The sequence below is a fragment of the Lentilitoribacter sp. EG35 genome, from assembly GCF_040784015.1.
In the GTDB taxonomy this organism is placed as follows: domain Bacteria; phylum Pseudomonadota; class Alphaproteobacteria; order Rhizobiales; family Rhizobiaceae; genus Lentilitoribacter.
In genome coordinates, this window is the sequence record NZ_JBFNGQ010000007.1 from 57,672 (window position 1) to 115,342 (window position 57,671).

General features: G+C 44.9%; 56 protein-coding genes (2 of these 56 cut by a window edge). 19 read left to right on the plus strand and 37 right to left on the minus strand.

Annotated elements, in window-relative coordinates:
* Positions 1–455: the 3' end of a helix-turn-helix domain-containing protein gene (locus AB2J24_RS13045; RefSeq protein ID WP_367385773.1), read on the plus strand. 571 nt of this gene lie to the left of the window's left edge; 455 of the gene's 1,026 nt are visible here — the last part of the coding sequence; its start codon lies beyond the left edge, outside the window; its stop codon occupies positions 453–455.
* On the opposite strand, the gene AB2J24_RS13050 is transcribed toward AB2J24_RS13045, so the two are convergent.
* The 7 genes from AB2J24_RS13050 to AB2J24_RS13080 all read right to left on the minus strand — a co-directional run bounded on the left by AB2J24_RS13050 (position 403) and on the right by AB2J24_RS13080 (position 7,624).
* Positions 403–1,035, minus strand: coding sequence for a hypothetical protein (locus AB2J24_RS13050; protein WP_162652073.1), 633 nt, complete (start codon positions 1,033–1,035; stop codon positions 403–405). The two genes, AB2J24_RS13045 and AB2J24_RS13050, sit on opposite strands and share 53 nt — an antisense overlap.
* 233 nt (positions 1,036–1,268) lie before the next feature.
* A complete protein-coding gene (locus AB2J24_RS13055; protein WP_367385774.1) occupies positions 1,269–2,033 on the minus strand; it encodes an ABC transporter ATP-binding protein in 765 nt (254 codons plus the stop codon).
* A complete protein-coding gene (locus tag AB2J24_RS13060) occupies positions 2,033–2,899 on the minus strand; it encodes an ABC transporter ATP-binding protein (RefSeq protein ID WP_367385775.1) in 867 nt (288 codons plus the stop codon). Before AB2J24_RS13060 ends, AB2J24_RS13055 begins: the two co-directional genes overlap by 1 nt.
* Positions 2,892–3,830: an ABC transporter permease gene (locus AB2J24_RS13065; protein ID WP_162652070.1), complete on the minus strand. Its 939-nt coding sequence runs from the start codon at positions 3,828–3,830 to the stop codon at positions 2,892–2,894. The genes AB2J24_RS13060 and AB2J24_RS13065 overlap by 8 nt, the downstream gene beginning before the upstream one ends.
* Positions 3,827–4,885 (minus strand): ABC transporter permease, encoded by a 1,059-nt coding sequence (locus AB2J24_RS13070; RefSeq protein WP_162652069.1) that lies wholly within the window; start codon positions 4,883–4,885, stop codon positions 3,827–3,829. The genes AB2J24_RS13065 and AB2J24_RS13070 overlap by 4 nt, the downstream gene beginning before the upstream one ends.
* A gap of 12 nt (positions 4,886–4,897) precedes the next feature.
* Positions 4,898–6,496 (minus strand): ABC transporter substrate-binding protein, encoded by a 1,599-nt coding sequence (locus tag AB2J24_RS13075; protein WP_367385776.1) that lies wholly within the window; start codon positions 6,494–6,496, stop codon positions 4,898–4,900.
* Between the two features lie 42 nt (positions 6,497–6,538).
* Positions 6,539–7,624: a dipeptidase gene (locus AB2J24_RS13080; RefSeq protein WP_367385777.1), complete on the minus strand. Its 1,086-nt coding sequence runs from the start codon at positions 7,622–7,624 to the stop codon at positions 6,539–6,541.
* A 126-nt stretch (positions 7,625–7,750) separates the two neighbouring features.
* Between AB2J24_RS13080 and AB2J24_RS13085 the strand changes: the two genes are divergently transcribed.
* On the plus strand, positions 7,751–8,656 hold the full coding sequence (locus tag AB2J24_RS13085; RefSeq protein ID WP_367385778.1) for a LysR substrate-binding domain-containing protein: 906 nt from the start codon (positions 7,751–7,753) through the stop codon (positions 8,654–8,656).
* 28 nt (positions 8,657–8,684) lie between these two features.
* Here AB2J24_RS13085 and AB2J24_RS13090 read toward each other — a convergent pair whose 3' ends face one another.
* From AB2J24_RS13090 to AB2J24_RS13110, 5 genes are all read right to left on the minus strand, one after another.
* The gene (locus tag AB2J24_RS13090; RefSeq protein WP_367385779.1) at positions 8,685–9,695 is read right to left on the minus strand and encodes an endonuclease/exonuclease/phosphatase family protein; all 1,011 of its coding nucleotides are present in this window, start codon (positions 9,693–9,695) and stop codon (positions 8,685–8,687) included.
* On the minus strand, positions 9,692–10,768 hold the full coding sequence (locus AB2J24_RS13095; RefSeq protein ID WP_367385780.1) for a sn-glycerol-3-phosphate import ATP-binding protein UgpC: 1,077 nt from the start codon (positions 10,766–10,768) through the stop codon (positions 9,692–9,694). Before AB2J24_RS13095 ends, AB2J24_RS13090 begins: the two co-directional genes overlap by 4 nt.
* Before the next feature lie 9 nt (positions 10,769–10,777).
* On the minus strand, positions 10,778–11,569 hold the full coding sequence (locus tag AB2J24_RS13100) for an ABC transporter permease subunit (RefSeq protein WP_244627903.1): 792 nt from the start codon (positions 11,567–11,569) through the stop codon (positions 10,778–10,780).
* Positions 11,570–11,693: 124 nt separating this feature from the next.
* Positions 11,694–12,575 (minus strand): ABC transporter permease subunit, encoded by an 882-nt coding sequence (locus tag AB2J24_RS13105; protein WP_367385781.1) that lies wholly within the window; start codon positions 12,573–12,575, stop codon positions 11,694–11,696.
* Positions 12,576–12,645: 70 nt separating this feature from the next.
* Entirely contained in the window at positions 12,646–13,953 is a 1,308-nt protein-coding gene (locus tag AB2J24_RS13110) for an extracellular solute-binding protein (RefSeq protein ID WP_367385782.1), read from the minus strand.
* A gap of 270 nt (positions 13,954–14,223) precedes the next feature.
* Here AB2J24_RS13110 and AB2J24_RS13115 point away from each other — a divergent pair, with 270 nt between their 5' ends.
* The 6 genes from AB2J24_RS13115 to AB2J24_RS13140 are packed head-to-tail and all read left to right on the plus strand — an operon-like array spanning position 14,224 to position 21,467.
* Positions 14,224–15,219 carry a BMP family protein gene (locus AB2J24_RS13115; protein WP_367385783.1) on the plus strand — a complete coding sequence of 332 codons (996 nt, stop codon included), beginning with the start codon at positions 14,224–14,226 and terminating at the stop codon, positions 15,217–15,219.
* Between the two features lie 6 nt (positions 15,220–15,225).
* Entirely contained in the window at positions 15,226–16,638 is a 1,413-nt protein-coding gene (locus AB2J24_RS13120; protein WP_367385784.1) for an amidase, read from the plus strand.
* Positions 16,635–18,158: an ABC transporter ATP-binding protein gene (locus tag AB2J24_RS13125; RefSeq protein ID WP_367385785.1), complete on the plus strand. Its 1,524-nt coding sequence runs from the start codon at positions 16,635–16,637 to the stop codon at positions 18,156–18,158. The genes AB2J24_RS13120 and AB2J24_RS13125 overlap by 4 nt, the downstream gene beginning before the upstream one ends.
* Positions 18,148–19,197, plus strand: coding sequence for an ABC transporter permease (locus AB2J24_RS13130; RefSeq protein ID WP_367385786.1), 1,050 nt, complete (start codon positions 18,148–18,150; stop codon positions 19,195–19,197). Before AB2J24_RS13125 ends, AB2J24_RS13130 begins: the two co-directional genes overlap by 11 nt.
* On the plus strand, positions 19,194–20,138 hold the full coding sequence (locus tag AB2J24_RS13135; protein WP_162652056.1) for an ABC transporter permease: 945 nt from the start codon (positions 19,194–19,196) through the stop codon (positions 20,136–20,138). The genes AB2J24_RS13130 and AB2J24_RS13135 overlap by 4 nt, the downstream gene beginning before the upstream one ends.
* Before the next feature lie 36 nt (positions 20,139–20,174).
* Positions 20,175–21,467 carry an amidohydrolase family protein gene (locus AB2J24_RS13140; protein ID WP_367385787.1) on the plus strand — a complete coding sequence of 431 codons (1,293 nt, stop codon included), beginning with the start codon at positions 20,175–20,177 and terminating at the stop codon, positions 21,465–21,467.
* 27 nt (positions 21,468–21,494) lie between these two features.
* Here the strand turns inward: AB2J24_RS13140 and AB2J24_RS13145 are convergent, their stop codons facing one another.
* The 6 genes from AB2J24_RS13145 to AB2J24_RS13170 form a co-directional block, all read right to left on the minus strand.
* On the minus strand, positions 21,495–22,322 hold the full coding sequence (locus AB2J24_RS13145; RefSeq protein ID WP_420883657.1) for a carbohydrate kinase family protein: 828 nt from the start codon (positions 22,320–22,322) through the stop codon (positions 21,495–21,497).
* 86 nt (positions 22,323–22,408) lie between these two features.
* Positions 22,409–23,464: an ABC transporter ATP-binding protein gene (locus tag AB2J24_RS13150; RefSeq protein WP_162652053.1), complete on the minus strand. Its 1,056-nt coding sequence runs from the start codon at positions 23,462–23,464 to the stop codon at positions 22,409–22,411.
* 1 nt (position 23,465) lies between these two features.
* Complete coding sequence (argH, locus tag AB2J24_RS13155) at positions 23,466–24,950, minus strand: argininosuccinate lyase (RefSeq protein WP_367385789.1); 1,485 nt, start codon at positions 24,948–24,950, stop codon at positions 23,466–23,468.
* Positions 24,947–25,750 (minus strand): carbohydrate ABC transporter permease, encoded by an 804-nt coding sequence (locus AB2J24_RS13160; protein WP_244627902.1) that lies wholly within the window; start codon positions 25,748–25,750, stop codon positions 24,947–24,949. The genes argH and AB2J24_RS13160 overlap by 4 nt, the downstream gene beginning before the upstream one ends.
* A 75-nt stretch (positions 25,751–25,825) precedes the next feature.
* The gene (locus tag AB2J24_RS13165; RefSeq protein ID WP_162652050.1) at positions 25,826–26,719 is read right to left on the minus strand and encodes a carbohydrate ABC transporter permease; all 894 of its coding nucleotides are present in this window, start codon (positions 26,717–26,719) and stop codon (positions 25,826–25,828) included.
* Between the two features lie 112 nt (positions 26,720–26,831).
* The gene (locus AB2J24_RS13170; RefSeq protein WP_420883653.1) at positions 26,832–28,091 is read right to left on the minus strand and encodes an extracellular solute-binding protein; all 1,260 of its coding nucleotides are present in this window, start codon (positions 28,089–28,091) and stop codon (positions 26,832–26,834) included.
* A 127-nt stretch (positions 28,092–28,218) separates the two neighbouring features.
* Here AB2J24_RS13170 and AB2J24_RS13175 point away from each other — a divergent pair, with 127 nt between their 5' ends.
* Genes AB2J24_RS13175 through AB2J24_RS13190 form a run of 4 tightly spaced genes read left to right on the plus strand, consistent with a single transcriptional unit; the run spans position 28,219 to position 33,262 of the window.
* A complete protein-coding gene (locus tag AB2J24_RS13175; protein ID WP_367385790.1) occupies positions 28,219–29,391 on the plus strand; it encodes an ROK family transcriptional regulator in 1,173 nt (390 codons plus the stop codon).
* A gap of 46 nt (positions 29,392–29,437) precedes the next feature.
* A complete protein-coding gene (locus tag AB2J24_RS13180; protein ID WP_367385791.1) occupies positions 29,438–31,795 on the plus strand; it encodes a PIG-L family deacetylase in 2,358 nt (785 codons plus the stop codon).
* A 43-nt stretch (positions 31,796–31,838) separates the two neighbouring features.
* Positions 31,839–32,669, plus strand: coding sequence for a DMT family transporter (locus tag AB2J24_RS13185; protein ID WP_367385792.1), 831 nt, complete (start codon positions 31,839–31,841; stop codon positions 32,667–32,669).
* Positions 32,666–33,262: a glutathione S-transferase N-terminal domain-containing protein gene (locus AB2J24_RS13190; protein ID WP_367385793.1), complete on the plus strand. Its 597-nt coding sequence runs from the start codon at positions 32,666–32,668 to the stop codon at positions 33,260–33,262. The genes AB2J24_RS13185 and AB2J24_RS13190 overlap by 4 nt, the downstream gene beginning before the upstream one ends.
* 24 nt (positions 33,263–33,286) lie before the next feature.
* Here AB2J24_RS13190 and AB2J24_RS13195 read toward each other — a convergent pair whose 3' ends face one another.
* Positions 33,287–33,829, minus strand: a complete 543-nt coding sequence (locus tag AB2J24_RS13195) for a hypothetical protein (RefSeq protein WP_367385794.1) — start codon at positions 33,827–33,829, stop codon at positions 33,287–33,289.
* Between the two features lie 131 nt (positions 33,830–33,960).
* On the opposite strand from AB2J24_RS13195, the gene AB2J24_RS13200 reads away from it, so the two are divergent.
* Together AB2J24_RS13200 and nagB are read left to right on the plus strand one after the other, a co-directional pair.
* Positions 33,961–34,710, plus strand: a complete 750-nt coding sequence (locus tag AB2J24_RS13200; protein WP_367385795.1) for a class I SAM-dependent methyltransferase — start codon at positions 33,961–33,963, stop codon at positions 34,708–34,710.
* A 44-nt stretch (positions 34,711–34,754) separates the two neighbouring features.
* Positions 34,755–35,537, plus strand: coding sequence for a glucosamine-6-phosphate deaminase (nagB, locus tag AB2J24_RS13205; RefSeq protein ID WP_367385796.1), 783 nt, complete (start codon positions 34,755–34,757; stop codon positions 35,535–35,537).
* Between the two features lie 95 nt (positions 35,538–35,632).
* Here nagB and AB2J24_RS13210 read toward each other — a convergent pair whose 3' ends face one another.
* Positions 35,633–36,745, minus strand: coding sequence for an S-(hydroxymethyl)glutathione dehydrogenase/class III alcohol dehydrogenase (locus AB2J24_RS13210; protein WP_367385797.1), 1,113 nt, complete (start codon positions 36,743–36,745; stop codon positions 35,633–35,635).
* A 109-nt stretch (positions 36,746–36,854) separates the two neighbouring features.
* Positions 36,855–37,460, minus strand: coding sequence for a bifunctional nicotinamidase/pyrazinamidase (gene pncA, locus AB2J24_RS13215; protein WP_367385798.1), 606 nt, complete (start codon positions 37,458–37,460; stop codon positions 36,855–36,857).
* Between the two features lie 292 nt (positions 37,461–37,752).
* Between pncA and AB2J24_RS13220 the strand changes: the two genes are divergently transcribed.
* Positions 37,753–37,938, plus strand: coding sequence for a hypothetical protein (locus AB2J24_RS13220; RefSeq protein ID WP_162652040.1), 186 nt, complete (start codon positions 37,753–37,755; stop codon positions 37,936–37,938).
* Here AB2J24_RS13220 and AB2J24_RS13225 read toward each other — a convergent pair whose 3' ends face one another.
* The 7 genes from AB2J24_RS13225 to AB2J24_RS13255 form a co-directional block, all read right to left on the minus strand.
* On the minus strand, positions 37,939–38,136 hold the full coding sequence (locus tag AB2J24_RS13225) for a hypothetical protein (RefSeq protein ID WP_162652039.1): 198 nt from the start codon (positions 38,134–38,136) through the stop codon (positions 37,939–37,941).
* A 20-nt stretch (positions 38,137–38,156) separates the two neighbouring features.
* On the minus strand, positions 38,157–38,798 hold the full coding sequence (locus tag AB2J24_RS13230; protein WP_367385799.1) for an acyl-homoserine-lactone synthase: 642 nt from the start codon (positions 38,796–38,798) through the stop codon (positions 38,157–38,159).
* Positions 38,799–38,881: 83 nt separating this feature from the next.
* Positions 38,882–39,616, minus strand: a complete 735-nt coding sequence (locus AB2J24_RS13235) for a LuxR family transcriptional regulator (RefSeq protein WP_367385800.1) — start codon at positions 39,614–39,616, stop codon at positions 38,882–38,884.
* A gap of 179 nt (positions 39,617–39,795) precedes the next feature.
* Positions 39,796–40,485 (minus strand): ABC transporter ATP-binding protein, encoded by a 690-nt coding sequence (locus tag AB2J24_RS13240; RefSeq protein ID WP_367385801.1) that lies wholly within the window; start codon positions 40,483–40,485, stop codon positions 39,796–39,798.
* A complete protein-coding gene (locus AB2J24_RS13245) occupies positions 40,482–41,234 on the minus strand; it encodes an ABC transporter ATP-binding protein (RefSeq protein ID WP_367385802.1) in 753 nt (250 codons plus the stop codon). The genes AB2J24_RS13240 and AB2J24_RS13245 overlap by 4 nt, the downstream gene beginning before the upstream one ends.
* The gene (locus AB2J24_RS13250; RefSeq protein ID WP_367385803.1) at positions 41,227–42,204 is read right to left on the minus strand and encodes a branched-chain amino acid ABC transporter permease; all 978 of its coding nucleotides are present in this window, start codon (positions 42,202–42,204) and stop codon (positions 41,227–41,229) included. The genes AB2J24_RS13245 and AB2J24_RS13250 overlap by 8 nt, the downstream gene beginning before the upstream one ends.
* The gene (locus AB2J24_RS13255; RefSeq protein WP_367385804.1) at positions 42,204–43,124 is read right to left on the minus strand and encodes a branched-chain amino acid ABC transporter permease; all 921 of its coding nucleotides are present in this window, start codon (positions 43,122–43,124) and stop codon (positions 42,204–42,206) included. Before AB2J24_RS13255 ends, AB2J24_RS13250 begins: the two co-directional genes overlap by 1 nt.
* A 141-nt stretch (positions 43,125–43,265) precedes the next feature.
* Here AB2J24_RS13255 and AB2J24_RS13260 point away from each other — a divergent pair, with 141 nt between their 5' ends.
* On the plus strand, positions 43,266–44,213 hold the full coding sequence (locus AB2J24_RS13260) for a Gfo/Idh/MocA family protein (RefSeq protein ID WP_367385805.1): 948 nt from the start codon (positions 43,266–43,268) through the stop codon (positions 44,211–44,213).
* On the opposite strand, the gene AB2J24_RS13265 is transcribed toward AB2J24_RS13260, so the two are convergent.
* Entirely contained in the window at positions 44,210–44,380 is a 171-nt protein-coding gene (locus tag AB2J24_RS13265) for a hypothetical protein (RefSeq protein WP_174244213.1), read from the minus strand. The genes AB2J24_RS13260 and AB2J24_RS13265 overlap by 4 nt on opposite strands.
* Complete coding sequence (locus tag AB2J24_RS13270) at positions 44,377–44,841, minus strand: group III truncated hemoglobin (protein WP_420883654.1); 465 nt, start codon at positions 44,839–44,841, stop codon at positions 44,377–44,379. The genes AB2J24_RS13265 and AB2J24_RS13270 overlap by 4 nt, the downstream gene beginning before the upstream one ends.
* Positions 44,842–44,928: 87 nt before the next feature.
* Between AB2J24_RS13270 and AB2J24_RS13275 the strand changes: the two genes are divergently transcribed.
* Positions 44,929–45,324 carry an RrF2 family transcriptional regulator gene (locus tag AB2J24_RS13275; RefSeq protein WP_162652031.1) on the plus strand — a complete coding sequence of 132 codons (396 nt, stop codon included), beginning with the start codon at positions 44,929–44,931 and terminating at the stop codon, positions 45,322–45,324.
* An 18-nt stretch (positions 45,325–45,342) separates the two neighbouring features.
* Here AB2J24_RS13275 and AB2J24_RS13280 read toward each other — a convergent pair whose 3' ends face one another.
* A complete protein-coding gene (locus tag AB2J24_RS13280) occupies positions 45,343–47,715 on the minus strand; it encodes an aldehyde dehydrogenase family protein (protein WP_367385806.1) in 2,373 nt (790 codons plus the stop codon).
* A 28-nt stretch (positions 47,716–47,743) separates the two neighbouring features.
* On the minus strand, positions 47,744–48,739 hold the full coding sequence (gene deoC / locus AB2J24_RS13285) for a deoxyribose-phosphate aldolase (RefSeq protein ID WP_162652029.1): 996 nt from the start codon (positions 48,737–48,739) through the stop codon (positions 47,744–47,746).
* Positions 48,740–48,858: 119 nt separating this feature from the next.
* Here deoC and AB2J24_RS13290 point away from each other — a divergent pair, with 119 nt between their 5' ends.
* Positions 48,859–49,446 (plus strand): uracil-DNA glycosylase family protein, encoded by a 588-nt coding sequence (locus AB2J24_RS13290; RefSeq protein ID WP_244627837.1) that lies wholly within the window; start codon positions 48,859–48,861, stop codon positions 49,444–49,446.
* Here the strand turns inward: AB2J24_RS13290 and AB2J24_RS13295 are convergent.
* From AB2J24_RS13295 to AB2J24_RS13315, 5 genes are all read right to left on the minus strand, one after another.
* The gene (locus AB2J24_RS13295; protein WP_367385807.1) at positions 49,443–51,344 is read right to left on the minus strand and encodes a beta-galactosidase; all 1,902 of its coding nucleotides are present in this window, start codon (positions 51,342–51,344) and stop codon (positions 49,443–49,445) included. The two genes, AB2J24_RS13290 and AB2J24_RS13295, sit on opposite strands and share 4 nt — an antisense overlap.
* On the minus strand, positions 51,341–53,440 hold the full coding sequence (locus tag AB2J24_RS13300; protein WP_367385808.1) for an alpha-galactosidase: 2,100 nt from the start codon (positions 53,438–53,440) through the stop codon (positions 51,341–51,343). The genes AB2J24_RS13295 and AB2J24_RS13300 overlap by 4 nt, the downstream gene beginning before the upstream one ends.
* Positions 53,440–54,288: a carbohydrate ABC transporter permease gene (locus tag AB2J24_RS13305; RefSeq protein ID WP_367385809.1), complete on the minus strand. Its 849-nt coding sequence runs from the start codon at positions 54,286–54,288 to the stop codon at positions 53,440–53,442. Before AB2J24_RS13305 ends, AB2J24_RS13300 begins: the two co-directional genes overlap by 1 nt.
* A complete protein-coding gene (locus AB2J24_RS13310) occupies positions 54,289–55,353 on the minus strand; it encodes a carbohydrate ABC transporter permease (protein ID WP_162653567.1) in 1,065 nt (354 codons plus the stop codon).
* Positions 55,354–55,639: 286 nt separating this feature from the next.
* Positions 55,640–56,881 carry an ABC transporter substrate-binding protein gene (locus AB2J24_RS13315; RefSeq protein ID WP_162652026.1) on the minus strand — a complete coding sequence of 414 codons (1,242 nt, stop codon included), beginning with the start codon at positions 56,879–56,881 and terminating at the stop codon, positions 55,640–55,642.
* 115 nt (positions 56,882–56,996) lie between these two features.
* On the opposite strand from AB2J24_RS13315, the gene AB2J24_RS13320 reads away from it, so the two are divergent.
* Positions 56,997–57,671, plus strand: the 5' portion of a protein-coding gene (locus AB2J24_RS13320; RefSeq protein WP_162652025.1) for an IclR family transcriptional regulator. The gene runs 120 nt beyond the window's last position; the window shows 675 of its 795 coding nt (coding positions 1–675); it begins with the start codon at positions 56,997–56,999; the stop codon falls past the right edge of the window.

Genomic DNA, 57,671 nt, shown 5'->3' on the forward strand with positions numbered 1-57,671 from the left:
CTGGCGTATCAGGCCTGTTTACCGCATTTATTTTCATTGTTGCCTTACTCGGCTTGCCTTTGATTTTACGAACTTCAATTTCAGATACAACTGCTTGCAAAAAACCAACCGATCAGGACGTTGAGATGATAGCTAGATTGGAAAAAATGATGGTTGAAAAGAGGCTATACACTGATAGCAATTTAACGCTGGCGCGTGTTGCTAAAAGGTTATCTGTCCCGGTTCGTAATGTCTCCGAAGCTATTAACAGATCAACGGGTGAAAATTTTTCCCGTTATATAAATAATTATCGCATATCGCTTGCAAAAAAGATTTTGAGTGAAACAGATTTGCCAATAACTGAAGTGATGTTTGAAGCTGGATTTGTTAGCAAATCCAGCTTCAATACAGAGTTTCGCCGGCTCACAGGTTTGACACCCTCACTTTATAGGGAAAGTCTGAGTAATAGTAATTAATATTAGTACGTATTGGACTGATTTCAGAGCATTTAATAGATGTTATTTCGGGTCCAAAAATATCAGCAAACAAAGAGCTTCCAACATTTACTATAAAGCCGTAGTTATGTTCAAAACCGTCTTCAACAATGATATCAGCAGATGGGTCATTATTGAGGCTACTTGTTCTAAACATATCGCTTACGATATCTTCGCCTCTTTGTATGTTTTCGATGATACGTTTATTACGCAATATCATTTGAATTGGCGGGGCTTTATGAGCAGAAATATTTCGGCCTTCAAAATCGCCGGCAATGAACCTTACACGAAGTGTTTGGCATTTGTTTGTTTGAGCGCTTCTTAAATATGCCACTCCCGTTCCTGCAATACCTCTAAGTTGGAGTAGCGTAATTTCTCGTGGAGACTTTATGATGATAATCCCGTATGCTCCAGCAGGTATAATATGCCCCGTACTTGTTTTAACTGCCGAGGTTATTGGCCAATCTGTACTCGGCAGCAAACCTGATGCATGGGATGGACATGATGTCAGCAGAAGCGAGAATAGCATGACGCGGAATTTGATACGGTTATTTTTTAACATAAGCTAAAGTGTCCTTGGTTCAGATGAATAGGGAAGCGGTTTGCTTCTTATGTTTTCATCTAACTAAGGTCATTTTGTTTAACGCCCGAGATCATGTATTCAAACGTTCGGTATCACGATTGAGAACTGCCGGAGCGTAATCGGACACTCCACGAGACTCGATATTTATGTCATTGCATGGTTGAACAACGTAATAATATGGATGTATTTCGGTTTGAGAACGTCATGCGGCTTTACGCTGTGGATGATCTAACATATCCCATAGAGCTTTTAAGAAGATGCTTTGTATAGTCGGCCTTTGGTTGCATATTTCGCATGTCTTCGACGGACATAATTTCGACTATTTTTCCGTTTTGCATAACAGCAATCTGCGAGCACATATGACTAACCACGGCCAAATCATGAGAAACCATGACATAGGTTAATTTATATTCGCGCCTTAGGTCATCAAACAAATTCAAAATTTCAGCCTGAACTGAAACATCCAGAGCTGAGGTTGGTTCATCCAGCAATAGGATTTTTGGTTCGGCGCAAAGCGCACGTGCTATCGCAACTCGTTGCCGTTGGCCGCCCGAGAGTTGGTGAGGGTATCTGAAACGGAATGCTCCGCCCAGACCAACATCATCCAGAAGTTTGATAATTTTATTGTCTATATCTTTCATGCCATGAAGATAAAGCGTTTCGCTTAAAACTTGGTCGATTGTGTGCCGTGGATGAAGGGATGCGTAAGGGTCCTGAAACACCATTTGTACTGTGCGATAAAAGTCAGTCGAACGTTGTTTATCCAGAGCCTTCCCAGCAATTTCTATCGTGCCAGACCAATCAGGTACTAAGCCGGTAATCGCTCTCAAAATAGTAGATTTTCCAGACCCGCTTTCGCCGACCAGGCCAAAAGATTGGCCAGATTCAACATATAGGGACGCATCAATAACGGCATCTACCCGGTTAGCGCCTGCGCCAAACCAAACATTTAGTTTTTCAATCGTTAGATTACTCATTATACGCTCTCTACACTCTCAGCGTCGCGCCATGCTGGATCTCGTTTCAACACTTCAAGGCGTTTGCTTGGTTGGTCCAACCGTGGAAGCGAGTTTAATAATCCTCTGGTATAGGGATGCTTGGCGTTGTGTAGCTCGCTTGCAAGACATGTTTCAACAACTCGTCCAGCATACATAATCAAAACGCGGTCACAAAAGGATGAAACCAGATTTAAATCATGACTGATGAAAATAAGCCCCATTCCTCTGGCAGTCACCAGCTTATCCATGATCGACAAAACTTCTGTTTGAACAGAAACATCCAGTGCAGAAGTTGGTTCATCCGCAATTAAAATTTCAGGATCAGGGATAAGCATCATGGCAATCATGATACGCTGCCCCATGCCGCCAGACATTTCATGCGGGTAAGCATTGAACACCCTTTCAGGACCACGAATAGAAACGGCTTCCAGCATTTCAATAGACTTACGCTTTGCGTCCGCTTTAGTCGTTTTCGCATGAAGGCTGTAGGCTTCCATTATTTGATCACCAACCGTCATAACCGGATTGAGAGAAAACTTGGGGTCCTGCATGACCATGGATATCTTTTGACCGCGAACTGCACGCATGTCCCGTTCTGATAGCTTCATCAGATCCTGACCATGAAGGTTTATATGATCTGCTGCCACGATACCCGGCTTTCTGATTAATCTTAGAATCGCTCGACCTGTCATCGATTTACCAGAGCCAGACTCTCCTACAATGCCCAGTCGCTCACGACCGAGGGAGAATGAGACACCACGAACGGCATCAAAAGTACCTGATCGTGTTGGGAATTTGACCCAAAGGTTGGAAACATCAAGTAAGTTTTCGTCAGGTTTATTCATCTCCGGCATCCTTCGGATCGAGAACATCGCGAAGCCCATCTCCCAAGAGATTGAACCCCAGACTAACAGTGAAAATTGCCAATCCAGGCAATGTTGCAACCCACCAGAAATCAAGAATAAACCGTCGTCCTTCCGAAACCATTGCACCCCATTCTGGTGATGGAGGTTGAGCGCCTAATCCGAGAAAGCCCAGACCAGCTGCGGCGAGAATAATTCCTGCCATATCCAGTGTTACTCGGACGATTAGAGAAGAAATGCAAAGCGGCCAGATGTGTTTCGTTACAATTCGTAACGGCCCGGCACCTTGCAGTTTTACTGCGTTGATATAGTCCGCACCACGTATAGTAAGTGTTTCGGCACGCGCAATGCGGGCATAAGGTGGCCACGCGGTAAGGGAAATAGCGATGACCGCATTTTCAATACCTGCACCTAAAGCGGCAACAAATGCCAACGCTAGCACAAGGCGAGGAAACGCTAAAAAGACATCAGTGATCCGCATCAATACGGCATCAGTCCAGCCACCAAGATATCCGGCAACTGTTCCAACAAATAAACCTACGATTGGAGCAATCAATGCAACAAGCGCTACGATATATAGAGTAATTTGAGACCCGTAAATTAGGCGACTTAAGATATCTCGCCCGAGAGAATCTGTTCCTAAAATATGACCTTCAGTGCCCATTGGAGATAATCGGTTAGCCAGATCTTGAGCGAATGGGTCTTTAGGGGCAAGCCATGATGCGAAGAAAGCAATCAGGACTAGGCCGATTAAAATGCCCAAACCGATCATGGCAAGCTTGTTAGCTTTAAGCGTTAACCAGCCTTGATAAAAAGATGCAAGACGAGCATGACGTCGCGAGGTTGGTGTTTGCGTTAGTAGCCACTGACGCAAAGTTTCTTTTTCGTCGGGAATGATGTTTGGTGTACTCATTTTGCCCTCGGATCAAATACTTTATAAAGAAGGTCAGAAAGAATGTTGAGGCACACAAAAATAAGTCCAACGACAATCGTGCCGGCTAAAACCGCATTCATATCGGCTGATAAAAGTGCGGTTGTGATATATGAGCCAATACCCGGCCAAGAAAAAATGATTTCCGTCAGAACTGAACCTTCCAGAAGATTGGCGTAGCTAAGTGCGATAACGGTGATAAGCGGAACCTTGATATTGGCAAATGCGTGACGCCATATCACAGCCCATTCAGACATTCCTTTTACGCGTGCCGTTGTGATATATTCAGCGCTCATTTGCTCGAGCATGAAAGAACGTGTCATACGGCTGATATAGGCTAAGCTATAATATCCAAGCAGCGAGGCGGGCAAAATAATGTGACTTACAGCATCCCAAAATACATCCCATTGATTATCTAAAATACTATCAACAAGAATAAGGCCGGTGACAGTGGGAACTATATCTACATAGAAAATGCCAAGGCGCCCAGGTCCACCAACCCAACCTAAAATGCCATAGAAAACTAAAAGGCCCATAAGGCCAAGCCAGAAAATTGGCATCGAATAGCCAACAAGTGCGACAACACGTGCGATCTGATCAATCCAACTACCGCGTTTGACTGCAGCGACAACGCCGAGTGGAACACCAAGCACAACACCAATGATGGTACCGATCGTGGCTAGTTCCAGAGTTGCTGGAAAGACGCGAATAATGTCCTCGACCACGGGACGGCCATTTAAACGTGAAAACCCGAAGTCTCCGTTTAGAACATCCCAAACATAGCTTGCAAATTGGGCGATAACAGGCCGATCAAGACCCATTTCAATGTACATAGCATCATATGCTTCTTTTGATGCGCGTTCACCCAGTACAGAGATAACAGGATCGATGGGCATAACACGCCCAATCACAAATGTTATGAATAACAGGCCCAACATCGTGACCGCGATTGAACCAAGAGTTTTAAGCACTTTGATTCCGGCAGAAGTAAAGGGCAGCGTTAGCCGCCCTTTCTCTGATTTTTCGATTACTGACATAAAAGCCAAATCCTACTTCGTTACTTTCCAGTATGCCGCAGCTGTAATAGCGCCACCGATATCGAAGTTTTTGACGTCCTCATCACGAGCTGTCTGTTCAATTTTCTGGAACATAACCGTAAATGGAGATTCCATTTGGTGCTTACGTTGCATGTCCATGTACATCTGCGCACGTTTCTCACGGTCTGGCTCGATAACAGCAGCTTCAACTGCTTGGTTCATATCACCTGGATCCCAAGCATTACGATAAGCCAGCAAGCCTGTGGCTTTAACTTCGTCAGAGTTATCTGGATTATATGCAAATGTACCAGCATTTGTTTGTGGATCAGGATAATCAGGTCCCCATGCGCCCATATACATATCAAGCTCACGAGCGCGATAACGCGTCAAGATCTGCTTTGCTGTACCAACAGTGATGTTGAGCTTAATACCAACTTGAGCAAATGTGTTTTGCAGAGATTGTGAAATTTCAATGCGTTCTTGTGCTTCGCGCACACCAACTTCGATCTCAAATTCACCAGCACCAGCTTCTTTCAGTAAAGCCTTTGCTTTTTCAATATCGAGACTAAATGGTTTTTCTTCCAGTGCACCAAGATATGTTTGTGGCAAGAAAGCCTGATGAATAGCATACTGCCCTTTAAGGAAGCTGTTTTTCATACCTTCATAGTCAACCAGATAACGCATTGCTAAACGAACTTTCGGTTTTGAAAGTTCAGGATGTTTTTGGTTAACCGCAGTGTACATAAGGCGCCCGCGCAAATCGTTATCGATTACAATGCCTTCTGCTTTCGAAGCGCCTGCGATATCTTCTGGGTTGAGGTTACGTGCAATATCAATATCGCCTTTTTCAAGAAGTAGGCGTTGTGTCGCGCTTTCTTGTACGTGACGTACGATAACGCGTTTCATTGCAGGAGCACCGAGGTAGAAATCCTCATTCGCCTTTAGTGTAACAGACTCATTTGGTTTCCAATTCACAACACTATACGCCCCCGCGCCAGCAGAGTTGGTTTTTAGCCAAAGGTTACCCATGTCACCGTCGGCCTCATTGGCCATGACAGTTTTCATGTCAACAATGCCGCCAATTGTTGCGGTTAGGCAGTTGAGAACGAATGAAGTTGCATACTTTCTATCAGTCGTAATGCTTAATTTGTTCCCATCCGCTTTGATCGTTTGTTCAATATTTTCAGGTGTGAAACCAAACTGAGTCAAAATAAATGATGGTGTCTTCTTCAAGATCACAGCTCTACGCAAAGAAAATTCTGCATCTGCCGCGGTAACCGGATTTCCAGATTGGAACTTCACACCCTCACGCATTGTGAATGTAATGGTTTTTCCATCTTCTGAGACTTCCCAGCTTTCAGCCAGATCTGGCTTATAGCCAGCCTTCAAATCCAATGGATCCAAATTGACGAGTTTTGCATAAACATTGCGGATCACATCACTGCCAGCAAACTCGAAAGATTCAGCCGGATCAAGTGTTGTTATGTCATCAATGCGGTTTGCAATAACCAGCATGTCTGCCGGTGTTTCTGCCATTGCAGCGGGAAGCCCGCCAAAGGCAATTGTCAGGCCAATCGTTGTGCCTGCCATTAATTTCGTAAATCTATTCATGAGTTTTACTCCCTTACTCATTTAGTTTTTGATTATTGTTATTTATTCGTTCCATGTTTTTCCGAGTACTCTTAGCCAATTGTTGTAGCACAACTTGATAAGTAGGTTCTCATCAAAGCCATAAGAGCGCATTGCTTCCAGCAAGTTGGGTAAATCAGAAATGCTGGAAATTTTATCTGGTACAATCGCACCATCATAATCAGATCCAAACCCAACTCGGTCTTCTCCTAACTTTTCTATTAGGTAATCAAAGTGACGAACAACAAGTTCCAAGTCAATATTTGAGATTTTTTGACCGTCAGACCGCAAAAAAGAAACGGAGAAGTTTACACCAACCATTCCGTCACTTTCAGCGATAGCTCCCAACTGTTTATCTGTCAGGTTTCGGGAGCTTTCACACAATTTATGCGGGTTTGAATGTGTTGCAACCAATGGCGCATCACTATGTTTTGCAACATCCCAAAAACCAGCTTCGTTAAGGTGTGAGAGGTCAATCAGAATACCTAGCTCGTTGCAACGTTTCACGAGTCGGACACCGTGCTCTGTCAAGCCCTCCCCAATATCGCCATCGCTCGGGAAACGAAAGGGAACGCCGTGACCGAAAATGGTTGATCTGCTCCAAACCGGACCCAGTGAGCGTAATCCTGCCCGATAGAATAGATCAAGCGCATGAAGATCTTCATCTATCGTTTCCGCGCCTTCTATATGCATGATTGCAGCTATTATGCCATTTGCCATACATTCGCGTAATTCTGAAGTTGTCGTACAAACTTTAAGCGCACCAATTTTTTCCAAGTGATGGAGAATGGCAACCTGCTCTTGTGCGAAAGGTGTCGCTTTGGAAAATGGAATAGGTTCCGGCAATGGCAAATCAAATGATGGTTGGCTCATTGCTTTGAGACGAAGCTTTTCATCGGTGGGTGAGGGGATATAAATCGCAAAGAAACCGCCGCCAAACCCGCCAGTTTTAGCGCGTTTGACATCAATTGCTCCATCCCAACCTGTTAAAAAACTATCAGCTACGTCCAGTCCGCCAATTTTCATGAGTTTTGACAGGACATCATTATGTCCATCAAAGACCAGAGGAAAACCTGTCTCGGATATCAAATCGGCATTACTGGAATGCATTTAGCTATTCAACTCCCCAGATATAAAGAACGTGAAATGAGGTTATCACTAAATTTCATAATTCCCATCAAATAAGTTATGAGTTTATATCATAGACCAATGCATAATATTAAAACGGAGTCACCCATGAGGGAAAACTGGCATAGCCTTCGAGAATATCAGACATTACGATCAATCTTGGAAGGTGGAACAACGATATCGGCGGCGCGACGTTTAGGATTGTCTCAATCGGCTATTAGCCGCTCATTAAGCAGCCTTGAGGCGCGCATTGGTCATGCTTTGTTTAATCGCGAAGGCGGACGGCTTGTACCAACGATTGAAGCGATAGAATTAAATGCGAAACTGGACAATCTGTTTCTGGCTCTCAATGAAATAGACCAGCCAAAGTTACCCGCAAAAGAAACATTACGGATTATAGCACCGCCCAGTTACGCTCATCGGTTGCTTATTCCCCATATTGCCAAGTTTCTTACCAATAATCCTAACTTTTTTATCAGCCTGGAGGTTGGAACCACAGATGATGTCATTAGCGGTGTTTTGGAAAATAGATTTGATATCGGCTTTACTGGCGTGGAGCAAAGTCGAGCTGGGTTAAGTCTTACACCTTTTCGTAAATCAGGTGCAGTCTGTGTCATGCCATTAAACCATGAATTGGCGAAGTTGGATGCCATAACGCCAATGGATTTAGATCGACAACGGTTGATTGCGCTTACATCTCGCCATCAACGTCGCAATCAGTTGGAAAAACTCGTTCATGAAGCAGGGGTAAGCATTGAGATTGTCGCGGAGGTCGGAACATCGGTGTCTGCGATCGAGCTTGCTCGACGTAATCTTGGTATTGCAATCGTCAATCCATTTCCGACAATTGCCGACGAAAATAAAAATTTGGAAGTTCGGACATTTATCTCTCCCATCAGGTATCACAGTTACTTTGCTCTCAATGACTTGCAGCCAGTATCAAGAGTGGCACGAGCGTTCATGGGGCATATCAGAAGTTTCTCGCGGGATAACCAATTCTCCAATAGGGTCTAGATATTTGCCCGCGATGGATTAGCCATATTTAGATTTGTATTTCGAACTTTCCAACGAGGAGCTCATGATCAGATAATGGGATACCGTGCTCATCAAGTGCTTCAATGATTTGCGTTCTCTCAGCTTTCAAGTCTCTGTGTGCCAGCCAGTCCAGTTTCATCTTCTTGTCAGGAAATCTGGTCAGTCGACTTGGTCTTGTCGTTGTGCCATCATCATTGCTGGACCATGAATATCCTTGTCGCTCAGCAGCTTCAAACAATGTTTCCTGTTTCCAGTCGGGGTCGGGAAGATTGTTCCCGGTGTTTAGATCGCCACCAATGATCACGGGCATATCAGGCGCAAAAATATCCACGGCTGCCATAATCCGATCCATTTGTGACTGACGAGCAGCGATACTTCCCGCACTTTCTAAATGTGTTGAAACGGTGCAAATAGGACCACCCGCTGTTTCCAAAATAGCAGCAACAGCAACGCGGCCGCCAACGCGTGGCTCGTTAGCATTGGCATCGGACTTACAGAACCAATGGCCATGGTCATCTAATCGAATGAGCGCAACATCCTTGGGTTTGTTTCGACACAATAGAGCATTCCCGTGCCATCCAAATTCATTGAAATTATCTGTCGTCAGTTCAATTTCAATGGCGCTACCAAGATCAAGCTCATAAAATTCCAACACATAAGCATAGTTCATGCCCAAGAGTTCGGCGATTTCGCGCGTTGTGTTTTTCTGACCGGTCCGAGCCATACCACTGTCCATTTCAGACAGAAGTATAATGTCAGGCGCACGACTTTGTAATAATTTTGCACTGCCCTTTACATCGAGGCAGCGTTCTACATTCCACGCAGCAACCGTCAGATCGTGAGGTAGGGGCGCGTCTTGTGATACTACTCCCCCAATCTCAATGAGATGCATTGCTGAAAGCTCGTCCATCAAAGCGCGGTGGTGAGATGATGTTCTCTCTGCCGTCTCAATCTCTTGTTTTAGCTGAGGTGGAACTTGTGGAAGTTTACCGCATGTCTTGGTTTCGAACAGCTTCATGTGTTCTTTAACTCGATACGTGTGCCTTTATCTTTGTCGAATATGTGCAAATTTTCCGGATTCAACGCTATGTGCAGATCACCATCAGGCAATCTGTTTTCTTGTGGGAGGTTAACTATGAAAGGTGTATGTCCCAGCTTGCCATGAACCAATCTTGTCGCGCCGAGTTCTTCTGTAAAATCATGAGAAAACGGCTGTGTCACCCCGTTTGGAACATTGGAGATATGAACTTTTTCCGGCCGAATGCCGACAAGAACATCACCATCTTCTGTTGGTTCGGATGAAAGTTTAATATCTCCCAACTCCCCCAGTGAAAGTTTTCCAGTTTTATCAAGTGCCCCTGGTATCATATTCATCGGAGGAGCTCCCATGAAGCTGGCGACGAATGTGCTGGCTGGTTTATTATAGATTTCATCAGGTGTTCCAACCTGTTCGATATGTCCGCCATTTAGTACTACAATTCTGTCGGCCATCGTCATGGCTTCCACCTGATCATGTGTCACATAAATCGATGTTGTTCCTAATTGGCGTTGAAGCTTACGAATTTCGATGCGCATTTGGCTGCGTAACTTGGCGTCCAAGTTAGAAAGGGGTTCATCAAATAAAAACAATGCCGGATTACGCACAGTTGCCCGACCCATGGCAACGCGTTGGCGTTGACCGCCAGACAATTGACTTGGCTTGCGATCCAAAAATTCTTCTAGATTTAACATCTTGGCAGCTTTTTTCACCGCCGCATCAATTTGAGCCTTATCGAATTTACGATTACGCAGGCCATAGGCCATATTGTTGTAAACAGTCATGTGAGGATAGAGCGCGTAGTTTTGAAACACCATCGCAATGTCCCGCTCGGCAGGGTCGACATCATTGACCTTTTTGTTGCCGATAAACAAATCACCATTTGTTATTTCTTCAAGGCCTGCCACCATGCGCAGTAAAGTGGATTTACCGCAGCCAGACGGTCCGACAAGTACAATGAATTCGCCATCCTGAATATCCAGATTTGCTCCATGTACAGCTTTAAAGCCGTTGGAATATACTTTTTGAATGGTTTTGAGTGATACAGTCGCCATTGGGATTTCCTATTTATCAGACTCTGTCAGGCCCTTGACGAACCAGGATTGGAAGAAGATGACGATGAGAACCGGGGGAAGCATTGTGATGATCGTTAATGCTAGTCCTACGCCATATTGAGGGATTGCATTGCTGTCGGTAAACGACTGAATGATGTTCTTAATGCCGCGCACCAAAGTGAACATGCTTTCTTCTGTCGTAATCAGAGTGGGCCATAAATACTGGTTCCAGCCGAAGACAAACATGATGATAAACATGGCGGCAATCATTGTGCGCGATAAGGGTATCAAGATATCGATGAAGAATTTGAAAGAACCCGCACCATCAATACGTGCGGCCTCTACTAACTCTTCTGGCACTGAGCGGAAAAACTGCCGGAAGAAAAACGTACCTGTTGCAGATGCAATGAGAGGCACGATTAGACCTGTGTAGGTGTTTGCCAGCCCAAAACTATGGACAACTTCGTACGAAGGCAGAATGCGAACTTCCAAGGGTAGAAGTAAAGTGGTGAAGATGATCCAAAAAGCAAAAGTTGCAAATCGAAACCGGAAATAAACAATCGCATAAGCTGCCATCATAGATACGATAATTTTGCCAATGGCAAATCCTAGTCCCAATATGAGCGAGTTGGAGAGCATCGTTAGGCCATCAATGGTGCCACTAAAACCACCAGCTTCAAACATGGCCCGGTCATAGTTCTCAATAAATTTGTCGCCCCACGTCCATTGAAGGCCGGTTCGTGAAAATGCTAAATCATCGTGGCTGGATGTCAAAAATGTTAGAACCACTGGCGTTAACATAAATAAGGATCCCAGTACTAAAATCGCGTGATCACCAATGATTTCCCATTTGATGGGTTTTCGCGATTTGGTTTGGATCGCAGCACTTGCGGTTTGCGCAGGATTTAAAATGGTCATGACATTCTCACGTATAATGTATCCGGCGCTCAATCAGCCGGAATTGAAAAATGGTCAGGGCTAAGACAAGGAGCATCAATATGACCGATTGCGCTGACGAACCGCCCAGATCATTTCCTCGAAAGCCATCGACAAATACTTTGTAAACCAGTGTAAATGGATTGTTCCCGGGTTCGTTGCGCAACATCACATCAATCACACCAAACGTATCAAACAATGCATAGGTAATATTCGTGATCAGGAGGAAGAATGAGGTGGGCGCGAGTAGAGGAAATGTAATTGTCCAAAAACGATTTATACCGGAATTATTATCAATAATTGCCGCTTCACGGATAGAACGTGGAACCGATTGCAGGCCAGACAGGAAGAAGATAAAATTAACAGGCACCTGTTTCCAGATAGATACGATAATCATGGCAATGGCGGTATCATTGTAATTTACACCGACAATAAATTCATAGCCAAAAAGCGCAAATAACTGGGTCAAGAGGCCATGGTTTTGATAAAATAAACTGACACCTAGTAATCCGGCTACAGGCGGTGCAACTGCATATACCCACATCAATAATGTCTTGTAGGATGATGCGCCTTTCAGAACTTTATCGGCTTTTACAGCAAATAATAAACCCAAGGCTAGGGAGAAGAATGTGACAGAGCCTGTAAAGAGAAGCGTGAACCCTGCAACACGTATATATTCGGAATTGTTAAACAGGTTTGTATAATTGTCTACACCCACAAAAGAAGAGCTAAACCCAAATGGGTCTTGTAGATAGAAAGACGATGAGACCGCTTGCAGAGCTGGCCAATAAAAAAATATTACAATGATGCTTAGCTGAGGGATCAGCAGGAAAAGTGGCATCCAGGGGTTGGAAAAGGCGGCGCGCTTCACGATAAATGACTTTCTAAATATTTGGGTGGATGATCAAAGACCACCCACCCAACTTGTTGATGGTAGAAATTTATGAGTTGTTCTGTGTTTTCGCAAAGCGAGCCAGAAGCTCATTAGCTTCTTTTTCAATTGCAGCAAAACCATCTTCAACAGTTGTTTCACCTGTTAGGATACGGCCGTATTCACGGTTCATAACGTCACGAATTTGAACATAGAAGCCCATACGGTAGCCTTTAGTCCAATCACCAGCTGGCAAAGACAATTGCTGGATGCCAACTTCAGCGGCAGGCGCTTCTTTATAGTAACCATCTTTCTGAGCTAGCTCGTAAGCAGCTTCGGTAATTGGCACATAACCTGTTGCCTTATGCCAAAAATATTGCGTTCTTGCAGATGTAAGGAAACGGAAAAACTCAGCAGTCGCTTTGTTTTCAGCTTCTGATTTTCCTGACATTGCAAACAATGCAGCGCCGCCGATAAATGTTTGTTTCGGCTCTTTCGTCACACCTTCCCAATAAGGAAGCATTGTTGCCGAAAACTTGAAATCAACTTTTTGCTGCAAACCACCGAATGAGCCTGAAGAACCAAGCCACATTGCAGATTTACCTTCTTCGAAAGGTTTCGCATTGTCGCCCCAGCCAGTGCCGAGCCATTCAAACAAACCTGCATCTTTCCACTCCTTTAAAGCAGTAAAGTGAGCTTTGATTGCTGGATGGTTAATGTTGATTGTTGTATCAGCGCCATCATAACCATTGTTGTTGGATGCAAACTGGATGTCGTGACGAGAAAAGAAGTTCTCAGTAAAAATCCATGGAAGATGCGATTGAGTAAGAGGGATATAGCCCGCTTCTTTCAATGCTGGTGCTGTTACTGAAGCATATTCTTCCCATGTTTTTGGAGCTGTTACACCAGCTTTAGCCATGGCTTCTTCGTTGAAATACATAATTGGTGTTGAAGAGTTAAACGGCATGCCGATCATCTTGCCATTTGTATCTGCGTAGAAGTAACGGACACCGGCGATATAATCATTAATGTCGAAGTCAACGCCATTTTCAGAAAGCAGGTCCTGAACTGGAACTGTTGCGCCTTTTGCGCCAATTACAGTGGCAGCGCCAGCATCGAATACTTGCAGGATATTTGGTTGCTCACCTGCACGGAAGGCCGCGATTCCAGCTGTCAAAGCTTCCTCATAAGAGCCTTTAAAAACGGGTGTGATTTTATACTCATCCTGACTGGCATTGAAGTCTTCAGCGATCTGATTAACAGTTTCACCAAGCTGGCCGCCCATAGCGTGCCACCAGTTAATGTTAGTTTCAGCAAGTGCTGCTGTGCTGGATGCCGACGCGAGCAGAGCGGCTAATACGATTTTACGAAGGGACATTTTGATCTCTTTCAAATTGATGGATACGAGTAGGGCTAGCTTTCAGCAAATTTTGAAGAAGCTAATTACCCGCTATTTACAATTTCAGTGACCTACCGCTTAAGTTTTTCATTTTGCTGACAGTTTCATGTCTTTTACGTGACAGAAGAAGTTCTTTTGTTGCCAAGAAACAGCATAATTCTCGATGAAAGTTTAGGCATTTGAATTGCTTGACACATATTTGGTCAGCTCATATTGTTTGTGTGAAATCATCAAAAAAGGAACGGCTTTATGACGAAAAATAATAATGATGCTCTTGTCTCACGGCGATTTATGCTTGCTTCAGGTTTGGCACTGGGTGCGAGTGCTTTGGTGCCTTCAGTACGTGCCGCAAGCCCAATCAAGGTTGCAGGTATTCACGGTTCACCTGTCGAAAATGCATGGAATTCAGTTCTTCATAAAGCCTTGCAAGACGCTGCAGCAGAAGGTGTGATCGAGTATGTGTTCTCAGAAGGCGTGTCAGGTACAGATTATCCACGCGCGATGAGCGAGTATGCTGAACAAGGTGCTAAACTAATAATCGGTGAAACTTTCCCTGTTGAAAAACAAGCTCGTTCAGTTGCAGCTGATTATCCTGAAACATCGTTTGTTATGGGGTCAAGCGGTACGTTCTCAGGCGATAATTTCGGAACATTTGGAACCTGGAATTTTGATGGTGCCTATCTTGCAGGTATGCTCGCCGGTAAAATGACAAAATCCAATATTGTTGGCTCAGTTGGCGCTATTCCAATTCCTGAAGTTAATATGCTTATCAATGCATTTGCAGCTGGTGTTAAGGCAGTTAATCCGGATGCTAAACATCTTACGAGCTTTATCGGTACTTTCTTTGATCCTCCGAAAGCACGTGAAGCTGGTTTGGCTCAAATTGATGCTGGTGCTGATATCCTGTTTGGTGAGCGAATTGGTACAGCTGATGCAGCCAAAGAGCGTGGAATTAAGTCCATTGGTTCTCTGATCGATTATACATCGCGCTATCCTGATACAGTTTTTGCAAATGCATTGTGGAATTTCCGTCCGATATTGAATGCAGCAATTGCTGATGCTGTTGCTGGAAAACCTGTTGGCCGCGAATATACATCTTACGGTTTGATGAAAGAAGGTGGCAGCGATATCGTCTATGTAAAAGGGTCTGCCCCTGCTGAAGTGGAAGCAGAGATGGAAGCCGTTCGAGCACAGATTAAAGCGGGAACATTTGAGGTTCCTCAAAATATGGCTGAACCAACTTAAAGCACGATGTATTCAGATGCAATTGCGCTTGCCAATGCAATTCGCGTTGGTGACCTAACAGCGAGCGAGGCAATGAAAGCCTCGCTCGATAAGTTAGAAGAGAATTCATTTCTTGGTTCTGTTGTTTATTGTGATCCCGAGAAGGGAAAGCAAGCGGCAGCAGAATTTGACAACGCTTATAAATACAAATCAAAAAGTATCAATTTAGATTTTGGTGGTGTCCCAACCTTAGCAAAAGATTTGGGTGGTCCTTTTGAAGGTTTTCCAGTTCGGGCTGGCTCAAATGCTGTTCCGAAAGATAGCGCTTATGGAGAGGATTCAATCTTTGCCGCACGCTGTCGTGCAAGTGGATTTTGTTTGTTTGGCGTTACAACAAGTCCGGAATTTGGTCTTTCACTCGCGAGTGAGCCAGCTATCGGACCTATATGTCGTAATCCACTCAACACGGATCTGTCCTCTGGCGGATCATCTGGCGGTGCCGCCGCCGCTGTCGCTTCAGGTATTGTCTCAATTGCCCATGCCACAGACGCAGGTGGTTCAATTCGTGTTCCTGCTGCGTGCTGTGGACTTGTTGGGCTTAAGCCAAGCCGAGGCATTGTTCCCGCGGGGCCAAGCTTTGGCAACCATTTAGGCGGTATTGCAAGTGAACTGGCCGTTTGTCGATCTGTGCGAGATGTAGCTTCCATATTTGACATTGTTGCTGGAGATGTAAGAGGTCCATTCCCACCCGTTGAACAAATTCCCGTACCCGCTGGTAAATTGCGTATCGGTATGATTTCTGAAACTGGCGAAGACTATCCTACATCAATTGAACGTGTTGAAGTAGTCGAAGCTGCTGCTAAATCTCTTGAAGCTGATGGACACAAAATCGTCCCATTGGATTGGTCAAAGATTGCTCGCTTGATTGATGTGAGTACAGGCGTATTTGCAGATATTATAACAATCAATCTTGCTGAATTGGAAAGAAGCACCAAGTGGGATTTCTCGCAATCGGAGTTGATCACTCAAGCTGCGCTTGAGCGTGGACAAAACATGAATGGTACGAGGCTTTGGCAGTCTTTGAATGAAATGGTTTTAGTTAGTCGGGATCTCTGGCAACACTTTGAAAAATTTGATTGCCTGCTAACCCCAATGTTATCTACAGCGCCCAAGCCAGTTGGCTCATTTCCAACCGATCACAGCGATATAAATTTACATTTCAATCGGATGACAGCTTTTTCTCCCTTGGCAATGCTTGCAAATATTTCAGGATTTCCTGCAATCACCTTGCCATTTGGTACTGATGCAGATTCACTTCCGTTGCCTATACAGATATTAGCTCCAATGGGTTGTGAGAAGCTTCTTCTAAGTCTTGCCGCGCGGTTAGAAACCGAGTTACGTTGGCAACATCGCTTCCCTATTGCTGGATTAAATCAATGATGGAAAACGCACTTGAAATTTCTGGTGTTAGCAAACGCTTCGGCGATAATTTAGCTAATGATAATATTTCACTAAACCTTGCAAAGGGCGAGATTGTCGCGTTGCTGGGTGAAAATGGCGCTGGCAAAACAACGCTCATGAATATTCTGTTTGGTCATTATGTGCCTGATACTGGCAACGTCATGGTAATGGGGTCTGAATTGCCACAAGGCAAACCACGGGAAGCTATTCGTGCGGGTGTTGGTATGGTGCACCAGCATTTTTCACTTGCGCCAAATCTAACGGTCCTTGAGAATGTAATCACCGGAACGCAAGATATTTGGTCGATAGCAACCGATGTGAAAACAGCACGTGCTAAATTGATGGAAATCTCAAAGCGTTTTGGCTTGATTGTCGATCCCGATGCGCGCCTTGGAGACTTATCCGTTGGAGAACAGCAGCGTGTCGAAATTTTAAAAGCGCTTTACAATGATGCCCGCATACTGGTGTTGGATGAGCCGACAGCGGTTCTGACCAACATTGAAGCTGAGCAAATGTTTTCCACCTTGAAGGATATGGCAAAACAGGGGCTGTCTTTAATCTTTATTTCTCACAAGTTAGATGAAGTAATGGCAACGGCAGATCGAATTTTTGTTTTGCGGGGCGGCAAATCAGTTGCTGAGCGTCTGGTAAACGAAACCAATAAAGCAGAGCTAGCGGAATTAATGGTTGGGCGTGAAGTTAACCGACCTGTCCGCGCGGCTGCAACTCCCGGCGATGTCATTTTGGAAGCCACAGGAGTGACAGTTCGCGTGGAAGGAGTGGACCGCTTGAAGGAGGTGGATTTCCATGTCCGCGAAGGTGAAGTTTTGGGTATAATAGGCGTATCCGGAAATGGGCAGGCGGCGTTAGCTCAGTTGCTCAGCGGCACAGCAAAACGGGCATTAGGTTCGATGATGCTATTTGGTGAATCTGTCGGAGATCTCTCTGTTCCCGAGATTGTTAACGCGGGTATTGGGCGTATACCTGAGGATCGAAACCATGAGGGCGTCATTGGTGAGATGGCAATTTGGGAAAATGCAATTCTTGAGCGTTTACCGGAATTTTCTAAAAACGGATTGGTTGACCGAAACGCCGGAATGGCTTTTGCAAGTGAGGTGATAGACACATTTGATGTTCGTGGTGGTACACCATCAAGCCGTATAAGGCTCCTCTCCGGTGGCAATATGCAGAAGCTGATATTGGGGCGTAATCTTATTAAACAACCGCGTTTGCTGCTGGCCGCCCAACCTGCTCGCGGTCTTGATGAGGGTGCAGTTGCAGCTGTTCATCAGCGCATTTTAGAAGCTCGAAAAGCCGGAGCAGGTGTTCTGCTGATCTCAGAAGATTTAGATGAAGTTCTAGCGCTTGCCGATCGAATACAAGCAATTGTTGGCGGACGGCTTTCGCCTGATGTAGATGCCAAAGATGCAAATGCACGCAAAATGGGGCTTATGATGTCCGGCGAATGGGGCGATGAGGAGGTGCAAAATGCGATTTGAGCGGCGTGAACGCCAACCCATATTGCTTGTCGTAGCAACACCAATTATCGCAATCGTTGTTGCGCTGGCTCTATCTGGTGTATTAATTGCATTAGCAGGCGCACCGGTGTTCGAAGCTTACTGGAATATTGCAGTAGGTGCATTTGGGTCGCGACTTTCAGCAACAGAAACTCTGACCCGTGCCATACCATTGATGTTCACTGGTCTTGCCGCCGCCATCGCATTTCGCGCCAAGCTGTGGAATATTGGAGCGGAAGGACAGCTCTATATGGGCGCAATTGCAGTGTCTGCGATCAGCTCACAGCTTTTGGGCGGATTGCCCGGCATCGTTCAGATTCCATTGCTTCTCATTTGTGGTGCAATAGCTGGCATGATCCTGCTTTTAATCCCTCTTTGGCTACGCTTGCGGTTTTCAGTTGATGAAGTGGTAACGACACTTTTGCTTAATTTCGTTGCAATTCTATTTGTTTCAATGCTTATCGACACTGTCTTGAAAGATCCGTTGGCATTTGGTTGGCCACAATCCGTACCTGTTGATGACGAGGCTATGCTGCCGCGGCTCCTAACACGTTCTCGCCTTCATATTGGCTTGCTCATTGCTATTGTACTTGCTGTGGTCGTATATCTTGTTCAGTCGCGGACGGTATTTGGTATCCAGTCTCGTGCCGCTGGGCTTAATCCGGAGGCCGCAATTTTTGCCGGTGTTCCATTAGGGCGAACATTGGTTTTAGTCGCCATGATGTCTGGTGGCTTTGCGGGCTTGGCTGGTTCAATTGAGGTCATGGGTGTGCAAGGCTATGTAACGACAGAACTTTCCCCCGGGTTTGGATATTCAGGTATTGTTGTAGCGATGCTGGCAAACCTTAATCCGATCGGAGTTGTTTTCGCCGCATTGTTCATTGCTGCCATGTTTGTAGGTGCGGACGGGATGAGCCGTGTGATGGAAATCCCGACCTATATCGCAGATGTAACTGTGGCGCTGTCACTACTGTCGATGTTGGTCGCAATATTTTTCACTCAATATAGGATCCGCAGATGAACGAGATAATCGACATACTTTCGTCAGCTGGCCTATGGGCTGCAGTGCTACGCATCGCGACTCCGCTGATATTTGGTACTCTGGGTGCTTTGTTATGTGAGCGCGCAGGCGTTCTTAATTTGGGTATCGAGGGCATTATGACGTTCGGAGCCATGATTGGGTGGCTTGCAGTTTTCAATGGTGCGGATTTATGGACGGGTATCTTAGTTGCCGCAATTGCTGGCGGCATATTCGGGCTGCTGCATGCTTTGTTCACTGTTACCCTAGGTCTATCTCAACATGTTAGCGGTTTAGGTGTCACTCTATTTGCGTCGAGCTTCTCCTATTATGTTTTCCGACTTCTGGTGCCCGTTGCGGGTACGCCGCCAACAATTGAGGCTTTTCAGCCAATTGATATTCCTGGTCTGTCGTCAATACCTTTTTTTGGCCCCGCCTTTTTCTCGCAAACCCCACCAACTTATCTTGCTATTGTGCTGGCATTCGTTTTGGCCTATGTCATATTTAGAACGCCCCTTGGTCTTGCAATAAGGATGACTGGTGAGAACCCTCATGCCGCAGAGGCGCAAGGAATAAATCCGATTGTCGTTCGTTATGGTGCCGTTATTGTTGGTAGCGCATTGATGGGAGTAGGCGGTGCATTTTTAACGCTTTCTGCATTTAACAGTTTCTTCCCGACCATGGTACAGGGTCGTGGCTGGATTTGTATTGCGCTCGTTGTTTTTGCCTCATGGCGACCTTCACGAGCGTTATTGGGCGCTCTGCTATTTGCATTCTTTGATGGATTTCAGTTCCGCTTGCAAACCGTACTCAGTGGCGTTGTGCCCTACCAGATATTCTTGATGATACCTTATATTCTTTCCATCGCTGCCCTTGCGGTGATGGCTCGTCGCGCGCGCGTACCGCAAGCGCTTATGCAGCCATTCCGCCGCGGCGAACGCTAGAAACTGAACGCTACGTCCACTTATTGGAGATAGACTATGTTTGACCTTATTATCAGCAATGCAAACCTTACCTCTGGTCAAAGTGGTTTTGATGTTGGGATTTCATCGGGCAAGATCACTGCGATTGAAAAACGATTAGAGGGTGAGAGCGGCAATGAGATTGACGCTAGTGGTCGTCTTTTAAGCCCAGCATTTTGTGATCCACATTTTCACATGGATGCTACTTTATCCCTCGGAAAACCGCGGATGAACGTGTCGGGTACTTTATTGGAGGGAATTACCCTTTGGGGTGAGTTAAGACCGATTGTTACAAAGGAAGAGCTGGTCGATCGTGCTTTGCGTTATTGCGATTTAGCCGTCAGCCAGGGTCTGCTGTTTATTCGAAGTCACGTCGATACATCTGATCCACGGCTGGTAACGGCAGAGGCGATGTTGGAAGTTCGGGAAAAAGTTGCTCCTTATATTGATCTGCAATTGGTGGCGTTCCCTCAGGATGGATATCTTCGTGCACCTGACGGTGTAGCTGCACTCAACCGAGCGCTTGATATGGGTATTGAAATTGTCGGTGGTATTCCGCATTTTGAACGCACCATGGAGGATGGTCGCGCATCTTTGGAAGCGCTGTGTCGAATTGCTGCCGACCGAGGACTATGTGTGGATATCCATTGCGATGAAACAGATGACCCAATGTCACGCCATATAGAAACTCTTGCAGCGCAAACAATACGTTTTGGTTTAGAAGGGCAGGTAGCTGGTTCGCACCTTACATCTATGCATTCAATGGATAATTATTACGTCTCAAAACTCATTCCACTCATGGCCGAGGCCAAGATTAATGTGATCCCAAATCCGCTTATAAATATGATGTTGCAGGGGCGTCATGATACATATCCCAAACGCCGCGGATTAACACGCGTGCGCGAACTAATGGATGCTGGTTTAAATGTTTCGTTCGGTCAGGATTGCACAATGGACCCTTGGTATTCTATGGGATCAGCGGATATGCTCGAGGTCGCTCATATGGGTATCCATGCTACCCAAATGGGAAGCATCGAGGATAAGAAAAAGATTTTTGACGCCATAACACTTAACTCTGCCCGCACTATGGGACTGGAGAAATACGGTCTGAATGTTGGGTGCAATGCAGATCTGGTAATTTTGCAAGCTAGTGATGTAATTGAAGCATTGCGTTTAAAACCGACCCGACTGTTCGTCATCAAAGGTGGAAAAGTTATTAGTCAAACGCCGCCGCGCATAAGCTCTTTATCAATCGAAGGTCGCCCGGATTCGGTTGATAGTGGCAGTGATTTTGTCCCAGAAACGCTTTGATGATCTCAAAACTTCAACGTTTTTATTCTAATTGCTAGCTTGCAGGTTCGGCGAGTTAACTGCCACTAACTCTAGCAATGAATTCAGCCCTCCGGTACCGCCGCGACCTTGTACGGCAGCTGTTCCACAGGCATTTCCTGTTCGCAGACACTGATCAATAGGTGAATTTCTGAGCCATTCATATATGAAGCCGCCATTGAATGCATCGCCTGCACCTGTCGCATCAATTACATCCACAGACCAGGTTTCCGCCGAAAAAAAATCGTTCTTTGTATGCGCGCGTGCACCTTCAGAGCCACATTTTATAACGGTAAGGGGAGCGGTGTTTTCAGCGATCCCAAGTCGCTTTAACTGGTTAGCTTCCATTTCATTCGGCAAGAATATGTCAACGCTGGCAATCAGCTTCGCTAAGCCATTTGCGTCATTCATGAGCTCATCATCCCATCCGCAATCGAGTGAAATCGTAAGCTTTGCATCTCGCGCGAGGTCAATGAGTTCAGGATGCTCCTTGAGGGTGCGGAGTTCCCCAATATGTAAATGATGAAAACCATTCATTTTATCTGCATGTATTTTAGGTAGAGCAGCCCCACTCTTCCGGCTAAGAAATGCGCGATCATTTTTAGATGCGATAGCTACTGTTACTTGTGGATCACTACCCAAAGGCGCCTCGGCGCACAGGTCGATATTGATATCATTTTGTAGAATTTCAATTTCTGTTAGTTTGTTAAATGGCGCGGCGGGAAAAGTAGACAGCAACGATAACCTCTGCCCAAGTTTGGCTAAAGTAACGGCAGTAATAAACGCACCTCCGCCTGTATGCAGCCCAAGCCCGCCGGCAAAGGTTTCCGTACCCATTGTTGGCAATCTAGGAACATCTGTGAAGACCAGATCACAATAAAGACGGCCTGCGCATAATACTGAAAATGGTTGAGATGGCTGGGTCAAACGATTGCCGCTCCGGTCTTTGCATCGAATAGATGCATATTCTCAGGTTCAACACCAAGAGATACTTCTTCGCCAATGGCCGGTGGCATTTTACCATCCGCTTTTGCTATAACTTCACCAGTTTTCGTCTCAACATAAATAAGTGTTTCCGGCCCAAGAGGTTCTCGAACAGTCACATGACCTTTGATGATTGGAGTTTTACTGCCAAGAGTTAAGTCGTCAGGTCTCACGCCAAGCAAAATTTCTTCATTAGCAGATCTACTGCCATTCAGCTGCGTAGAAAGACCAGACTCTAACTTCACGGTATTATTTGAGTAAGAACCTTTGAGCATATTCATTGAAGGAGCTCCAATGAATTGAGCAACAAACGTATTTGCGGGCTTGTGGTAAACCTCTTCAGGAGTGCCGACTTGTTGAATATGACCATCTTTCATGATCACAATTCGGTCGGCCAGTGTCATGGCTTCAACCTGATCATGGGTTACAAAAATGATCGTACTGTTCACACGTTGATGCAGCTTCTTTATTTCCAAGCGCATTTGGGTGCGAAGCTGGGCATCTAAATTTGACAAAGGCTCATCAAATAAAAATACCGCTGGGTCACGAACCATGGCGCGGCCAATAGCGACACGCTGGCGTTGGCCACCGGACAATTCGTTGGGGCGTCGCTCAAGTAGATCTGTCATATCCAAGATGCCTGCGACCTCGAGTATACGTGCTTCTTTTTCAGCCTTGGAGGCTTTGGAGGACCGTAAGCCAAAGGCAATATTCTTCTTCACCGACATGTGCGGATAGATGGCGTAGTTTTGAAACACCATTGCAATATTGCGCTCTTTGGGTTCCAAGTTGTTAACTTCTCGGTCAGCGATATTAATAATGCCTGATGTGATTTCTTCAAGCCCGGCGATCATTCGAAGTGTAGTGGATTTACCACAACCAGATGGACCAACAAAAACCAGAAATTCACCATCGTGAACTTCCAAGTTTATGCCGTGAACTACTTCAACTTTTCCGTAGGCCTTGGTGAGGTTTTGTAAATTAAGATTAGCCAAGTTAGTGCTCCATCAGGGATGAGAAAGCAACATCAAGACGGGCTTGAGCATCGCTGCGCTTCGTGTGTCTTTGAATTTGCTTCATATGTAATTGTGAAGTCTGGTTTGTATACGATTTGAGTGCTGTATTTAGCGCTATCGGTGCAGGGCCGCCTGTACGATCTCGCTTTGCAATGAAATTTTCAACAGATACGATATTTCGGAAAGTATCATCCGAAATATGTGTTTTCCGACCTTCTTCCGCTTCAAAGGCTTTGATAAATGCATCATATCCCTCTCGGAGCGGTTTGTTTTGTGCGATAACGGACTTGGCTGTTGCTGCAGCAATCTCATGTGCTTGCCGGAATGTAAGGTTTTCGTCTCTCACCAATGTATCGGCAAGCTCTGTGATCGTAATACATGCTGCATCGGTATTTCGCTGCACTGCGTCTGCATTAATTGAACATGCAGGAAGGAAAGCTGTGAGAAGTTCTAACACTCGGCTGCCACTTTCAAATGTTGCGTATCCTGCTTGCTGAACCTCACCTTCACTATCATTCATATCGGTATAAGGGGTGTTATGCATCGTATTGACAATGGTGTCACATCGGCCAACTGTGACAGATGCTAAATGTCGCATATGTTCAATAGGAACCGGATTACGTTTTTGCGGCATGATCGAGCTAATCTGAACGAGTTCATTTGGCACATATAATTGACTGACTTCAAACGCCGACCAAAAAGCAAGATCCTGTATGACGCGACCTAAATGTATGAAAACCAATTTAATCGCTGAATATAACCCTGTGATATAGTCAACGCTTGCAATGCATCCATATGAATTTACTAATGGACCATCAAAACCTAAAAGATCCGCCATGCGTTCGCGATCAATTGGAAAGCCTGATGTAGTAATCGCAGCTGCCCCCATTGGGCAATGGCTAAGGTCATTGATTGCGGTTTCAAGCCGCGTTGCATCTCGAATTAATACTTCAATCATAGCACCTAAATAGTGCCCGAAAGTCGAAGGTTGTGCAGGTTGCCCGTGAGTATAGGCAACGATTGGGGTTTTGTGTTCTTTACTGGCCTTTTCAATCAATGCATCCGTAAGCTGTAGCACTTGCACAAGCATTGTTTCTGCGCGTGTCCTGAGAGCTATTTTAAACAGCGTGTGGTCCATATCATTTCGAGAACGAGCGGTATGTAATGCACCGCCAAGATCACCAAGTAAATCACGAAGCCGAGCTTCAACAAAGAAGAAGTAATCCTCGTGCTCACCTGTGTAGGTTAGGGAGAGAATATCAGTGTCTTTATCAATCTTGCTTAAAGCGTCAGCAATTATCTTACCTTGATCATTACTCAGAATCCTTGTTTCAACAAGCATGACCAAATGTGCTTTGTTGATTTTGGACATGTGCGAAGCATAGTGATTTTTGACACCCTCAAACAAAGGTGCAAGCACCGTTTCTTTGTAGATAGGATTGGGGAATTTAGAAGTATCAATCATCCTTTAAGTCCAGCCATAACAACGCCGCGAATGATGAAGCGTTGGAAAATTAAAAATACGATGAGGGTTGGAATTGTTGAGATTGCTGCACCAGTCATAATCAATTCCCATGCAACATCAACCTCATCGCCAAAGCCAGATAGGCCAACGGGGATGGTGTACATATCCGGTGAATTGGTGACAATAAGCGGCCACAAGAATGCTGTCCAATTGCCTAAGAAAACAAATATTGCCAGTGCGGCTAGGGCTGGTTTGACAAGCGGCATGGCAACCGTCCACCAGATCTGTAACTCGTTTAGACCGTCAATTCGAGCCGCCTCGATGAAGTCGTCAGGAACAGATTCAAAAAACTGCTTCATTAAAAATGTCCCAAAACCGGTCATAAGGCCCGGGAACATGATACCCCAATAACTATCGAGCCAACCAAATTCTTGGCTCATTAAATACCACGGAATAACAAGCATCTCTGTAGGGATCATAAGTGTTGATAAGATCGCGATGAAAACAAGTGTTCGACCTGGAAACTTGAACTTACATAATGTGTAACCAACCAGGCTATCAAAGAGTAAATTTGAGATCGTTGTTAGTGTGGCAATGATCGTAGAATTAACGAACCACCAGTAAAAACGCCCATCTTCCAACACATAGTTATAATTGTCTAATGTTGGCTCATCTGGGATGAGGTTGATGTTATAAACTTCATGTGGCCATTTCAATGATGTAGAGATCATATAGACAATTGGCATAATCATAACAATGCCACCTGCAAACAGCAAAAGCCAACGAATGATTTGCCCCATATTCTGAGGTTTTCCGGCAGGTTTTGTATCTAAAAGCGTTGCGCTGGATGCGCGAATTGTATCAGCAGAAGCCATCTATTTGCTCCTCAATAAGCGGAGTTGAATAAGGCTGACAACCAGCAATATGAGAAATAGAACAACGGTTTGTGCCGATGCATACCCCATGTCAAAGCCATTGAAAGCTGTGTCGTAAATCATAAGCACCAGAGGTTTTGTCGCGTTTAGCGGACCACCGGGATTGTTTGTTGTCATGTTGAATACGTGATCGAAAATGCGCAAAAATCCGATCGATGAAAACACGACGATAAAAACAATTGTTGGTCGCAAAAGCGGAATTGTAATTTGAGTTAAAATAGTCCACCAACCAACGCCATCGATACGCGCGGCCTCATAGTAAGTGGTAGGAATTGCGCGAATTCCAGCCATGAAGATTATGATCTGAAAACCCAGACCCGCCCAAACCGCGGGAGCCAAGACAGCGGGCAACGCATTTGTCGTGGAGTTTAAAAATTCAATTTGTGGAATACCAAATCCGGCAAGAAAATTATTAAACAGTCCTATTGGTACATCTTGATAAAACCAACGCCAAACCCAAGCCATTGCAACGGCACTTGTCATAAACGGAAGAAAATACAACATCCGCAGAAAGCCATGCATGAAGCGCAGTTTATCAAGATGATAGGCAACAATAAAAGAAATAATGAGCGAGATAGGCGTACCCAGTAGAAGGTAGATAAACGTATTTTTAAAAACCTTCCAAAATACTGGATCGTTGAAAAGTTTTATGTAATTATCCAATCCAGCCCAAGTGCGAGAGCCCAAAAGATTCCAATTTTGGAAAGAAATCAGGATAGCATTTCCGGTTGGATAAAACCTAATCACTCCGTAGAAGAGAACAGGCAGAGCGAGGAAAGTCCATGCCCAGACTATCTGTTTCTGTTTGATTGATAGGTTTTTATAAAAAAGCATAGTCCCACATTCTTAGAGATATCTATAATTTCCCAGCGACGTGCCCCATAAACACTATGGAAACACGCCTCAGGGAGAAGAGGTTGGATGCAGAAAACCTCTGCATCACTAGTTATTTTGTATAATATTCAGTCAGTATTTTTTGTTCCTGCTCAGCAGCTTGGGCAAGGCTGTCTTTTGCAGCTTGTCCTTCGATGTCTGTGCGAGAAACCATATCCATCAAGACTTGACGTTGAGAACTTTCATTCGCAAACTTTGTCGTATGTGCATATGCAAGACCTTTGATAAATGGCCCAAAGACTTCATTGTTAGCATTCTTGTCAGTCAAACCAACGCTCGGCTTGGCTGGCAACTCGCCTACCACATCAAGCCAAACCTGCATCGCATCATCTGATGTAATATACTGCATGAACTTGACCGAAGCTTCGTACTTTTCATCTTTTGCTTTGGTTGTAATCGCATTCACCCAGTAAGATGAGTAATTGGATTTTGTGCCATCTGGTCCAGCAGGAAGTTCAGCGACACCCCAATCTAGTCCGCGAATTTTATTAAGTGAACCAATACGGAAAGAGCCGTCGATATGCATACCTGCACGGCCGGCTTTAAATGCAGCCTGTGGTTCATCCATAAAGCCAAATGCAGTTACACCATGCTCTTTTTCCAATGATGTGTAGAAGTCAAGAGCAGCCAACCCGGCATCATCATTGTAATTTACTTGTTTGTAATCATCTTTATAAGCCTCGCCACCAAATTGACGGACAAGTACTTCACGCCACCAATGATGATCCTGCGCATTCATACCAGTTGTAAATCCAACAGTTGTTAGATTTCCTGCACCATCACGCTTTGCTATTTTCTTTGCAGTTTCAACCAACTCGTCCAGATTTGCCGGCGGCGCATCAATTCCTGCTTCTTTAAAGAGGCGCTTATTGTAAAACAACGCAAGCGAACGAACAGCTGTTGGAAGGGCAAAATACTGACCATCAACCTTCATGGCTTGCACCATTGGGAAAAATTCTTCATCAATCTTAGCTGCAGGAAAATCTGATTCCGATAAAGGCTGAATGAGGTTTGCCGCTCTATAGTCATTCAACCAGCCATAAAATAGTTGAACAACATCCGGTCCTTCACCTGCAGGAATAGCAGCTGATACCTTTGTGCGATAATCCGCATAGGGAAAATGCGTCATTTTAACTGTTATGTCAGGGTTAGCAGCCTCAAATCCATCGATCAGTTGTTCCATGGCATCCACACGCGCATCGAAAAAATACTGCCAATATTCGATTTCGACCGCTTGCGCGCTCGTACTTCCTAGTACTGCTATGGACGACGTTAGGCCGGCCACAACTAGATTTCTTACTCGTTTCATCATTATTGTTCTCCCAGTTTATATGTCATCTCATTCAAATTGAGCTGACTTCGAATATCTTTTCAGTTTCTTACTTCTATCATTACTCAATCGACTTGAATTATCAACTGGCTTGAGTTAATTAATTTGCATGGCTATGATTTCATCACCCAAAGGCAGTAATGCAGAGCGTTCCAGATCGAGTAATCGGCGGGCCGTTATGGGCTATATTCATAGTGCGGGGGAAATGGGGAGAGCGGAAATCGCTCGCAATCTCAGCCTTTCGACACAAGCCGTTAGTAACATCATTGCAGAATTGCTTGAAGATGGGCTGCTTCATGAAAAGGGAACACGAGCCAGTGGCCGGGGATTACCTGCCTTACAATATGGTGTCAATCCAGACGGTGGATATGCGTTTGGAATAGAAGTCCGCCCAAATGCGATCCTTGCGGCACTTTTAGATATGCAAGGTAAGACCGTTTTCACACATAGAATAACATTCAAAGATGCCCGCCCTGCTGCTGTAATAAGTCATGTTACTGCTCTGCGTGATAAGATGATTGCTGCCATTCCATCGGCACAAGACAAGTTACTTGGTGCAGGCATTGTGATGCCCGGACCGTTTGGAACAACTGGCCTAATCGGGCAGGGTTCTGACTTGCCGGAATGGAACGAAGTCGATCCAGCTAAGCTATTTTACGAGGCGTTGGAGATTCCCATTATGGTGAGTAATGATGCAAATGCATCTGCGATGGCAGAACGTATAACAGGTGTTGCTCAGGGTCTATCAACTTATGCGTATCTTTATTTTGGGACAGGTCTTGGCCTAGGTTTGGTAAGTCAAGGGCATTTGATTTCTGGCGCATTTGGAAATGCAGGTGAAATTGGCCATGTATCTGTTCTGGTCAACGGAGAATATGCATCATTGGAAAGCGTTCTAAGTCGGCTTTCTGTGCAACGCTATTTGCAAAATAATGGTCAGGGTTCGGTCGATTTTGAGCGCTTGACCGAGTTATTTTCCGATAAGGACCCTTATCTGTTTGAATGGCTGGATACAGCGAGCCAAGCTTTGGGACATGCAACACAAATTATCGAAAACATGTTTGACCCTCAGACAATTATCGTCGGCGGGGCGATGCCATCTGGGGTGCTTGATCATCTAGTCGCGAATGCACCTTTGCCGGATCTGTCAGTATCCAATCGATTAGAGCGAGAGCAACCAAGACTGAAAACAGGGGAATCAAGCCGCCTTACGGCGACGCTTGGCGCCGCCGCACTCGTTCTCAATCAAACCTATACACCTCAATTTATCCCGGTGCATTAGCACCAATATAGCGGCCAAGATATTGGCCATTTAATTTGGAGATAAGATGCCTCTCACGGATCAAGAACGTATTGTTAATGAAAAGAAAACGCCTCATTTGTTGCAGCTATGGCGCTCCTTAACACCGTTACAAACCATAGTTTCATTTATGAATACTGGTGCCCATCCAGATGATGAGACATCAGCTATGCTGGCGGCTATGGCTTTCCGTGATGGTATTGACATCAGTTATGCTTGTTCAACCAGGGGTGAGGGTGGTCAGAACGATATTGGAACGGAAACGGGCCAAGCTTTGGGAGTGTTGCGTACAGCTGAAATGGAGCGAGCATGTGACATTCTCAATCTGCGTATGTATTGGCATTCTCAAACTCCGGATGACAGTATATTTGACTTCGGGTTTTCCAAATCTGGTATCGAGACGTTAGGAAAATGGGATAAGAAGCGCACCTTGAAACGGTTTGTTGAGATTATCCGCACCGAACGTCCGGATATCATATGTCCAACATTCCTTGATATTCCAGGTCAACATGGCCATCACAGAGCAATGACTGAAGCTGCGCATTTGGTTATGGATTTAGCAGCTGACCCAAATTATGATGAATGCGACTTAGAGCCTTGGCAAGTGAAGAAAATGTATCTTCCTGCCTGGTCGGGAGCAGGGCAGGCTTATGATGATGATCTGCCACCACCTCCTGCGACTTTAACGATCTCAGGAGATGGAATTGAGGCGGGTAGCGGTTGGAGTTACCATCGCATTGGACAACAATCGCGCGCATTTCATCGCACACAGGCTATGGGAAGGTGGGTGCCATCGGGAGAGGAGCACCATTTTCCGTTGCACCTAGCGGATAGTCGGCTCGATGGCCCTGATGTTGTGCTCGAATCCGGCCTGGCAAAAACTTTGGCCGATGTTAATGTTCCAGAAATTTCAACGATTTTAAAGAAGGCTCAGGCGCAAATGGATGCGGCTAGGGCTTCTTTTCCCGATAATGTGAAGATTTTAAAACATGCCAACTCTGCGCTGGAAAGTGTACGAGAGGCCATTAAATTCTGTCCAGAAAATGCTAAAGCTGATGTTCTGCATAAATTGGTTCGCAAGGAAACACAGCTTTCTAATCTTATTCGTGTTGCAGCAAGGGTGGAGGTCATTGGTCGAACAGATTTAGATGTGTTGCGTCCTGGTGAAGCAACGCCCTTGACAATTGAGATTAGAAAGGGCCGATCAGATCAAGTTGTTGTCTCCCCGGAACTTCCAGATGACTGGAGTTATATAGATGGGCAAATATCAATAGATGATCGCGCCGATGTTAGCGACCCTTATCCCTCTATTTACCTTCCAGATACGCCGACAGTCCCTTGTTTAAACGTTGAGGTGACGGTTTATGGCGTTACTTCTTGTTCACGGGTTCAGCTGGAAGTTCAACCAAATGTTATTCCGTTAAAATCCGCTATCATGACCCCTGTTACACAGATTATTAATGTGAACGCAAACAGACGTCAGATAGATGTTGCTGTGGACGGCGTTATGAATGACGCTGAGCGAACAAACTTAATTGTTCCAGATGGTTGGGTGGCAAATGCAACGAATATGGGTTTTGAAGTAACTGCACCAGATAATGTAGATGTAGGGCTCTATGAATTATCTCTGACCGTGAGTGATGTTCCTGCGCAAAGTGTGACAGAAATTAATTATCCTCATGTTGCTCCCAGGGCATTAGCACAGCCTGCGAAGGTTAAAGTATTAGTGATTGATACAAAATTATCTAATTCACGCATTGGTTATGTCGGGGGAGGTAATGACCGCGTAGATTATTGGTTGGCGCAGATGGGCCTTAATGTAACACCGCTTGCCGATACAGATCTGCAAAGTGATCAAACGCTTGCGACGTATGATTCAATTGTTATTGGCATATTTGCAATGAAGTTTCGCGATGGTCTTCTTGAGCAAATGCCACGGCTTCATAAATGGTGTGAAAATGGCGGAAACTTAGTGACGTTATATCATCGACCGTGGGATAACTGGAACCCGGATGCGGTACCACCTAAGTACCTTAAAATAGGGCAACCATCCTTGCGGTGGCGTGTGACGGATGAGAATGCAGAGGTAGAAATTCTGCAGCCAGAACATTCGATTTTTAACTTACCGAATATAATTTCCAGTAATGATTGGGAGGGATGGCACAAAGAACGCGGCTTGTATTTTGCAATGGACTGGGATGCATCTTACACACCCTTGCTATCAATGCATGATCCCGATGAACAGGCCCTTTTGGGGTCAATGCTGACCGCCAAAATTAATAAGGGCCGTCATACTCATACATCGCTAATTTTGCACCATCAGATGGAAAAGCTAACGCCTGGTGCTTTTAACATTATGGCCAACCTGATTTATAATGATGGTTGAAAAACCTAGAAATTTTCTAGGTGGCGTGTGGTTGCTTGCTGATATGAGTCTCAATATTTGGGCGCTGACAATCGTCAAGTCTGTGGGGCTTGAATATACTGCATGGCAGATTGTTTTTCTTCGCGCCATTATCGGGTTCTTTATGATGATTCCTTGGATTTTACGTCAGCCAAGTGCATTTAAGGACATTCAGCACCTGCAACTTCATGCATTGAGAGTAGGACTGTCTGCATTAACTTTGACGACCAGTTTTTTCGCAATCGCACGCATACCATTTGCATTGTTTACCGCCATTAATTTTACACGGCCGCTGGTTTTAATGGTCATGGCTGCATTTATTTTGCGAGAAACCATTTCCTCAAGACAATGGATTGCGGCTGTCATCGGGTTGATCGGTGTAATCATCGCCCTCGAGCCTGGCGAACTGGTCCTAACTTGGGGGCTTCCTGCTTTATTCCTGACCGTAATATTTGGTACGTCTGCCATCATTGTCACACGTAAATTGTCGGGCGCGCCAACGGTTGTGATGATGACATTTTACACGGCCGGCTTATCAATATTAACCCTTCCATTTGCGCTCTGGTCATGGGTGCCAATGCAACTAAATGACTGGCCAATTTTGCTAGCCATAGGCTTATTTGCCCAATCTGCGCAGTTCTGTTTCTTAAAAGCACACAAATGGGGCGAAGCAGGATTTCTAGCTCTGTTAAGTTATTCAAGCCTACTTCTAAGTACAAGTGTCGGCTATTTTGTATTTGACGAAATTCCTCAATTGGGCTTTGTATTTGGTGCAGTACTTATTGTTGGAGCAACGCTTTGGGCAACTTTATCAGCACGTCGTAAATCAATTAATTTGGAGAAGACTAAATTATGAAAACTAAACAAGTTCAACCAACGCTATATGGTGGGCCGACGTCGCCATTTGCTCGTATGACCAAAATATATGGAGAGGTACTTGGGGCTAATTTTACCTATGAACAAATTGATATTTATAGTGCAGAGTTTATAGATCAATTTAACCCACTGCGCCAAATTCCAACAATGTTTGCCGACGATATGGCCATTTTTGATAGTAGAACCATATTTGAATATTTTGAAAACTCGACTGGTCATAAAACTAACAAAACAGATTTTCAGCAGGCTACCCGAATTTCTTTGGCGCTGGGAATGACAGATGCCTGCCTTCAATATCGTATGGAAATGATGTTACCAGAGGATGAACGGAATGTCGCTCGAATTTCGAAACTTAAAGCCCGTATGGGACGTTGCGTTGAACATTTGGAAGCGTGGGCTGATTTGATTACCGAGGGTGAAATCAGATTAGAGCAAATTGTGATTGCGTGCGCTCTTGAATATCTTGACTTTAGATACACAAGCGATTGGCGTCGGGATTGTACAGCGCTCGATGCTTGGGTGCAGGTATTCTCAGAACGAACTGATATGCAACAGACGAGGCCTGTGGGGTGATAACCGAACCCTAAAATGTTCGATCTAAAATGCTGGCAGATCCTTCGGAGAACGTTTCATATCTTCAAAATTTTCCATGGTAAAATCAACAGCGCTGCCAGTTGTCCAATCATAGAGATCGCGCTTAACCTTTGTTAGAGGACCAAGATAAACATGCAGCGCATGGCTATGTGTATCTCCAATGGCGGTCACTGCATGCAGAGCGTCAGCATCAATCGACAAGATTTCACCACTATCCACGATCGCTGTTTTGACGTGTTTTAGTACGCCATCATTTTGCTCGAACATGATGTTCTTTTCTTGACCTGATACAACACCAATATGAACTTCCATCTTGTGCTCGTGTGGTGGCATGACAAATTCCGGATTAAATCGGCAAGACCATATCGAAACCGTGTCGTCCTCAAATAGAAGAATTTCATCTTCATGTTGCTCAGGTAGGCCAGACTTTTGCAATTCTTCGCTTGCTAATGTGGATACAAGTTCTTCGCGAACTGATATTGTTGGCGTTTGAGAACTGGCAGCAACACGCATTTTTTCTACAAAGCCCGAGTAACTAAATGGCATATGGGGGAGCACCTTTCAAAACAAACTGTATAACAAAATAATAACATAATAAGCTTGATATGAATATGGCATTTGAGATTGTAAGCGAGTAAATAGATACGCGAGAATTATGTTTGTCTGGAGGTATCGCTTTGACCAATGTCACATCTACAGGTCTTTACTCAGATCCGGAACTTGCGCAATTTTATGAAGTTAATGATCACAATCGGCAAGATTATGATGTGATTTGTAGATTAGCTATGGGTTCGAAGACGATTTTGGATTTAGGTTGCGGGACTGGCGTCTTATCTGCACGACTTGCCAAGAGCGCTAATGTTGTAGCGGTTGATCCAGCTGGTGCGATGCTTGATATCGGACAAGAGAGATATAATGAGTTAGATATCGAGTGGGTTGAAGGTGATGCTCGCAACGTACGTTTGGATCGCAAGTTTGATCTTATTGTTTTAAGTGGGCATGCATTTCAGTGCTTTTTAACAAAGACAGATCAACAAGAAGTACTAAATACGATTTCCGCGCATCTAGCCATTGAAGGTAGGTTCGTGTTTGATAGCAGAAACCCATATTTCCCACACAGTAAAGAGCGCACAAAAGATCAAACATATCGTAGATTTAATCACAGCAAATTTGGTGAGGTCGAGGCTTGGAATGAATCTAATTACGATGAGAAATCCGGTATTTTGACCTATTCAAATAGTTATAAATTACCTGGCACTGGTGAGACTAAATCCGCTGAGGAACAGATAAAATATTCACCAAAACCAGAGCTTATCGAATTAGTGAATAAGGCAGGGCTTGATGTGGTCGAGTGTTTTGGAGCGTGGGATGAGACACCGTTTATGGAAACCTCGCGAGAAATAATTTTCATTGGAAAGTTGCAATAAAAATGCGAGTTAATGACAAAATTTTAGGCGAATAGGAATTTTACATGAAAGTTTTAATATTTGATACACCCGAAGAGGCTGTGAAACGCACTGCACGAATGATTACTGATCAAGTTCAGGTAAAGCCAGCTAGCGTTCTTGGGCTTGCAACGGGTGGTACGATGCCTCCAGTATATGAGCAGCTTTCGAACGAATATAAAAATGGTACGGTTAGCTTTGCCAACGCGACAAGCTTCAATCTTGACGAGTATGTCGGGCTGTCGCCGACACATCCATGTTCATACCATGAGTTTATGAGACAAGAACTGTTTTCTAAAACTGATTTCAATCCTGCCAATACGTTCTTGCCAAGAGGAGATGCTCCAGTTCCTAATAGCGAGGCAGACCGTTATGAAACCCTGATTAAAGAAAAAGGGCCTATCGACCTCCAGCTTCTTGGAATCGGTAGTAATGGCCATATTGGCTTTAACGAACCAACCTCTAGCCTGGCCTCACGCACGAGGGTTAAAACATTGACTGCGTCAACACGAGATGCAAACAAGCAATTTTTCGCGGATGGTGAGACACCACCTAACCATGCGATTACGACTGGTATTGGGACTATTTTCGATAGTAAGACGATCGTATTGTTGGCGTTGGGTGAAAAGAAGGCAGATGCTGTGGCAGGTATGGCCGAAGGTCCGATGGGAGCACATAATCCTGCATCGGCGTTACAAATGCATCCATCGGTTACTGTGATTTTAGATCAAGCAGCGTCCGCCAAATTGAAGTTGAGAGAATATTACTTCTTGGCGCATCCTGATGGCGAAGAGCCAGAATATCGTTAGGGATAATTGAGTATCTGTATAAGGTGAACGCAATTGAGCTGTAGTCTGCCTCCACATTTTGTGGGGCAGGTTACAGTTTTCACTTCTGCCTCAAATCAAAACTCGACAACTGCACGAATACTTTTTCCTTCATGCATAAGATCAAAGCCATGATTGATCTCATCTAATGTTAATTTGTGCGTGATCATTGGATCGATTTCAATTTTCCCATCCATATACCAGTCAACGATTTTTGGTACATCCGTACGTCCGGAGGCTCCACCAAATGCGGTACCGCGCCAGCTGCGGCCCGTTACAAGCTGGAATGGGCGAGTTGATATTTCTGCGCCAGCAGGTGCAACACCAATGATAATACTTTCGCCCCAGCCTTTATGTGCTGCTTCAAGCGCATCGCGCATGACCTTCACGTTGCCCGTTGCGTCAAATGTATAATCTGCGCCACCCTTGGTAAGCTCCACGAGGTGAGCAACCAGATCGCCTTCAATTTTTGATGGGTTTACAAAATCGGTCATACCAAAATGTGTTGCCATTTCGACTTTGCCTTCATTGATATCAACACCAACAATCTGATCAGCTCCAGCGAGCTTGAGTCCCTGAATAACATTAAGGCCAATGCCACCTAAACCGAAGACAATGCCTCGTGAACCCAGCTCAACTTTGGCAGTGTTGATCACCGCGCCGATGCCTGTTGTTACACCGCAGCCAATGTAGCAAATCTTATCAAATGGTGCATCTTTGCGAACTTTCGCCAGCGCTATTTCAGGTACAACAGTGTGGTTGGCAAATGTTGAGCAGCCCATATAGTGGTGGATTGGCGTGCCATCCATCATAGAAAAGCGAGTGGAGCCATCAGGTAAGAGGCCTTGGCCTTGTGTGGAGCGGATGGCCTGGCAAAGATTGGTTTTTGGGTTTAGGCAATATTCGCATTCGCGACATTCGGGCGTATAAAGCGGGATAACATGATCTCCAACTTCAAGACCAGTAACGCCTTCGCCAACTTCGATAACAATACCAGCGCCTTCATGGCCCAAAATTGCAGGAAAGATGCCTTCGGGATCAGCCCCGGAGCGTGTGAACTCATCAGTGTGACATAGCCCTGTCGCTTTGATTTCTACCAGCACTTCGCCAGCGCGTGGCGCATCAAGCATAACATCCATAACCTCAAGCGGTTTTCCGGCGGCGACGGCTACAGCAGCACGAGTTTTCATAGGGCTTCCTCCAAATAAGTTTATTCGTTATCTTATGTTTATCATTGAGATTGGATAATCGTCCAGTTGATTAATTGAGGGTGAAGAATTGGGATTTGAGTCTTCAGCCTCAAATCAAATTGACATTATTTTCACGCATCAGCTTTTGAGCTGCGGTAAGAGAGCCATCTAAATCAATACCTCGGCATAAAGATTGGTCAACATTCATTTTAAATCCAAGTTTGGCACCATCAACTGCCGAATAGTTTACGCAAAAGTCTGTTGCCAGGCCAACTATCGTCAGTATTTCGACACCTCGTGTGCGCAGGTAACCTTCAAGGCCCGTAGGTGTTTCGTGATCATTCTCAAAAAAAGCAGAATAGCTGTCAATTTGCTTTCGAAACCCCTTACGTACAATCATGTGTGCTTGGTCTACGTCGAGGTCGGAATGAAATTGTGCGCCGTTACTTCCCTGAACGCAATGATCAGGCCATAAGACTTGCGGACCGTAAGGCATATCAATCATGGAAAATGGCTCTTTTCCACCGTGGGATGAGGCGAATGACGAATGGCCTGTTGGGTGCCAGTCCTGTGTTAAAATAATTGTTTGGTATGCAGGCATTAGAGTGTTGATGCCTTTGATGATTTTGTCACCCTCATCTACCGCAAGTGCACCGCCGGGGCAAAAATCATTTTGAACATCGATGACAATCAGGGCTTCAGATTGAGGTTTCATAATTTATCTCACTCAAATGGTTAGGTGCGTTGATCGCTATAATTTGGAACCATTATCTAACGAAATTTCAAATTTATGTCGATGAAATTATGCCTATCTGCATATTGCCGTTAGTTATCCAGAGTGCAGAAAATGAGTTCATTGAGCTTGTTCAATCAGGCCTAACATCGAAGGTATTAAATAAGTAAGTAATATCAATGGAGTAAAGAGAATACAATCTATAATTGCTTTGACTTGCTTCTCTATTCTACCGTACTGTCTTAGTAATATTCCATGCAAAATGGAGTGGTTGATGATTGATGAATATGTAACTTGCTCACCTGAGTTGGGTGTAAAAGTTATTCAAGCCATGCGGGACAAAGATGTCCCGGCACTTGTTGATGCTCTGGAAGAGTATTTTCGTCTTAATGAGATCGAATTATCAGAAGAACTTGTGCTTCATTTGAGTTCCTATCGGCGGATGAAACACCTTAACTAACTAACCTGAAGCAGAAAGCAGCGCGCTGGCCTCTTGCTCGCCTAGGCGTTCGTAAATTTGGGCGGATAACATAGCTGCAAGAAATGAAATCATTTCGTCTTTTTGCTCAGTTGCATCTGAATGTATGGTTTCTGCCATATTGTGCCAATGCTTTAGCATTGCGATATCACTTGTTGGTTTTTGCAATTTATTTTTCATGCGAAATCCCGCCTTCGTTTCTATGCTGCTATTCGCGTGTTTGGTGAAAGAACTGATTGATAAATTGAACCTGCTTTGGCGAGCTGATCTATCATGGATTGGTTGGTCTCAAATAAGCCCGCATAGGCCTTGACCTTTCCGATCTTCTGCGGCGTTCCGATGATTGTTGACGTGCATTTTGCCGAGCGAAAAATTCTGGCCATTCTCGCATCATAGACAGACACGATAAAATCTATACCTACTTTCATACCAACCTCGGTAAGACCAAGCAGCAATTCAAATGTAATGTGATTGACGAGTTTTTTATTGAAATTCTCACCTTCTTGCATCACGTCCGGGTTGATCGAAAAACGTGAACTTTCCCAAATAAGCGGGCTTTCAATAACCTCGTCGTCATCTAGAAGACAATTGAACACATCGCGCAACATATTTGGTCCCGTTGTTCGCAGGAGGCGAACGGATCCATAAAACTGCTTCATGTCATCATCTGTGGAGATAAGGTATAGAGGGTCTGCGTCGTCAAATTGATCGATTTCAAGGTCATTTACAACATTCACATCCCAGCCGAGACGTTCGCTAAAGACGCGTGCTCTGGTTCTGTACATATCTTCCACAAGCTGCGGAAATTGATCGAGGTTTGATTGTTCAACAATAGTAATCATGATCGCTCCAATTCGTTTGATCAAATTATTGTAGAAAAATCATGGATGTGAATACGGTAAATTTACCGGGTTACTGTTTCTGATTACCAACTACGGGTAAGCTGATTGGTATATATGGCATTCGCTACGGCTTGTGCAACTGTGTTCGCCTTTAGCTTGTATCTGGCGGTTTCCAGATAGAAACGCACTGTCCGCTCTGAAAGGTCTAGTATGTCGGCGATTTCGGACGCTGTTTTTCCTGCAGAAACCCATTTCAGACATTCAATCTCGCGTTTGGCTAACAAAACAGTCTCCCGCTCGACACCGCGAATGCGTAAGTAAGTTTCAAAAGCTTCAAAACTATAAAGCTGTAGAAGGCGCAAATACCCATTCAAAAAGCTGTCCCATTCCCAGTCTTTCATGTCGCTGTTTATTGAAAAAAGAGCACGTTCTGCATTGCGACCTTTAACAGAAAATGTGATGCCTTGCCGACCGATGCCAAATTCTCTAGCTTCGCCAAACATACGTTTGACTTTTCGTCCAGAGGTCGGAATATCTCTCCAATCTATGGGTATCATGGAGTTAAACCCCATAGAGAGCACAGGATCGATATTCGCGAAATTTTCGTCAACATAGTGCTGTATCCACTCGCCGGAATATGTCACTGCAAGACTAGGCGCCTCATCCGCGCGGCCGGTTATTCCAACACAAAACAATGCCACATGACTCAAGTTATAAAATCGTGCCAAAGATCTGAATTCATTGACCAATTCTACATCGGATTTAGCTCTAGCCAGAGGTCCGAGGAAATCTTCAATTGTGCCATCCAGCTCAGCCATGTTGTAACGTCAATCATATGAGCTTGTGCTCATTTCACTATTATTGACGTCAGTAAGTATAACAATTTTCAATAGTAAACAATACTTAAAATTGTATCTACAAAAATAGCTATTTAAAGTTGTGTTTGATTGCAAAGAAAAGTTCAACTGAGTTTTAACTGCAACACAAAAGCACGGTGTTAAACACCGAGATATCGTTTTGATACATTTTCATTAATATCGCTCGGGTTTCCCGCCCAGACATTTGCTCCTCGTTCGAGGATTACACAATGATCAGAAATTCGGATGAGCTCTTTTAATGTTTTATCGATGACCAATATCGAAATGCCTTGACGTTTGAGCTCTCCTATGGCTGTCCAAATCTCCTGCCTGATAGTTGGAGCTAAACCTTCGGTGGCCTCGTCTAGAATTAGAAGATAAGGATTTGTCATTAAGGCGCGTGCGATCACCAGCATTTGTTGCTCTCCGCCTGAAAGTGTAGATGAGAGTTGAGAGGTTCTCTCTCCAAGACGTGGAAACAAGTGATGAATAGACTTCTCATTCCAAGGCCCGTTAGTGGATGCGGCATGAAGGTTTTCTGACACTGTGAGATTACCAAACGCTCGTCGTCCTTCGGGTACAAGACCCAGTCCACACCGAGCTATCTTGTAGGAAGGTTGCCCCAAAAGCTCCTGATTTTGAAATTTGATGCTACCTTTTGTGGTTTTCATCATTCCAAATATGGATTTAACAACGGTCGACTTCCCCATACCGTTTCGGCCCATCAAAGATACGACTTGTCCTTCGTTGATGGAAAGATTAACGCCAAAGAGAGCTTGGCTTGCGCCATACCAAGTTTGTAGATTTCGTACATCAAGAAGAAGAGTCATCGATCATCATCCCCCAAATAAGCTTTGCGAACCTCAGCATTATTCTGGATGGTATCCTTATCTCCGGTCGCGATGATTTTGCCAGAAACAAGCACCGAAATTCGATCTGCAAGCGCAAAAACTGCATCCATATCGTGTTCAACAAGAAAAATTGGAGCTTTATGCTTCAGTTTAGACAGCAAAGCGATCATGCCCTGCACACCCTCAATGCCCAAACCGGCCATGGGTTCATCCAGTAAGAATGCTTTTGGTTCCAGAGCCAAAGCAACGGCAAGTTCTAACCGTCTGCGTTCACCGTGACTTAGGGTTGAGGTTTGCACATTTTGTCGGTCCAGAAGATCGAGCTCAGTGAGATAACTTCGCGCAAGTTCAACATGACTTTCATCCTTCATAAACGGTGTAAAAAAGCTGAACGTTCCCCCAGCATTTCCCTGTACCGATAGCAAGACGTTCTCAAGTGCAGTAAAATTGGTGATGGCAGATGAGATCTGAAAACTTCGCGCAAGCCCAGCTTTCGCTCGCTCTGAAGGTTTAAGCTGGTTTACATCTTCATTGCAGAGATGAATGCTTCCAGCATCAGGTTTAAGTGTTCCGCAAATTTGCCCGATCAGAGTTGATTTTCCAGCCCCGTTCGGTCCAATTAGAGCATGAATTTCGCCCTCACGTAGTTCGATATTAAGATTGTCGCTTGCAACAATGGCTCCAAATTTCTTAGTGAGATTTCTGATTGAGATAACAGGATTAGACATCAGTTCTTCTCCGCGCAAGCAGCCCAACGATACCGCCACGTGCATAAAGGACGACAATCAGCAAAAGAACTCCGAGCCAAAACTGCCAATTCTCAGTCAGGCCACCCAAAATTTGTTCCAATATGATGAAGAGCGCAGCGCCAACTAAAGGACCGTAGAGGCGCGCGACGCCACCCAAAATTACAAAGATCATAATCTCGCCGGATGTATGCCAACTCAACACAGATGGGCTAACAAAACGGTTGAGATCGGTGTAGAGTGCACCGGCAAGGCCGGTTATGACGCCTGAAATAATAAAGGCAATCAGCTTTATACGTTGAGGATTAATGCCGACAGAAGAGACGCGAACAGTGTTTTCTTTAGTGGCTCGTAATGCCAGTCCAAACTTCGAATTTGTAACAAGATGACTGAAATATATGGCCATCATGAGCCAGATAAAACAAATACTGAAGAAGTTTAAACCATCCATAGTGTTTAACCCGGGGAAACTTCCTCTAAGATAAACGGACAGTCCATCTTCTCCGCCATAAGTCGGCCAACTGATCGCAAAGTAGTAGATCATTTGCGCAAAGGCTAAAGTGATCATGATGAAATAGACGCCGCTTGTCCGCAGCGATAGATAGCCAATAATACACGCCACCAATCCGCAAACTATTGCTGCAATAGGCCAGATGATAAGCATTTGGGTTGTGCCTTCAAATTCAAATGGCCAGCTGAACATGGTCTCATAATTGAGGGCATGGCTTGCTAAGATGCCTGCAACATATCCACCAATACCAAAGAACGCGGCATGTCCAAGAGATACTAAGCCACCATATCCAAGCGCTAGATTTAACCCAATCCCTGTCATTGCGAGAATGGTAACTTTGGTCGCCAACGTTATGAAATAAGGTTCGTCGAATAAAGTTCCATATACAGGAACAAGCACAAGCAACAAAATACAGGCCAGGTTGACATGAAATTCCTTCATTAAACAGACCTTCCATATAATCCAGAAGGTTTGAAGATCAGAACCAGCGCCATCAGAATATAAATAAGCATAGAGGCAAGTGCGGAACCGATGGAAATAGCGGCTGCTGGATCAAGAAAACTTTTGAATATGATCGGCAGAACAAAACGTCCTAAGGTATCAGTAAGGCCTACCAGGATTGCGCCAACCAAGGCGCCCTTTATTGAGCCTATGCCTCCAATAACGATTACGACAAATGCCAGAATTAGCACTGGTTCTCCCATGCCGACTTCCACAGATTGGATGGCGCCAATAAGTGCGCCTGCTAAACCCGCCAGTGCTGCACCCAAAGCAAAGACGATGGTGTATAACTTGGAAATATCGATACCAAGTGCAGATATCATTTCTCGATCCACTTGGCCGGCTCGAATGCGAATACCCAATCGTGTTTTTGAGATGAGTAGAAATAAACCAATGGCGATCAATATGCCGATAAGGATGATAGCCAATCGATATTTTGAATAAACAATTCCCATTGGTAGTTCAAAACTTCCTGATAAAGCGGTGGGAATGTCGAGAAAAAGCGGGAACGCGCCAAACAACCAGCGTGTACCCTCAGAGAAAATCAGGATGAGAGCAAATGTCGCTAGGACTTGATCAAGATGATCTCGATCATAAAGACGGCGGATGACAACGATCTCGACAATTGCCCCTGCGATTGCAGCGGCCATGAGGCTTGCTGCCAGTCCGAACCAAAATGAACCTGTTGCACCGGCAACTGCAGCAGCAGAAAACGCACCGATCATATATAGAGATCCATGGGCAAGATTTATGAGACCCATGACACCAAAAACAAGCGTTAGACCTGCTGACATTAAAAACAACATTATGCCAAACTGAAGACCATTAAGTACTTGTTCGATAACTAAACTAACGGCCATCAACCCCAACCTCAAACACGTTTGATAAGGGGTTTACATCAGTTTAGTATGCTTTGCCAATATGCTCGTTCTTTGCCTTGTGATAACTTGTTTTTACTGCTAGATCGCAGGAATGAATTCTCTTAATATGAGGAGCTAAATATGGCTGCAAAACTCTACAATATTGCGATCGTGGGCGTGGGTGAAATTGCTCGAAATCAGCATATTCCAGCTATCTTGAAAAATGGTGACTTCAAGTTTTGTGCCGCTGTCAGCCGTCATCAGAAAGCCGATGGGGTTCCGAATTTCATATCACTTTCTGACATGCTCGAAAGTGATACTAACGTTGATGCTGTATCACTTTGTGTGCCGCCTCAGGTGCGGTTTGATATGGCTTGTGAAGCATTACTTGCCAAGAAGCATGTATTGTTGGAGAAGCCGCCAGGGATTTCTGTTGTTGAAGTCGAGCGTTTAATTGATCTTGCAAATCGTCAAGGTGTTTCATTGTTTGCAACGTGGCATTCACGTTATGCACCAGCTGTAGAAACAGCCAAACAATGGCTCTCTGATAAGAGAATTAAATCTGTGAAAATTATCTGGAAAGAGGATGTAAAACATTGGCATCCTGGTCAAAAATGGATTTGGCAGGCTGGAGGAATGGGTGTTTTTGATCCGGGCATCAATGCATTATCGATTCTAACCTACATAATGAATGTGCCATTTCATCTTCAGAAAGCAGAGCTAAAATTCCCACAAAATTGCGAGACGCCGATTGCTGCAGATATGGCGTTTACTGGTGAAAATCGACTTGAGATAGAGGCTGAATTTGATTGGCGCCAAGAGGGTGCCCAACAATGGGATATTTATGTTCAGACTGATGCTGGCAATATTCATCTTGTTGAGGGTGGTAGTCAGATGCTGATAGATGGTGCATTGCATTTTGAAGCGCCGGAAGCTGAATACCCAAATATCTATGCGCGGTTTTCGGATCTATTAAATTCAAATCAATCAGACGTTGATATTATGCCACTTAAACATGTGGCAGATGCTTTCATGTTAGGTAAACGCACCATTGTAGAGCAATTTCATGATGACCGGAGTGGGCACTAATCCACATAGAATTTCAAGGCAATCCAAAGAAATACTACACCCCAAAAACACATATTGATGAAGGAACGCATGACGCCGCCATCTTCTTCAATCGAGATGCCTAAACGTTTGAGAACCAGAGTTCCGGGTAATAAAAACCCAGCTAGCAATAATTTGAAGATACTCATTTTTCAATCCTGTCATTTGGTTTGAGTTGCCATTTAGGCGGTTGAGCAAATGGGTCTTGGTTGCGTGTAAGCCAAAGGCTGGTCGCGATGTTTTTTGCTGCACCAAATACAAGAGGTGCAGCATCCGAGTGGAATATCGAATATGCTGTGTCAGCGAAGAGAATGAGCCATTGTTTAAAATTTTCTTCCGTCAATCCATCAATCTTTTGATGAATTGGAACAGGTTGCCCTTTATATTCGCCAGACTTGAGTAACACAGATCTCCAGAACACCTTCATACGTTCAAGATGTACTGGCCAAGTATTTTGTATATTATTTGCAAAAATCGGTGCAAGAGCATCGTCTTTTTGAACACGGGCATAAAATGTTTCAACCATTTCAGAAATCTGTTCCTCTGTAATGGTTGGATGTAATGCTATTCGTGCAGATCTTGGGTGAATATGATGTGTCATTTTGCTCAATTAATCATTCATATAATTTGCATCTTTAAACTAATGTAACTTAATGTTAAAAGCAACATATAAAATGAATGATTAAATGGTGCTCTTATGCGATTAAACCAAGCAAGTGACTTTGCTCTACGAATTTTGATGTTGCTGGCAAGAGAGAAGCAACCGTTGACAGTTGAAGTCATCGCAGAAAAGCTGAACTTGGCAAAGTCTCATACTATGAAAATTGTTGCCAAATTGGTCAAAGTAGAGATTTTGCTTTCCCACCGTGGGCGACATGGTGGCATCAGTCTTGCCCTGCCACCGGAAGACATTCATGTTGGCGAAGTTGTGCGTGTCATTGAGCAGGACTTTGCGATGGTGGAATGTATGCAAGCTGGAAAGCAAACATGCCTATTCTTGCCTCAATGTAAACTCAAAGGTTTGATGCATGAGGCAAGATCGGCGTTTCTAACGGTCCTTGATAAGCAGACCCTTGCGGCGATCATGCCATAATTCCCATAAACCAGAGAATTATTCGCCGTAAGGAACCCAGACGTTTTTGATCTCAGTCGAATGACGTAAAAACTCTTCCGAGGCACCTTGCGCCTCATCGAGCCAGTCGATTGCAAGACCATTATTGACCCAAGTTCGCTTCATATTGTGAGCTGCGGCATCTTCCACAAGTTTGCACCCATTTTTGTCGCCATGATACCAAAGGCCATCAATATCGGCGTGCTCTGCAAGTGTTTTTGCAAGTACATTCCGATCGCCTGTGACGATATTCACAACACCTGCTGGCAAATCTGATGTATCGAAGACTTGATATAAATCTGTCGCAGCAAGCGGAGATATAGATGAGGGCACAATGATTACTCGGTTACCCATAGCAATTGCTGGCGCAATCATTGATGTGAAGGCCAGAAGCGGATTCTCATCGGGACATAATAGACCTAAGTTTCCAACAGCTTCACGCATAGCAAGCGCGACACCACGAATGGGGACAGAGTGCACGTTCCCGTCATATTTGTCGGCCCATGCCGCATAGGTAAAGAGGCGATCAATGGATGTCGCAACCTCTTGCGTAGCAGTTTTGGCAGTTACACCGGTCATTGAGCGAATGCGTTCTTCAAATTCTGATGCGCGTGCAGAGAGGTTTTCGCCGATATAATAAAGGATTTGCGCGCGAAGATGCCCCGTTGTTTTCGCCCAGTTTGCCGCCTTGTTTGCGGCCTCAACGGCATTTCGAATGTCTTTTCTATTACCCTCTCCAACATGGCCGATAAGTTTGCCCTTGGTGTCTAATACCTCGCGAGCATAACCGCTATCCGGTCGGGATTGCTTGCCTCCAATATAGAGCTTTGCTGTTCGATCAACCGATGCCTCTACGACACCAGTTTTCTCTTTCATATCTAAAGCTTTTATGAGCTGAAGCGACTTAAGGTAGGTGGGTTTCACATATTCGTACAGACCTTCCTTGCCTCCTTCTCGCCCAAATCCACTTTCGCGCATGCCGCCAAATCCAGCGGCAGCGTCAAGTTGGTTTGTACAGTTAACCCAAACAACGCCTGCCTTAATTTTCGGCGCCATATCCATGGCAAGATTAATGTTTTCGGTCCAAACACTCGCGGCTAATCCATAGCGCGTATTATTTGCAAGTTGGACAGCCTCCGCTGGGGTTCTAAATGTCATGGAAACAAGAACGGGTCCGAAGATTTCGTCCTGTGCTAATTTGGAAGCCGTATCAACATTGGTTAGCAATGTTGGCGGGAAGAAAAACCCTTCTTTTGGCAGCTCTCCAGACGGGCGGATGGGCTCCGCTCCGTCATCAATTCCATATTGAACAAGCGTCGTGATCTGTTCGAGCTGATTTTTGTCAATAATGGCGCCGATGTCCGTCGACTTATCCAATGGATCGCCAACGCGCAAGTTTTCAATGCGGTAACGCAACTTGTCATAGAGTTTTTGGGCAACAGGTTCGTGTACCAAAAGGCGTGAGCCTGCACAGCAAACCTGGCCTTGATTAAACCAGATAGCATCAACAATACCCTCAACAGCGCTATCGATATCTGCGTCATCAAATATAATAAAAGGAGATTTTCCGCCTAGTTCGAGCGTCAGTTTTTTGCCAGACCCTGCAATACGCGAACGGATGATACGACCAACATCAGTTGAACCAGTGAAGGCAACTTTATCAACGTCTTTATGTTCGGTGAGCGCTGCACCGATGGCACCATCGCCCATGACGATATTAACTACACCTTTTGGCAGTCCTGCCTCGGCGCATATTTGGGAAAATAGCATTGCGGTTACAGGTGTTAATTCAGCGGGTTTGAGGACAACGGTATTGCCCATTGCAAGTGCAGGGGCAATCTTCCATGCCAACATGAGAAGCGGGAAGTTCCATGGGATAACCTGACCGACCACGCCAACAGATTCCATGTTGGGAAGTTCTCGTTCCATGAGCTGTGCCCAACCCGCGTGGTGATAGAAATGACGTGCGACTAACGGTACATCAATATCACGACTTTCTCGTATCGGCTTACCGTTATCCAGTGTCTCTAGCACAGCCAGAAGGCGTGAATGTTTTTGTACAAGGCGGGCAATGGCATAAAGATATTTCGCCCGCTCATGGCCACGTAATGCAGCCCATGATTTTTGTGCTTTGCGTGCAGCTTTTACCGCCTTATCAACATCTTTTGTCGAAGCGGGCTGAACGCGCGCGAGCACTTCCCCTGTACCCGGATTAACGGTATTAAAAAAACCATCTTCGGCAACTGACAGAAGTTCGCCATCAATGAATGAACGAATTGTCCATTCTTGCTCCTCAAGCCATTTTAATGCTGGGGCTGAATCTTCTGGCGCTTTGCCATAGTCCATCGTGTCCAAAATCTCGTTGATTGTCATCTATTTATCCTAAAGCTAGTCGCTCTTATTAACCAATTGGGTGACGGAAGGAAGCCGAATACCGACCAGTAATATAATGTTCAAGCTGGCGTTCAATATCGCCAAGAAGTGAAGATGCGCCAAAGCGGAACAGTTCTGGTTCCAGCCAATTGCGACCCAACTCTTCCTTCATTAGGGTGAGATAAACCAATGAGTCTTTGGCTTTTGAAATCCCGCCAGCTGGTTTATAGCCAACCGCATAGCCCGTTCGTGCACCGTATTCGCGGATGGCACGAACCATGACGAGGCTAACAGGTAGCGTTGCATTGACGCTTTCTTTGCCTGTCGACGTTTTAATAAAATCAGCACCCGCCATCATGCAAACAAGCGACGCACGGGCAACATTTCGCAATGTGCCAAGTTCACCAGTTGCTAAAATTGCCTTAACATGTGCTTCGCCGCAGGCTTCGCGAAATTCTCGCATTTCCTGATAGAGTGCGTGCCAGTTACCTTCAAGCACATGGCGACGAGAGATCACGATGTCTATCTCGCTGGCGCCAGCTTCAACAGACATTTCAATTTCTTTGAGTTTGAGCACGTGCGGTGTCAACCCGGCAGGGAAACCTGTCGAAACGGCAGCCACTGGAATGCCTGTTCCTTCGAGCGCGTGAACGGCTGTTTCTATCATTTCATGATAAACGCAGACAGCGCCCGTAGTAATGTTACGGTTTTCCAAGCCAAGCGCTTTGATCAGATCGGCGCGAATGGGTTGTTTGGCCTTCGCGCATAGGCGGCGCACACGATTTGGCGTATCATCGCCCGACAATGTTGTGAGGTCCATACATTCCACGGCCTTGATCATCCATGCAGCTTGCCATTGTTTTTTAATGCTACGGCGTGCAGGGATGGTAGCGGCCCTGCGCTCAATAGCTGATGTATTGGCCTGCACTGCTTCAACCCAATCAAGGTCAAGATCCATACCCGCATTGCGGTCAATGACCCCTGAATTCTGCTTTAGCAAGGCATCTATGCTTTGTTGTGTCATATCATCATCTCATTCTCGCGAAAATGTGTATATCCGCATTACACTTTGTACTTTGTGGCGATCTTACTTTTGATATATCTCTTTTCCAAGTGTTATGTTTGATCTTATGAAGGTTTGTTTTGAACAATGTAAATAAAAGTATCGACCGCTTACTTAAAGATGTGCGCTCTTGCCAAGTATGCGAGGGGTTACCGCTCGGCCCAAGACCGATTTTACAAATGAGTGGAGACGCTAAAATTTTAATAGTCGGGCAGGCACCTGGACGTATCACACATAACAAAGGTATCCCATTTGACGACCCATCGGGTAATCGTTTGCGTGACTGGTTAGGTATCTCACGTCAGACTTTTTATGATGCGAAGAAAATGGCAATCGTTCCAATGGGGTTTTGTTTCCCAGGGACAGGTAAGGGCGGAGATCTTCCACCGAGGTCTGAATGCGCTGAAACATGGCGTGAAAAGCTGCTTGCAGAACTGAAGAATGTCGAACTTACATTGGTCATAGGTCAATACGCGCTTGATTGGCATATTAATGATGGTCAAAAAATGACGCTTACAAAACGTGTGTCTATGTGGCAGAATTATATGCCAAACATGTTGCCTTTGCCGCACCCTAGTCCGCGAAACAACCGTTGGTTAAAGACAAATCCATGGTTTGAGATCGAGATTTTGCCTGCGTTGAAAGCGCGCGTAGACGAACTTCTCTAGTGTTCGATCCACGTAGCGCCCGCTGCCGACAACACGATATCATCAAGGACCTGTTCATTTTTCGAGTAATTAAAGAAAAAAGTATGGTCGCGCGTGCGCTTTAGGCGAACCCCAGTTGGTAGTTCGAGTGTCTCAATATCCAGTTCAGAAAGAATTCTTTTAAAGGTTAGTTTAAGTGCTTCGTCATCAAGCCAAGCCGCAAGGTATAACAAGTTATTTTTACGAATTAAGATGGGAGCGCCATCTGCTGTTTTCTCGATGACATCTTCGCTGGTCTCAATTTCTTCCACCCAATTTATGGCTTTTCCGCCGTTTTCAAGTTTGCGGTCGACATTCGAACGCAGTGTTTCGACGCGCGAAACAGTTATATCCAACTGATCCAGATCAGGTGCAAGGTTTTGCGGAATTTGAAAATCTTTGGTTTTCGAATTGAAACGAGGGCCTGCGAGAACCAAGCCATCAAATGTATTTAATGAGTGCTTCAAATCATCATCAAGAGTGAATAATCCTGGGAGTAGGACGAGTTTATAGCCCTCTAATTTGGGTCCATTCCCGCTGATGATATCCACATCTACACCCATGGAGCGCAGACTTTTATAGCAATTAAACAGCAGTTGGAAGTAATCAAAACTCGCGCCTTGTGGTTGAACCTCACTTGCCCATTGTGATGGGTAGTCAAAGATCAATGCAACGGGTGCCTGTATCTGAGTAACATCACCAAACGCTTCGATATCATCCTTGACTTGTTTAGCTTCTATAAGACCTTGCGCGTCCCTATGGTCGGGTCGCAAAAGTCCTGCATGCATTTGCTCTTGGGCAAATGGCGCTTGCCGCCATCGAAAATAATTAACGGATTCGGCACCATGGGCAATAGCTTCCAAACTCCATAAGCGAACCATACCATTAAGGGGTGCTGGATTAAAATGCGCCCAGTTCACCGGCCCAGGCTGTTGTTCCATGACCCATAAGCGGCCATTTCCCACATTGCGGTACAGGTCATGATGAAAAGCTTGGAAATCAGGATCCCCTTGCTGATAATATTCAGCTTTGTGTTCTTCATTAGCCTTAATGATCATTTCCAGGAAACCAAGTGGATAGCTGTCCCAACTGGCAATATCTAAATCTGCGCCAATATCAAAATGATCAAAACCGGTGACCTTTCCCATATAATTATGAACAAGTGGCATATCAGTATATCGACGCAAAATATCAGCTTGTAGTTTATTAAAGGCGACTACTTGATCTGACGAAAAGCGACGAAAATCCATAACATGCGATGGGTTTGGTTCTGTTACTGTAAGGTTCGGAACATCAATCTGATTAAAATCATCATACTCCATCGACCAGAAAATATTGCCCCAAGCCCGGTTTAATGCATCAGGTGATTGGTACTTTTGTGCAAGCCAATTCCGAAATTCGTCGCGTGCAGATGGACCGAACGATTGCGTTGTTTCGTGGCATCCATATTCATTATCGGTCTGCCATGCTTGAACCGCAGGATGTTTCCCATAACGTTCCGCCATTAGTGTTACAATATTTGCGCATTGTTGCTTGTAGCCTTGATGGGAAAAACAATAGTGCCGACGTGAACCAAATTTTCGCGGCTGACCATTTTGATCCATGGCAATCATGTCGGGGTACTTTTCAATAACCCAATTTGGCGGTGTCGCGGTTGGTGTCCCCATGATGATTTTCAGGTTTGCATCGCTCAGAATATTGACTGCGCGATCTAGCCAACCCCAATCTAATTGGCCTTCTTTTGGCTCGATCCGGCTCCATGCAAACTCGCCAATGCGAACCCAGTCAATGCCTGCATCACGCATACGTGCCGCATCATCACGCCAAATTTTTTCATCCCAATGTTCAGGATAATAACAGGTGCCTATTGTCGGTTTCATAAAATTTTCTGTCCTTCAACAACCCACATCGTTGCGGGAAAAGCTAATGGTAATCGTATGCCCATATGCATCAGGCTTTGGCCTGATAATTCAAGCGGCCCATCTCTTAAGGCGACTTGGCCACGGCTCGTGCGGTGAGCATCTTCAGGATTTCGTAAAGATAGCTTGTATCGAGCATTTGGATCAAGGCCAGTAAGTGCAGTGGGCCGCGCGAAAATAGCATCGGTTGTTCTCATCTGCCCAACAAATACGACGAAGCGATCACCGTTTTCTGATATACATATTTCAGCGATCTGCGATTGATCACTCGTGTCAAGACGATGCGTAAAACCTTGATGCATCCAGACCCGGTTCTCGCGATACCAAGATGTTACATCCTTTAGGATGTGCGTTTCATCGTCGGTGAGTTCGCGCGGGTCCATCTCAAAACCCATATGGCGACTGGCCGCGACCCATGCTCTGAAAGACATCGGCAAAATGCGCGCAGATGTATGACATAGGCGCGGTCCGACATGAGAACCAACCGCATCATTCGGAAGCCACATTGCAGCATTATTTTGAATCTCGAAACGTTCAAGCCCATCATTGCTGTCAGATAACCACACGCGCTGGCAATGTTGCAATACACCAAAATCTATTCGCCCACCGCCAGATGCGCAAGATTCAAACTCAACATCCGGGTGTATTTGCCGTAAACGAGCTAACAGAGCATAAAACCCATCCGTTTGCTTAGAGCTTGCATAGGGTAGAACACGATTGTGATCCCACTTCACATAAGTGATTTTATGAGAGCTTAATATTGCGCTTACCTTCTCAAATAAGTAATCACTCACCTCAGCCTTGTCGAGATTGAGCACCATCTGCTGCCTGCCGAGTAATTGATTATGATCACCCAAAATCCAATCTGGATGTGCACGGTAAAGATCACTGTCAGGATTAATCATCTCAGGCTCGAACCAAAGGCCAAATTCCATCCCAAGATCATTGATGTGATCGATAAGCGGAGTAAGGCCATCTGGATATTTACGTCGATCAATATTCCAATCACCTAGACTCGATGTATCATCGTTGCGTCCTTTTGTAGGCGAACCAAACCAACCATCATCAAGAACAAATCGCTCCGCGCCAAGCGTCTGAGCGTGTTCCGCTATTTCCTTCAATTCATCTAACTTATGATCAAAATAGACCGCTTCCCAACAATTGTAATGTACAAGGCGAGGGCGGGTTGCGGCTTTAAATGGGAGGATTTCCTCTCGCGCATGTTTTTGAAAACTATGTGCAATACCGTTTAGTCCATCACCAGAATAACATGCAAATAGCGATGCTGTTTTCTTGTGTGTTGTTGGGCAATTATTAGCATCTGAAGAATGGCCAAATTGAATTTGCCGACGCCCATCTTGCAGCTCTTCGGTGATCATGCGGTGTCCGCCGGACCAACCGTAATGCAAGCCAAAACACCCACCTTTAGAATTTGTGGTGCCTGTTTCGGGGATCAGAACGCCTGGATAGGATTCATGCCCTGATCGGCCTGACGGGGTTTCGCGTAGCCTTGCGCCAGATACCCAGGGAACCTCTTTCATTTGAAATTCGCGACACCAACGGCCAGAGATTTCTATCGTATTGGTCGAATTCTGTGGAGCCGGTAGAACCGGTGCGGATAACCAATCGATAAAGATAGGTTCCTTACTATCTACACGGGTCTGCATTTCCAGTATGTCAGAGCTTTGATGCGCAGTAATTTCAAAACGAATTGATATGTCATCACTGGCCGCTTTGCAGACAAATACTAACTTATCTTTCAAAACATTTACGTCAGTATGCGTGAAGTCGGGGCACAAGCTGGCACCATCAAGGCGCCTGAAGATATTGCCATACTGGCCTTGAAATGTTGTCGTGATTTTTGGTGATAATGTAATATCAGGCACTGCATCCAGCATACCACCTGCGACATCCATATTCGTGGACAATACAAGTTGGGTTAGGTCTTCAGTTTCTGGTAAAGGCGCACCCCAGTAGCACACAGAGGGAAGCTGCTGCTTCTCACTCTGCTTAAAAACTATGCTCTGACGTGGCGTGTTAAGACGCCATGTCTTCATTATTTGACGGCTCCTAATGTAAGGCCAGCAATAAAGTGCTTTTGCATCAGGAAGAACATAAGCACAGGAGGAGCAGCTGCCAATAAGGATGCTGCAGAAATTAATTGCCATTGTTGCACAAATTCGCCGTTTAACGAACGAACACCCACGGTAATCGGCAAGCTGGCCTCGTCTTGGATCATCACAGTTGCCCAGAAGAAGTCATTCCAGATAAATGTGAAGATCAAAACGGCCAAGGCTGCAATAGCCGGTTTTACTAATGGCACGACCACATACCAGAAAATCTTGAACTCACCGACGCCTTCAATGCGCGCAGATTCAATCAAGTCAAAAGGTAGGGCTTTCATGAAATTACGCATGAAGAGTGTGCAGAAACCTGTCTGGAATGCAGCATGAAAAAGTACGAGACCAGGCACTGTATTGTAGATTTCTAAGCTGTTAGATAGGTCAATAACCGGCAGCATTAATATCTGAAATGGCACAAAATTGCCCGCGACAAAAATGAAAAATAGCGGCAGCGCCCATCGGAATTTGTAGGTCGCAAGCGCATAACCGGTAATGCAAGCAAGCGCCACTGATACAACCACAGTTGGTATAGTAATAATGAACGTATTGACCATGAAATTCAATGCATCTGGATGCGTCAGAACTTGAGTGTAGTTTTCAATGAAATTGAATTCACTCGGAATACCAAAGACGTTACCAGTATTGATGTCCTTTGATGAACGAATAGACGTCATAAAGATCGCGAGAATTGGCAAAAGCCAAATAAGAAGCGAGAATGGAAGAATTGTTTTGTAGGCTAGTTGCATTCTAGCGGATGATTTTTCAATTGGAGAAGGAAACATTTATCTGCCCTCCCTTTCATCTTGATACATTCTGTAGAGAAAGCCGCTTATGAAAACGAGCATGATCGCAAATAGAACCGTTGCAATTGATGAGCCATAGCCGTAACGGCCAACACCTTCGCCCACAGCTTGGTCGAACATATAATAAGATAGAACATTCGTTGATCCAAACGGGCCGCCTTGGGTCATTGTCGCAACCATATCAAATGAACGAAGCGCCCCGACAACAGTTACAACCACTGCGATGAATGTCGCAGGCTGCAGTTGGGGCCATATAATGAAACGTAGCATGTTCCAACCCTTGGCATTATCTAAGCGGGCTGCCTCGATTTGATCGTGGGCTACATTATTAAGGCCCGTTAGATATAAAATCATGCAGTAGGCGATTTGGGGCCACAGACCAGCCGCAATAATCCCGTATGTTGCATAGTCCTCGTCGCCTAAAATGGATGGTGGATCGATGGAGCAAACAGTCGTAAGATTTCCCATGATATTTGTTTTGTCTTCGCAGAAGAATATGCCCCATGCTTCAGCCAGGAGGCCAAATTCGGGATTATATGCCCAAGCAAATATTAGCCCGACAACAACTTGCGAGATTACAAATGGGAAAAAGAAGAGGGATTTATAAATCCGGATACCACGAACGGTTTGGTTCAAGAATAATGCAAGAGCAAGACCAATTGGAACAGCAAGCATGAATAACCCAAGCCAAAGAAAGTTGTTCCAAAGTGACGTCCAGAATTTTGGATCATCCCAAAGCACGACATAGTTATGCAAGCCAATCCATTCACCAGTCCAAACGCCGTTGATGTCGTAAAGACCATCCCAACGAGTGAAAGAATAGGAGATTGACTGAAAAATCGGGATGATGACGTAGACAGAGAAAAATACAAGACCGACTGATAAGAATATCCAGGGTGAAAATGCAATCTTGTTCCGTTTGTAAATGGCTGAATTGGTGATCGCAATAAACAAAGCAATTAACGCAACGACCAGAAGCGTAACCCGGATTAAAAATGCGGGGACGCGGGCCAAAGTACGTTTTTCGTAGTTAAATGTGGACATAACGCTGTCAATATTGATGTTATACATAGCAACAAGTGCCGCGACAGCAAAAAGTACACAAACCACTACCAGTGGCATGTTGGAATCTGTTCGATTTATCTGCATTGAAGTGTCTAACGCCATTGGTCCCTCCACAAGGCATTGATCGAAGTTCAGATCATTAGCCTTCAACTTAATCCTATGATCAAATTTTATATCATTAGAGGCAAGTGTCTAACGATATGAAATGTGGTCAGTGTTGGAGAAGAGGGCCGGCAATAGCCGACCCTGCAGATTTTTAACGAACCTATTTGTAAACTTCAGCCTGAACTTTATCGAGATCAGCCAAAATTTCATCAACCTTGCTTGGATCAAGCATGAACTTTTGGAAGCCTTCCATACCGGCCTTTGCCATTGCAGCCGGTGCGTCACGGTCATAGAATTGAGCTAGACCAGAAGCCGTTGATACTGTTTCAAAGCCTTCAACAATGAATTTGTCATCTTTGTTGATTTCTGCATCTGAGTTTGGTGGAAGTTGACCAAGAGTTTTATTCCATTCGCCCTGAATTTGTGGCGTTGCAATGAAAGACAAGAACTTCTTCGCGTCTTCTTTGTTCTTGGCATTTGCTGGAATGAACAGCGCATCCGCAGGAGCTTCCTCAGCACGAGCTAGCCCAGGTGTGATTTCTGGAAATTGGAAGAAATCGATTTGATCATCCGTCAAACCAGCATCTTTATAGCTGGATACTGAGAAGTTGCCCATGACGTACATTGCTGCATCGCCATTTGCAAAAGGTGCAATCGCATCTTGCCAAGACATCGTTGCATGGTTTTTAACAGGTGTACATTTGTCGATCATCTCTGCCCAGTTAGCAAAAGTTTTCTTAATCCGGTCATCTGTGTATTTGATTTCACCTGCGGTCAATGCATTGTGCACTTCATAGCCATTGGTACGAAGATTGATGTAATCGAATACACCAGCGGCAGTCCAAAGGAATTTTGTACCAATTGTAAATGGTGTAACCCCAGCGTCTTTCATCGTGCCGCAAGCCTGAAGCATTTCGCCCCAGTTTGATGGTTCTGAAAGATTAAGCTTATCAAAGATGTCTTTGCGGTAATAAACGCCCCATTGGTAATATGTGTATGGAACACCCCATTGCTTACCATCACGCGTCATGGTCGGTTTAATGGCTTCAAATTTTGAAGATAGATTTGCATCCGATGCCCATAGGTCAGAGATATCTTCAAAAAGGCCAGCATCAACAAACGGAGCCATTCGGTTGCCCGGATACCATGATGTGATATCAGGCGCATCGTTGGTCAAAAAGTTACGGATCGCTGATTTGTGAGCTTCACGGTCTGTGTTGTTTACAGTCACATTGATATCTGGATTTGCAGCTTTAAAAGCTTCTACAGCTGCTTCGAAAGCCGCTTTTGGTGCTGGGTTCAAGTCATCAAAGTTAATGACGAGATCACCGGCCATCGCGGCTGTCGACAACATAGATGTCGCAAACAATCCCACAATACCTGATTTTAAAATTGAATTCATTTCTCTCTCCCTTTGTTCCAAATAATGAAACATAATTTTGAATATTGAAATCTTAAATCGTTTGCGGTAGGGTTGTCAATAATATTTATCGCTAGGTAGCGGCGATGGGGGAGGGATGACAGAAATGGCGCAGGCAAATGTTGGAGATGGGACTGTTGGAAAGGCACTGGCTGCTTTAGACCAAGTCGCGTCTATGGGGCGGCCTGTTAGGTTTGGGGAGCTATTAGAAAATAGCGAATATCCTAAAGCTACACTTTATAGGTTCCTTCAGACACTAACCAATCAAGGCATGTTGTCCTTTGATAAGCACACGCAAACCTATAGTTTGGGCGTACGCCTGATTAGGCTTGCCCATGCTGCATGGCGCCAAAGTTCACTTGCTCCAATCGCACGCCCGTTTGTCAAAGAACTTGCTCAAGACGTACAGATGACAGTTCATTTAGCACAACTTGATGCTGGGCAGGTGCTTTATGTGGACAAGCGTAACCCTGCAAATCCGATTGAAATGTATTCTGAATCTGGCAAAGTTGGGCCGGGTTATTGCACAGGTGTTGGCAAGGCTATGCTTGCGTATCTGGAAGAAGAAGAACTGCAACAAGCACTTCAGCAACAATCCTTCCACAAATTTACGGCAAATACACTAGATAATGCAGATGCACTGATCGCTCATCTATCCGAAATCAGAAAATCTGGAATTTCGTTCGATAGGGAGGAGCACGAGTTGGGTATTATCTGTATTGCCGTTCCAATACTGAGCGTGAAAAACCATGTTTTAGGTGCCATTTCCGTT

Coding starts and splice junctions, on each gene's coding strand:
- AB2J24_RS13050 (WP_162652073.1), bottom strand. CDS start 1,035: ATGTTAAAAAATAACCGTATCAAATTCCGCGTCATGCTATTCTCGCTT.
- AB2J24_RS13055 (WP_367385774.1), bottom strand. CDS start 2,033: ATGAGTAATCTAACGATTGAAAAACTAAATGTTTGGTTTGGCGCAGGC.
- AB2J24_RS13060 (WP_367385775.1), bottom strand. CDS start 2,899: ATGAATAAACCTGACGAAAACTTACTTGATGTTTCCAACCTTTGGGTC.
- AB2J24_RS13065 (WP_162652070.1), bottom strand. CDS start 3,830: ATGAGTACACCAAACATCATTCCCGACGAAAAAGAAACTTTGCGTCAG.
- AB2J24_RS13070 (WP_162652069.1), bottom strand. CDS start 4,885: ATGTCAGTAATCGAAAAATCAGAGAAAGGGCGGCTAACGCTGCCCTTT.
- AB2J24_RS13075 (WP_367385776.1), bottom strand. CDS start 6,496: ATGAATAGATTTACGAAATTAATGGCAGGCACAACGATTGGCCTGACA.
- AB2J24_RS13080 (WP_367385777.1), bottom strand. CDS start 7,624: ATGCATTCCAGTAATGCCGATTTGATATCCGAGACAGGTTTTCCTCTG.
- AB2J24_RS13085 (WP_367385778.1), top strand. CDS start 7,751: ATGAGGGAAAACTGGCATAGCCTTCGAGAATATCAGACATTACGATCA.
- AB2J24_RS13090 (WP_367385779.1), bottom strand. CDS start 9,695: ATGAAGCTGTTCGAAACCAAGACATGCGGTAAACTTCCACAAGTTCCA.
- AB2J24_RS13095 (WP_367385780.1), bottom strand. CDS start 10,768: ATGGCGACTGTATCACTCAAAACCATTCAAAAAGTATATTCCAACGGC.
- AB2J24_RS13100 (WP_244627903.1), bottom strand. CDS start 11,569: ATGTTAACGCCAGTGGTTCTAACATTTTTGACATCCAGCCACGATGAT.
- AB2J24_RS13110 (WP_367385782.1), bottom strand. CDS start 13,953: ATGTCCCTTCGTAAAATCGTATTAGCCGCTCTGCTCGCGTCGGCATCC.
- AB2J24_RS13115 (WP_367385783.1), top strand. CDS start 14,224: ATGACGAAAAATAATAATGATGCTCTTGTCTCACGGCGATTTATGCTT.
- AB2J24_RS13120 (WP_367385784.1), top strand. CDS start 15,226: ATGTATTCAGATGCAATTGCGCTTGCCAATGCAATTCGCGTTGGTGAC.
- AB2J24_RS13125 (WP_367385785.1), top strand. CDS start 16,635: ATGATGGAAAACGCACTTGAAATTTCTGGTGTTAGCAAACGCTTCGGC.
- AB2J24_RS13130 (WP_367385786.1), top strand. CDS start 18,148: ATGCGATTTGAGCGGCGTGAACGCCAACCCATATTGCTTGTCGTAGCA.
- AB2J24_RS13135 (WP_162652056.1), top strand. CDS start 19,194: ATGAACGAGATAATCGACATACTTTCGTCAGCTGGCCTATGGGCTGCA.
- AB2J24_RS13140 (WP_367385787.1), top strand. CDS start 20,175: ATGTTTGACCTTATTATCAGCAATGCAAACCTTACCTCTGGTCAAAGT.
- AB2J24_RS13145 (WP_420883657.1), bottom strand. CDS start 22,322: ATGGGTACGGAAACCTTTGCCGGCGGGCTTGGGCTGCATACAGGCGGA.
- argH (WP_367385789.1), bottom strand. CDS start 24,950: ATGATTGATACTTCTAAATTCCCCAATCCTATCTACAAAGAAACGGTG.
- AB2J24_RS13160 (WP_244627902.1), bottom strand. CDS start 25,750: ATGGGGCAAATCATTCGTTGGCTTTTGCTGTTTGCAGGTGGCATTGTT.
- AB2J24_RS13165 (WP_162652050.1), bottom strand. CDS start 26,719: ATGCTTTTTTATAAAAACCTATCAATCAAACAGAAACAGATAGTCTGG.
- AB2J24_RS13170 (WP_420883653.1), bottom strand. CDS start 28,091: ATGATGAAACGAGTAAGAAATCTAGTTGTGGCCGGCCTAACGTCGTCC.
- AB2J24_RS13175 (WP_367385790.1), top strand. CDS start 28,219: ATGGCTATGATTTCATCACCCAAAGGCAGTAATGCAGAGCGTTCCAGA.
- AB2J24_RS13180 (WP_367385791.1), top strand. CDS start 29,438: ATGCCTCTCACGGATCAAGAACGTATTGTTAATGAAAAGAAAACGCCT.
- AB2J24_RS13185 (WP_367385792.1), top strand. CDS start 31,839: ATGAGTCTCAATATTTGGGCGCTGACAATCGTCAAGTCTGTGGGGCTT.
- AB2J24_RS13190 (WP_367385793.1), top strand. CDS start 32,666: ATGAAAACTAAACAAGTTCAACCAACGCTATATGGTGGGCCGACGTCG.
- AB2J24_RS13195 (WP_367385794.1), bottom strand. CDS start 33,829: ATGCCATTTAGTTACTCGGGCTTTGTAGAAAAAATGCGTGTTGCTGCC.
- nagB (WP_367385796.1), top strand. CDS start 34,755: ATGAAAGTTTTAATATTTGATACACCCGAAGAGGCTGTGAAACGCACT.
- AB2J24_RS13210 (WP_367385797.1), bottom strand. CDS start 36,745: ATGAAAACTCGTGCTGCTGTAGCCGTCGCCGCCGGAAAACCGCTTGAG.
- pncA (WP_367385798.1), bottom strand. CDS start 37,460: ATGAAACCTCAATCTGAAGCCCTGATTGTCATCGATGTTCAAAATGAT.
- AB2J24_RS13220 (WP_162652040.1), top strand. CDS start 37,753: ATGATTGATGAATATGTAACTTGCTCACCTGAGTTGGGTGTAAAAGTT.
- AB2J24_RS13225 (WP_162652039.1), bottom strand. CDS start 38,136: ATGAAAAATAAATTGCAAAAACCAACAAGTGATATCGCAATGCTAAAG.
- AB2J24_RS13230 (WP_367385799.1), bottom strand. CDS start 38,798: ATGATTACTATTGTTGAACAATCAAACCTCGATCAATTTCCGCAGCTT.
- AB2J24_RS13235 (WP_367385800.1), bottom strand. CDS start 39,616: ATGGCTGAGCTGGATGGCACAATTGAAGATTTCCTCGGACCTCTGGCT.
- AB2J24_RS13240 (WP_367385801.1), bottom strand. CDS start 40,485: ATGACTCTTCTTCTTGATGTACGAAATCTACAAACTTGGTATGGCGCA.
- AB2J24_RS13245 (WP_367385802.1), bottom strand. CDS start 41,234: ATGTCTAATCCTGTTATCTCAATCAGAAATCTCACTAAGAAATTTGGA.
- AB2J24_RS13250 (WP_367385803.1), bottom strand. CDS start 42,204: ATGAAGGAATTTCATGTCAACCTGGCCTGTATTTTGTTGCTTGTGCTT.
- AB2J24_RS13255 (WP_367385804.1), bottom strand. CDS start 43,124: ATGGCCGTTAGTTTAGTTATCGAACAAGTACTTAATGGTCTTCAGTTT.
- AB2J24_RS13260 (WP_367385805.1), top strand. CDS start 43,266: ATGGCTGCAAAACTCTACAATATTGCGATCGTGGGCGTGGGTGAAATT.
- AB2J24_RS13265 (WP_174244213.1), bottom strand. CDS start 44,380: ATGAGTATCTTCAAATTATTGCTAGCTGGGTTTTTATTACCCGGAACT.
- AB2J24_RS13275 (WP_162652031.1), top strand. CDS start 44,929: ATGCGATTAAACCAAGCAAGTGACTTTGCTCTACGAATTTTGATGTTG.
- AB2J24_RS13280 (WP_367385806.1), bottom strand. CDS start 47,715: ATGACAATCAACGAGATTTTGGACACGATGGACTATGGCAAAGCGCCA.
- deoC (WP_162652029.1), bottom strand. CDS start 48,739: ATGACACAACAAAGCATAGATGCCTTGCTAAAGCAGAATTCAGGGGTC.
- AB2J24_RS13295 (WP_367385807.1), bottom strand. CDS start 51,344: ATGAAACCGACAATAGGCACCTGTTATTATCCTGAACATTGGGATGAA.
- AB2J24_RS13300 (WP_367385808.1), bottom strand. CDS start 53,440: ATGAAGACATGGCGTCTTAACACGCCACGTCAGAGCATAGTTTTTAAG.
- AB2J24_RS13305 (WP_367385809.1), bottom strand. CDS start 54,288: ATGTTTCCTTCTCCAATTGAAAAATCATCCGCTAGAATGCAACTAGCC.
- AB2J24_RS13310 (WP_162653567.1), bottom strand. CDS start 55,353: ATGTCCACATTTAACTACGAAAAACGTACTTTGGCCCGCGTCCCCGCA.
- AB2J24_RS13315 (WP_162652026.1), bottom strand. CDS start 56,881: ATGAATTCAATTTTAAAATCAGGTATTGTGGGATTGTTTGCGACATCT.